The following is a 53006-nucleotide window of genomic DNA, read 5'->3' on the forward strand; positions in this document are numbered from 1 at the left end:
CGAGTGCGCGATCCCGGGGGTCTGGGGGCGGAGCCCCCGGGTGAGCATCGCGTAGGAGGCAACAACCCGTGGCGCGGAGCGCCTTTCGGGTTGGCCCGAGTGCGCGATCCCCGGGGGTCTGGGGGCGGAGCCCCCGGGGATCGTCGAGGTCACCGGCCGAGCCAGCGCAGCAATGTTCGGGTGGTCTCCTCCGGCTGTTCCTGCTGGATCCAGTGCCCGGCGTCCAGCTCGACCACCTCCACGTTCGGCACGAACGATGTCAGCGCCTCGTTGCGCCCGATCATGTCGCGGCTGCCGTAGACCATCAGGGCCGGCTGGGTGATGACCGGGTCGACGTCGGCCAGCAGGTGCCAGTTCCGGTCGAGGTTGCGGTACCAGCTGATGCTGGGCCCGAACCCGGTGGCCTCGAACGCCTCGACGAACACCGCGAGCTCGTCGTCGGTCAGGACCGGCCGACCCAGCGGTGCCTCCGCCAGGGCCAGGTTGACCATCATGTTCCCCGGTTCGGGCGCGGCGGGAGGCGGCAGGTCCGTGCGGTACAGGTTGCGCAGGAACTGCTCGACGTTGGCGTCCAGCACCGCGTCGGCCACGCCCGGCTGCCGGTTGAAGTGCACGAAGTAGAAGTCGTCGCCGAACGTCGCCTCCATCCACTCGATCCAGGGGACGTCTCCGCGCGGCTGGTAGGGCAGGCTGAGCGCGGCCACCCGGCTGATCCGCTCGGGGTGCAGCAGCGTGGTGCCCCAGGCGACGTTGGCGCCCCAGTCGTGGCCGACGAGGACCGCGTCGTCGTGGCCGTAGTGGTCCAGCAACCCCACGACGTCGCCGGAGAGGTGGGAGAGGTCGTAGTCGGTCACCTCGGGCGGGCGGGACGAGCGGCCGTAGCCACGCTGGTTGGGCACGATCACGTGGTGGCCGGCGGCGGCCAGCGGGGCGATCTGGTGGCGCCACGAGAACGCGTGCTCGGGCCAGCCGTGGAGGAGCACGACGGGTTCGCCGGCGGGGTCGCCAGCCTCGACGACCTCGAGGTCGATGCCGTTGACGTGGACGATGGTTGGGGTCGGAACGGTGTGTGTATCGATCATGGCGCCACCCTGCCCCCCGAAACCGGCCACCCTCGTGTCCGGTTTGCACGAGAATCTGGACTGCGATGAGAGTCGACCGACTGGTGGCCATCCTCCTGCTGCTGCAGCGACGGGGGCAGGTCACCGCTGCCCAGGTCGCGGAGGAGCTGGAGGTGTCGGAGCGCACGGCCCGGCGCGATCTGGAGGCCCTGCTCCTCGCCGGGGTGCCCCTCTACTCCGTGCGTGGACGGGGCGGCGGCTGGCGCCTGGTCGGTGGTGCCCGCACCGACCTCACCGGGTTCACGGCGGGTGAGGTTCGCGCCCTGTTCCTCGCCGCCGCGCAGGCCTCCGACGCCACCCCCGACGTGTCGGCGGCGTTGCGAAAGCTGGTGACCGCCCTGCCGGAACCCTTCCGGGAACAGGCCGAGGCCGCTGCGGCGTCCTTGCTGGTGGATCCCCAACGGTGGGGGCAGAGCCCGCTCGCCCATCACCCGCCCCGCTTCCTCGACGACCTGCAGGACGCGGTGATCCGTGGGGTCCAGGTGCACGTCGGCTACGTCGATCGCGAGGGCGTGGAGACGCAGCGGACGCTGCACCCGATGGGCATCGTGGCCAAGGGCCACGTCTGGTACCTGATCGCGATCACCGACGCCGGCCGGCGGACCTTCCGGATCGACCGGATCTCGGCAGTCGAACCGACCGAGGATCCCGTGGACCGCCCCGAGGGGTTCGACCTGGCGGCGAGCTGGCGCGAGGTCGCCGACGAGGTCGAACGCCGGCGCACGCCGCTGGAGGTCCGGGCGCGGTGCGTTCCCGACGGCATGGGGCTGCTGCGCATGGTCCTCGGCGACCGGCTCGAGGTGGGACGGGCCGGCGACGACGGCCGCGTCGAGGTCGTCGTCCGAGGCCACAACGAGTACGCCCTCGCCGGCGAGCTCGCCGGGTTGGTCGAGTGGTTGGAGGTGGTCGGCCCTCCGGGTGTCCGTGACCAGCTGGCCTGGATCGGTCGCGAGCTCGTCGGCCGCTACGACGACGAGGACGCGCTGCCCCGCGGGGGCGCCGAGGCGGCTCGCGCACGCCGGGTGAACCGACCCCGGCCTTGACGGGAGCACCTCCATCGGGGGACAGTCGGGATGGAGGAGGTCGTCGATGACCGTTCACACCTGTATCCGCTGTCCGCTGCGCTTCACCAACAGGGCCGAGCTCGCGGACCACATGGCACACGATCACCGCGTGCCTGGCGAGGTGCTGGAGGTGCTGGCCTACCCGGGAGCCCACGAGGCGCGCCCGCTGTATCGCCAGTTCGCGGCCGACGACGGCGTGCACCGCATCCTTCTCATCGCCAACCAGACGCTCGGGTCCGAGGCGGTCATGGCGACGATGCATGCACGCTTGCGGGCCCACGAACGCGTCAGCGTGTTCGTGGTCGTTCCTGCCACTCCGTCGGAGCACCTGGCGAGTGCGCCCGGCGCGGGTCGACCGGCGGCGGCGGAGGACGGGCTCGACGCCCGGACCGACGACGCCGGTCTGGCCCAGGCCCGTTTCCGGCTCCGTCGAGCCGTCAGCATGCTGACCGACGTGGGCATCGTGGCGCACGGGCAGATCGGCGACGCCAACCCGTTGCGTGCCGCAGCCGGCGTGATGACCACCGAACCCATCGACGAGATCGTCCTGTGCACGCTGGACCACACGCTCTCCCGGTGGCTCCGGGCCGATGTGCCGACCGCCCTGCGGCGCCAGTACGACGTGCCGGTCACCGCGATCGTGGTGGCCCCCGGCCCGCTGGACCAGGCGGAGGTCGACGTCCGGGTGCAGAACGGCCACACCGCGGCCGAGGTGGCCGGCGCCTAGCCGACGACGCCACAGGCCACCAAACGTCCGCGACCCGACCGACCGCGTTCCGAGGAGGTGGGTCGAGCTCCACCGGTGTGCTTCACTGCGACCCATGCAGCGATCACTGGGACGGTTGGGTGAGCACGCCGCCGGCGTGGTCGGCGGCGGGATGAAGTGCGCACGGATGGCCCTGACCATCGCCAGGTCGGGCATCGTGCCCGTCGGCCTGCATCGCGGCGCGCCGATCCTCCCCGCCCTGCTGCGCCACGGCACGACGATCGCGGGCCTCTACGCCGGGGCCGCCGCTGCCGTCGGTGATCGTCCCGCCATCGTCGACGACCACGGCATGCTGACCTTCGCCGAGCTGGACCACCGCGCCGCTGCGCTCGCCGCGGCGCTGTCGGCCGAGCTGGACGTGACCGCCGGGTCGACCGTCGGCCTGCTGGCCCGCAACCACGCCGGTTTCGTGGAGGCGCTGCTGGCCTGCGGCCGGATCGGTGCCCACGTCATCCTCCTCAACACAGGGATGAGTCCCGCCCAAGCGTCCGTCGTGGCCGAGCAGCAGGGCATCGAGGTCCTGATCGTCGACGCCGACCTGGTCGACAGGCTCGATGAGGTCGACGCCGACGTCCCCCGTGTCCTGTGCGGGACCGGGCCCGACGGGCACGACGGGTGGACCACCCCTGCCCTGGTCGCCGCCGGCGTCGGCCGACCCCAACCACCCAAGCCCGCCGAGCACGGCCGCACGGTCGTGATGACCTCCGGCACGACCGGTGCGCCGAAGGGGGCGCAGCGTCCCTCCTCCGGCGGTCCCGCAGCCCTGGCCGCGATCCTCTCCCGCATCCCGGTGCGGGCCGACGAGTCCACCCTCGTCCTGCCCCCGCTGTTCCACACCTGGGGGCTGGCGAACCTGCAGATCGCCGCTGCGATGCGCTCCACGGTGGTGCTCCGCCGCCGGTTCGAGCCGGCGCAGGCGCTGGCGGACCTGTCCGCCCACGGCTGCACGGTGATGGCCGCGGTGCCCGTGATGCTGCAACGCATCCTCGAGCTGGCGCCCGAGGAACGGCCCGAACGCGATCTGGTCCACCTCAGGATCGTCGCGAGCAGCGGCTCGGCCCTGCCCGGGCCGCTGGCCACGAAGTGGATGGAGGCCTTCGGGCCGACCCTCTACAACCTCTACGGCTCGACCGAGGTCAGCTGGGCCACGATCGCCACCCCCGAGGACCTTCGCGCGGCGCCCGGCACGGCCGGCAAGCCCCCGCTCGGCACGGCCCTCCGGGTGCTCGACGACGAGGGGCGCCCGGTGCCGGCGGGTGAAGTCGGGCGCATCTTCGTCGGCAACGACCTGCTGTTCGAGGGATACACCGGCGACGTCGCCGGCAAGGAGTCGATCGACGGGCTGATGGCCACCGGTGACGTCGGCTCGCTGGACGCCGAGGGACGCCTGTACGTCTCCGGCAGGGACGACGACATGATCGTCTCCGGCGGCGAGAACGTCTTCCCCAAGGAGGTCGAGGACCTGCTCGCCCACCGCGACGACATCATCGAGGCGACCGTCATCGGGGTGGACGACGAGGAGTTCGGGCAGCGCCTCGCGGCATTCGTCGTCCCCGCGGATCCCGACTCGCCGCCTGACCCCGACGAGCTCCGCGCCCACGTCAAGGCCAACCTCGCCAACTTCAGCGTCCCCCGTGACGTGACGTTCCTCGACGAGCTGCCCCGCAACCCCACCGGCAAGGTCGTCGCCCGCGACCTGCCCGGTCAGGGCGATCCCGAGGACCGTTAGTCGCCACCCCAGGGGGTCAGGTCGGCGTCGCGTTCGACCCACACACCGTCCCAGCGGCTGATCAGGCCGCCGTCCTCGGCCGCGGCGTCGAAGGTCAGCAGCGCCCGGCCGTGCTGGCCGTAGGCGTGGGCGTCCGCGCGGAACCACACCGTCCAGGACAACGCGCCCCGGTCCCCGGCGATCCAGGCGTCGTGGACCGCGGCGACCTCCCGTCGTCCGCCGTAGGCGAGGAAGTGCTGGAGGATGGCGTCCTGCCCCTCCACCGGGGGTTCGCCCGCGATGTCGACCAGCACGGCGTCGTCGGCGAACAGCTCCGCCGCGTCGTCGGGGTCGCCGGTGAACGCCGCCTCCATCGCCGCGCGCAGCTCCTCCACGGTCATCGGGTGGTGCCCCCTGCGGCGTCGAGCCCGGCGGACAGGTCGGTCCACAGGTCCTCGACGTCCTCGATCCCCACGCTCAGTCGGATCAGGCCGGGGTGGGTCGCCTCCTCACCGGGCTGGCGGTTGCGCCGCTCCATCGACGACTCGACCCCGCCGAGGCTGGTGGCGTACACGATCAGCTCGGCGGCGGCGCAGACGGTGTCGGCGGCCTCCGCGGTCGGCAGGACGAACGACAGCAGCGCGCCGTAGCCGTCCATCTGCCGGCTGGCGACCTCGTGGCCGGGGTCGCTCGGCAGGCCGGGGTAGTGGACGCGCTGCACCAGCGGGTGGTCGTCCAGCCGGCGGGCCAGCTCCAGCGCGTTGGCCTGGCCACGCTGCACGCGCACGTCGAGGGTGCGGATGCCCCGCAGGGCGAGGAAGCAGTCCATGGGGCCGGGGATGGCGCCGTGCAGGCCGCGATGGGCCCGGAGCGCCTCGACCAGCTGCTCGTTGCGGGTGACGACCGCGCCCATCAGCAGGTCGGAGTGGCCCGCGAGGAACTTGGTCACCGAGTGCACGACCACGTCGGCGCCCAGCTCCAGCGGGCGCTGCACGACCGGCGAGGCGGCGGTGGAGTCGACCACCAGCATCCCGTCCTTCGCGGCGACGCCGTCGGCCAGCGCCGCGAGGTCGGCGACGGTGATCAGCGGGTTGGTGGGGCTCTCGACCCAGGCGACGCCCCCGGTGGGCAGGGCGTCGAGGAAGGCGGCGGTGTTGGCCACGTCGACGGAGCTCGTCAGCAGTCCGGTCGTGGCGTCCAGCAGCGACCGGGTCCCGTGGTAGCCGTCGAGGGGCTGGACGAGGCCGGGCCGTCCCCTGACGGCCACCTCGACCAGCGCCGAGATCGCGGCCATGCCCGAGGCGAACACGACGGCCGTGCCGCCTTCGAGCGCGCCGATGGCGTCCTCCACCGCGTCGAAGGAGGCGTTGGTGTAGCGGCCGTACTCCGACGGGGTGGAGGCGTGGCGGACCGAGGCGAACTCGGGGGGCGCGGACAGCGGGTTGCCGGGGACGCGGTCCGGGCGTCCAGCCGACACGGCGACGGTGGCACGGCTGTGGGAGGAGGAGGTGGTCATCACCGCGCAGCGTAGGCGGCCGTGCGACCGGCCGGCCAGCGTGTGCCCTTGGCGCCGCGTCGTACCATCCGATCCGCCATGAACGAGCAGACTCCCCCCGTGACCGACCTCGACGTCACCGTTGTCCTTCCCGCCCTCAACGAGGTCGGCCACATCGGCCAGGAGGTCGACCGCATCACCGCGGCGATGAAGGAGAGCCCCTACTCCTTCGAGATCCTCGTCATCGACGACGGGTCCACCGACGGCACGGGTGACGCGGTGGAGGGTCGGCCGTTCGTCCGCCTGATGCGGTTCCCGGTCAACCGCGGCTCGGGCACGGCACGGCGGATCGGCAGCCAGGAGGCCTACGGCAAGTACGTCGTGTGGACCGACGCCGACATGACCTACCCCAACGAGCGGATCCCCGAGCTCATCGACATCCTCGAGACCGGCCGCGCCCAGCAGGTCGTCGGTGCCCGTCGCACCGAGGAGGGCACCCACAAGCTGCTGCGGGTCCCGGCGAAGTACATGATCCGTCGCCTCGCGGAGTACCTGACCGCCACGGAGATCCCCGACCTGAACTCCGGGCTGCGCGCCTTCAAGCGGGCCGACGCGCTGCCCTACCTGGGGCTGCTGCCGACCGGCTTCTCGTGCGTGACCACGATCACCCTGTCGTTCCTCTCCAACGGCCTGGTCGTGGAGTACATGCCGATCGACTACGCCCAGCGTGCCGGTCGCTCGCACTTCCACCCCATCAAGGACGCCTACCGCTACATCCTGCAGGTCGTGCGGATGGTGACGTTCTTCGAGCCGCTGCGCGTGTTCGTGCCGATGGCGCTGATGCTGCTGTTCCTCGGCGGCGCCAAGTTCCTCTACGACGTCATCGGCGGGGCGATCACCGACGGCGATCCGTTCGCCCTGTCGATCAACACCGTCCTGCTGCTGATCACCGGCCTCATCCTCTTCTCGATGGGCCTGCTCGCCGACCTGATCGTGCGCACCAGCAAGCACAGCGCCGGGCCCAGCCGGCAGTAGGCGGTCCGCGGACCGCCCGGACGACGACGCCCTGTCAGCCGATGACGGGGTCGTCGATGGTCCCGCCGCGGCCCAGCAGGCACGTGCGGGCGAAGTCGGTCCCGAACGGGGTGACCCGCAGGCTCTTGCGGACCGTCTTGGTCCGGCTGTGGCTGCGCAGCGCCGCCAGCACGTCGGGCTGCGCCTCCAGCACCTGGTAGCGGCTGTGGTCCTCGACCTGGTCGCTGGAGTGGGCGATCAGCCCGAGGCGCTGCAGGTTGTTGAGGTAGGCCGGGACGCGGTCGAGGTACCGGCAGCCGGCCTCGGCGCCGACCATGTTGAGGTCCGACGCGATCAGCTCCGACGCGCCGGGGATGGGGCTGGACGTGCGCACGTCGACGATGGCCTGCGGCCCCTCCAGCTCCATCAGCCGCAGGATCCGCGCCTCGTCGGGTGCCATCTGGTCGAGGATCCGGGCGTAGGCCGGGTGGTAGGGCTCCTCGTAGGTGACGTCGGCGGACGCCTCCAGCAGCGCCGCACCCTTGGCCTGCAGGTCCTCCGCGGACCGGTCGGCGATGGCGCGGTGCTGCTCGCGGGGCATCTGCAACCCCACGACCCGACCGGCGTCGTCGACGATGCCCAGCAGGTCGCGAGCCTGCTCGCGCAGCGCCTCGGTCGCGTCGTCCAGCAGCGACGTGGCGGTCTCGCCGGCCACGGCGGCCTTGATGACCCGGTTGCCGATCCGCATCGAGGCGCCGAGCCCCCAGCGGCCGAGGCGGGCGGTGGCCCCCACGGTGAGGCGCGCAAGGCCGACGCCGGCGGTGACGACCTTGACGGGGTCGGCCTGCAGGGGCAGCCCGTCGTCCATCCGGCGACCGGCGTCGATGGCGCGCGCCGTGGGCACGGCCGGAAGGCCCGTGTCGGTGCGGGCGCGGTCGTCGTCGGGGAACTCGTGGTCGGTGCTCATGGTGGGTGCCTCAGACCAGGGTGAAGGCGGTCTGCAGGACGCCGGCCGCGAAGCCGAGGACGGCGCCGATGAACATCAGCATCCACTCGTCCTCCTCCACCGCGGTGCGCAGCAGCTCGGCGAAGTCGTGGGGCGGAAGCGCCTTCATGCGTGCGGTCAGCAGGTCCTCCAGCTCCTTGGCCTGGCTGGCGTTGAACTCGGGATCGGACAGTGGCACCAGTGTGTAGTCCAGCGCCTCGGTCGCCATCGACTCCTTGATCGCGTCGTACTGGGCGGGACCGACGGCAAGCCGGACGGCCCGTCGCAGCGGGCCGACCGCACCGTCGATCGCCGGGCGCAGCGCCGAGGCGATCATGGCCTTGGTCCGGTCCGACCGACGGCCGGTCATGAACTCCTGCCCGATGTTCTGGAGGTTGACGACCTCCGTGGCGATCAGCTTGGCGTACTGCCGCGACACCTCGGGCTGCCGGCGCATGAACAGGCCGTGCAGGGTGACCGGGCCGACCTTCTTCGGGACGATCGGCAGGAAGATCTGCTTGATGGCGATGAAGTTGGTGAGGTAGCCGACGATGATCCCGGCGATCGGCAGCACCCACCACTGCTGCAGGGCGCTGAAGACGAAGATCGAGGGGATGCCCAGCGCGAAGCCGTAGTAGGCCCCCGCGTTGATGACGAACTTCAGCTCCTTCTCGCCGACCTCCAGGAAGATGGCGTTGGCCAGCTCCGGGTGGGCCTCGATGTGTCGGATGACCATGAGCTTGATGTCGAGGATCTGGTCGATGTTGGCGCCGATCTCCTCGGTCACCCGATGCACGATGGCCGGCAGCTGTGCCTGGACCCGCTCGTGGACCATCTCCCTGACCGCGGACGGGGCGTCCCGCCACAGCCGCCCGTACTCCCGCTCGATCAGCCGCTCGACCAGCTCGCGGATGTCGTCGCGCGAGGTGGTGAGGATGTGCTCGGCGATGCGTTCGGGGTTGAGCTTCTCGTAGAACTCACCCGGCGAGCCCAGCTTGGAGACGCCCGTGTCGACCGCGATCGAGCCCATCTTGGCGGCACGGGACGGGATGACGCCCTGCCAGCCGACCTGGCCGGTCAGGACCCCCGGGATGGACTGCAGCTTGCGGGGCAGCAGGCGGCCGAGCGGGGCGATTCCCGGGATGGTGAACCCGACGAACTGCACCGGGTAGAACAACATCTTGATGCCCACGTAGTTCGTGACGTAGCCGATGATCCCCGAGATCAGGGGGATGCTCAGCAGCTTGATGTCGAAGGGCACGGCTCGCTCAGGGGGCGCAGGGGACCAGGGTTGGAGGATCGTACGCGACGGGCTGGTCGCCGGACCGATCGGGACGGTCGGGGCTGCCCTGCCGGCCAGCCGTGGGGCTGTCGACCGTCGCGTACCGTTGTGGGGTGAGCACCAGCACCCCCGCGCCCGAGACGCCCGACATCGTCATCGGCAACCACCACAACAAGTACGGCGGCGGCAACCCGCTGATCCAGTACCTCACCACGCGTTTCCTCGCGGCGCTCGACGAGCTGCTCGACGGCGTGGCCGCGGAGGGCCCGATCACCCGTGTGCTGGAGGTCGGCTGCGGCGAGGGCGAGATCGCCGACCGCCTGCGTGCCCGCTTCCCCGAGGCGACGGTGACCGCGCTGGACCTGCCCGACGCCGGGCTGCGCCAGGACTGGCAGGGCCGTGACCACCAGGTCGGGTTCCTCCACGGCGACGCGCACGGCCTGCCGTTCGCCGACAACACCTTCGACCTGGTCCTGGCGGTGGAGGTGTGCGAGCACCTGACCGACCCCGACGCCGGGTTGAAGGAGATGGCCCGCGTGTCCGGCCGACACCTGGTCCTCAGCGTCCCGCGCGAGCCACTGTTCCGCATGGGCAACTTCTTCACCGGTCGCCACGTCAAGGACTTCGGCAACACCCCCGGGCACCTCAACCACTGGGGTTCGCCCGGCTTCCTGCGCTTCGTGTCGCAGGTCGGTGCCGTGGCCGACATCCGCCAGCCCCTCCCCTGGACGGCCCTGCGCGCCCGCGTCGACGCCTGATCCCCCCGGATCGCCCGATCCCCGGCTGACACGCCGGATCGTGCCGGTGACCACGTCTGGGTGGGTTGGGCCCCGATCGCGCCGGTGACCACCGCTCAGGTCGTGCGGTCCCTGAACGCCTGGATCTCGACCTCGATGGCGTGGGTGGACCGCTGGACCTCCAGCAGCGAGAAGACCAGCGACGCGACGAGCAGGCCGAGGCTCAGGCCGAACGCCCACCGGCCAGCGGTCTGGTGGCCGAGGAAGAGCACCAGCATCGAGACGGCGCAGAGGATGAAGCTGGCGACCCCGAGGCTCTGCATCCACTTGATGATGCGCAGCCGGCCGCCGAGGTTGTCGATCTGCCGACTGATCAGCTCCGACGGCTGGTCCGACAGCCCCGCGAGCTGCCGGATGACGTTGGTCAGCACCACGAACCGGTTGGTGTAGGCCAGCAGCAGCAGCGAGATGGCGGGGAACAACAGGGCCGGGGTGGTCAGGTCCATGGCCCCCGATGGTCTCGTGGCCACACCCGTCCGCAGGTCAGGAGCTGCGGTCGGTCGCCGATCGACGCCCGACCCAGGCCGCCGCCAGCGCCCATGCGCCGTCGGCCAGCGTCAGCACCAGCCGGCTGAGCAGCACGACCGTCAGCGCCGTGCTCGCCGCGGTGACAGTGTCCAGCGCCGCGACCAGCACGACCTCCCGGGCGCCCGCACCTGCTGGGGCGATCAGGAACACGAAGCCGGCCGACCACGCCGCGGCGAACGCGCCGATGGCGACCAGGGCGGGCAGCGGTCCCGGCGCGGAGAACTCGAACGCGTCGATCAGCCAGTGCACGTGCAGGCCGTACAGCACCCACATCACCAACGCCCACCCGACCGCGATGGCCATGTCCCGCCCGTCGGGCCGGGCGGGGAGCGGGGTGCGCCTGGCCCTGGTCAGCAGCCAGTCGATGACCGTCGTCAGCGGGCCGGGCAGCAGCAGCACCAGGACCACCAGCCCCAGCGGGGCGGTCCAGCCCGGCAGCTGCCCGGTCACCGCCATCGTCGGGACGCCCAGGGCGACACCGGTGATCAGGTGGACCCACATGAACAGGGTCTGGCCGGCGACGGCGCTGCGGCGCGGGACGCCGTGGTCGCGTCCGAGCTCGGCCTGGGCCAGCACCGGCCACAGGCTGCCGGGAAGGTACTTGCCGATCTGGGCGAGGAAGAACACCCGGACGGCGGCGCGGAGGGGCAGGGAGGACCCGAGGCCGTGCAGCATCCGGCGCCACACGAGCCCGCTGACCCCGACCCCCAGCAGCCCGGCCACGACCGACGCGGTCAGCGGCACCGGGTCGGTCAGGGCGAGCTGGTCCCCGATCTCCTCGCGGCGGGCCACCACGGCGACCACGAACGCGGCGACCACCCCGATGAGGTAGACGACCCGCACGACACCACGCCACCCGCCGGGTCGGCGGGCGGTGGGGGACGGCTCGGGGGCATCGGACACGGCTGCCTACTGTGGCAGACCCGCCTCCGGCGGCACGCATCCGGACGCTGCCTCACATCCGACGGTGGGCTGCCGACAGGGAGAGGGTGTCCGGTCGGTCCGGGCCCCCGTCCATACGCGGCGATGACTAGTCCGGGCAGCCACACAGGATGGCCCGTTCTCGTCATTGAACGCTGTGTGACTGACCCGTCACTGTGTACGCAGACGGGGAATACGGCGAGTGAGGAGTACGTGATGCGGCGTAGCCAACGGGTGGCCATGGCACTGGTGGTGGCGCTGATGCTGCCACTGATCCCCGGCGCCGCGCAGGCTGCCACCCCGCCCCTCCTCAACTGGGGTGAGCTGGTGCCCGGCTTCACGCCCGGCATCAACACGTCCAGCGCCAACGAGTGCACGAGCGGCAGCCACCGGTGCGTCGAGTCGGTCATCCGCAAGATGAACCGTGACCTGCGCAAGCTGGCCCGGACCTGCGACCACAACGCGATCTTCCAGCTCGGGTACACGCGGACGACCGAGGCCTACTACGAGTCCTCCCGGATCCCGGGCTTCTACGAGGACGTCCCGTGGATGCACCACTACGACGCGGTGTTCGCCAGCTACTACACCCAGCCGCAGCAGGACTGGAAGAACGGCAACGTCAGCGATGTGGCCCCGGCCTGGCGCGAGGCGTTCTCCGCCGCGGACGGCCAGGAGCTGCCGGCGGTCGCCAACTTCCTGATGGGCATGAACGCCCACATCAACCGTGACCTGCCGTTCGTGCTCGCCGACATCGGCCTGACCGACGAGGACGGCAACTCCCGCAAGCCCGACCACGAGCGGGTCAACGAGTTCCTCAACAACGTCGGCGACGACATGAGCCCCGAGATCGTCGCCCGCTTCGACCCCTCCTTCGACACCAGCTCCAGCGACGACCTCCTGACCGGCTTCACCGTCCAGCAGGTGATCCAGGAGTGGCGCGAGCGGGCGTGGAACAACGCCACCCTGATGGCCTACGGCGACCCGGTGACCGCCCAGCTGGTCCGCCAGGGCATCGAACGCGGGTCGGCGCTGCTGGCCGCGATGATCCGCAGTGGCATGGCCTACGACGACGACGCCGACCGGGACGCCCGCAACGCCCACTGCGCCGTGCACGGGCAGGACTACGACGGCTTCGACGGCACCTACTTCGACGACGACGAGTTCAGCGTCGCGATGCTGGAGATGGCCGAACCCGACGCCCCCGACGTCCTCGGGATCAGCACGCTCCCGCTGCCCCAGCTGAGCCTGTCCGCCCTCCGGCTGCTCGGCATCAACGTCAGCGTCGACATCCGCTACGGGGTCTCGGTCACCCTGCGCTGACCCGGCGCCGCCATCCCCGGGAGGAGTAGCGTGGCCGCCGTGGCCGACACGGCGGGCCCCGTCCCGACCCGATCCGGTCGCATCCGCCTGGCGGGTGCGACCGCGTTGCTGGCCGCCGGCGTGATGAGCATCGCCGCGGGGGTGCTGGGTGCCGAACCGCCGCGGGCTGCCGGACCGGGTGCGGCGGTCGGCCCGGGTGGGGCGGTCGGCTCGCACGACACCACCCGGGTCGACGTCACGCCCGTGCTTCCCCTCGACCCGTTCGGGCTGGACGGCTGGATCCCTGCCAGCGGCTCGGCGACGGACGACGCCCGCCTGGCCCGTCCCACCCCCGACTGGGGACCACCGATCGACGACGGTCAGGTGGCCGACCCCGTGGGCATCCGCATCCCCTCCATCGGCGTCGACGCGCCGGTCGTGCCGCTCGGGGTCGACGAGGCGGGTGCGCTGGAGGTCCCCGTCGACTTCGCCGACACGGGTTGGTGGCAGGGCGGCCCGGAACCCGGAGAGCGGGGACCGGCGGTCGTCGTCGGCCACGTCGACTCCGTCGAGGGGCCGGCGGTGTTCTTCGACCTCGGACAGGTGCAGCGCGGCGACCGCATCATCATCGATCGCGCCGACGGCACCTCGGCGGTGTTCGCGGTCCGCAGCTCCATGGCCCCCAGCAAGGACCGCTTCCCGACCACGGCGGTCTACGGACCGACCACGCGTCCCGAGCTGCGGCTGATCACCTGCCACGGCGACCTCGTCGACGGCAGCTACGACCACAACCTGATCATCTTCGCCGACTTCATGGCGTGATCGGGTGACGCGCGAGTTCACCCACTGATCGGCGCGCGTTCATCCACCGCTATCCGGCGTTCTCCTCGGACGGGCTATGAACCGGAGACCGCGGGCAGGCGTGTCTGCCCCCATGTCGTCACACCCCCCGATCAGAAGGCCGTGCCCAGATGCCAATCCGACTCCGAATCCTCGCGATCCTCGCGATCGCCGCGCTGGGGCTCTCCGTACTCCCCGGTGCGGTGGCCACCGCGCAGGGGGACGCCGACCTCGACGGCGGCTCCCCGGTCGCCGACGCGATCTCCCTCAGCCAGTACGCCTACCCCGACGGTGCCGCCGACGTCGCCCTTGCCCGTGACGACGAGTCCGCCGACGCGCTGTCCTCCGGCTTCGCGCAGGGCGTCATCGACGGCCCGCTGCTGCTGACCGCCACCGGCTCGCTGGACGCCGACACCGAGGCCGAGATCGAGCGCCTCGGCGCCACGACCGTGCACGTCTTCGGTGGCGTGAGCGCGGTGTCGCAGACCGTCGAGGACGCGCTGACCGGCAAGGGCCTGACCGTCGTCCGCTACGCGGGCGCGACCCGGCTGGAGACGGCGCTGGACACCTGGACCGAGCTCGGCGGTTCTGCCACGACCGCCGTGCTGGCCCGCGCCTTCGGGGTCGAGGGCAACCCCACCGCACAGTTCGCCGACTCCATCGCCGGTGGCGCCCTGGCCGCCGCGCTGGGCCACCCCGTGCTGCTGACGGAGACCGACGTGCTGTCGGACTCCACCAAGGCGGCCCTCGAGGCCAGCCCGATCGACACCGTCCTCGTGCTGGGTGGGACCGCCGCCATCAGCGATGCGACCGTCGCCGAGCTCCGCGGACTGGGCATCACCGTGACCCGCCTGGAGGGGCCCGAACGGACCACCACCGCCACGGCGATCGCCGGCCACGTCGCCGACGCGCCGGACACCGACGTCTCGACGGTCGTCCTCGTCGACGCCTTCGAGCCGTTCGGCTGGGCCAGCGGGTTCGCAGCGGCGGGCGCTGCCGCCGACGGTGACACCGTCGTCCTGCTCGTCAACGGCGACATGGTCCCCGATGCCACCCGGGCCTGGCTGGACGCCAACCCCGACGTCAGCGTCGTCTGCGGCCCCAACGTCTCCGACACCGCCTGCGCGACGGCCGGTCGAGACGGGAGCTACTTCACCCACATCGCCACCTTCGACGTGACCGACAACGGCAACGTCTCCGCGGAGATCATCGACCACTGGGCCGGCGGCGACATGCTGGTCTACACCGACTCCCCCAGCGAGTCGCTGGGCATGATCGACATCGCCTCCCCCTCGGCACCCACCGCAGGCGGGACCATCGACCTGGGCGGCGAGCCGACCAGCGTCGCCGTCCTCGGTGACCTGGCGCTCGTCGGCGTCAACACCAGCCCCGACTTCGTCAACCCCTCCGGCGAGCTGCGGGTCATCGACCTGACCGACGGCAGCACGGTGGCCACGATCGACCTGGGTGGCCAGCCCGACTCCGTCGCGGTCTCCCCCGACGGGACCCACGCCGCGATCGCCATCGAGAACGAACGCGACGAGGACCTGGACGACGGGCTGATCCCGCAGGCCCCCGGCGGCAAGCTCGTCGTGGTCGACACCAGCGACGACGACCCTGCCGCCTGGACCGCCACCGACGTCGCCCTGACCGGCCTCGCCGAGATCGCCCCCGGTGACCCCGAGGTCGAGTACGTCGACATCAACGACGACAACGTCGCGGCCGTCTCGCTGCAGGAGAACAACCACTTCGCGATCGTCGACCTGGCGACCGGCACGGTCACCCACGACTTCTCCATGGGCGACGTCACGCTCGACGACGTCGACGCCACGGAGGAGGAGATCGGGCCGCAGGGCAACGGTGACCTCCAGCCGACCGAGACCATCACCCGTCGCCGCGAGGCCGACGCCGTCAGCTGGATCGACGGCGACTCCTTCGCCTCGGCCAACGAAGGCGACTACGAGGACGCCGACGGGGTCGAGGGCGGCAGCCGCAGCTGGACGATCTTCAACGTCGACGGGACCGTGGAGTACGAGGCCGGCAACAGCCTCGAGCACCAGCTGATGGCCGCCGGCCACTATCCCGAGGCACGATCGGCCAACAAGGGCGTCGAGCCGGAGGGCGCCGAGACCGGCACCTACGGCGACACCACCCACGTGTTCATCGGTGCCGAGCGGGCCAACGCCGTCGGCGTCTACACCGTCTCCGACGGCGGGGCCGTCACCCCGGTGCAGACCCTCCCCACGGGCATCGGCCCGGAGGGCCTGAAGGCCATCCCGAGCGAGGGGCTGTTCGTCGTCGCCGCCGAGACCAACCTGGCCGCGGACGAGGAGGACCCGGGCCTGCCCACCTCCATCGTCACCATCTACCGCCACGGCGCGACCGCGCCGGCCTACCCGATGCTGGTCAGCGCAGACGCGGCGGTCCCCACCCCGTGGACGGCCATGTCCGGTCTCGCCGGGTCCGCCGAAGGCGACATCCTCCACGGCGTCAGCGACTCCATCCTCGGCGTCGGCTACATCCACCCGATCGACGTCTCCGGCGACACCGGTGTGGTGACGGGTCGCATCGAGGTCACGGGTGCATCCTTCGGCCTCGACCTCGAGGGCATCGCGGTCGCCCCCGAGGGTGGCTTCTGGCTGGCGTCGGAGGGCCGCTACACCGACGACGGGGAGGACCGTCCCAACGCCCTCGTCCTGGTCGACGCCACCGGTGCGGTCCAGGCCGAGTACGCCCTGCCGGCCGCGTTGGTCGAGCACGCCACCTCCAGCGGCTTCGAGGGTGTCGCGATCGGCACCGACGAGTCCGGCTCCACGGAGTACGTCTACGCCGTGGTGCAGCGCGAATGGGCCGACGACGCCGCCAACACCGTCAAGATCGCCCGCCTCGACCCGACCGACGGGACCTGGGCGTTCGCGGCCTACGAGAAGGCCGAACCCGAGTCCGCCAACGGTGGCTGGGTCGGCCTGTCGGAGATCACCGCGCTGTCCGATGGCACTTTCGCCATCGTCGAACGGGACAACCAGCTGGGCGACTTCGCCGCCATCAAGCGGGTGACCACCGTCGACCTGTCTGCCGCGACCTTCGTCGCGTACGGCGAGGCGCTGCAGCCGGTCACCGTGACCCCGGCGCTGGACCTGCTCGACGAGCTCGAGGCCGCGTCGATCGTGACGCCCGACAAGCTCGAGGGGCTCGGCATCACCGGCAACGGCCACGTGTGGATCGCCACCGACAACGACGGCCTCGACGACGCCATCGGCCAGACCATCTTCCTCGACCTGGGCACCGAGGACACCGTCTTCGGCCAGGGCTGACCCGCTCCACACCCGCCACGCACGTCCACCCACACCATCCAGGAGACACGAGCAACGCCATGACGCACTCCCCCCGCCGCCAGGCCCTGCCGCTGTTCGGCAGCTGGCACTCCGGCACCTTCAGCAAGTGCACCAGCAAGTGCAACGACGAGTGCCACACCGCGCCGTCCAACCCGCGCGCCGGTGCGATCGACGACTTCGGTGCGGTGGCCTCCCGCATGATCTCGCGCCGCAACATCCTCAAGGGTGGTGCGCTGGCCGGCATGGTCCTGGCGACCGCCAGCCTCGACGGGCTCGCGACCGAGCGGGTCGCGATGGCGCAGGACGGTGCCCAGATCGGCTTCACGCCCATCTCGGCGTCCACCGCCGACAGCGTCGTCGTGCCCGAGGGCTACAGCTGGAACACCTTCCTGCGCTGGGGCGACCCGATCGTGAAGGGCACCCCCGGCCTGGACACCGGCTACACCAACCTCACCGTGGAGCAGCAGGAGGGGGCGTTCGGCTACAACAACGACTACGTCGCCTTCCTGCCCGCCACCCGCGGGGGGACCGAGTCCGACGAGGGTCTGCTGTGGGTCAACCACGAGTACACCCAGGGCGAGCTGATGTTCGCCTCCTACGACCCGGAGAACCCGACCGAGGCCCAGGTCAACATCGAGATCGCCGCACACGGAGGCTCGGTCGTCGAGGTCTACCGCGAGGGCGGGGCCACGTACTACCGCCGAGGTGGGGCGCTGAACCGTCGCATCACCGGTACCACCCCGATGGCCGTCGTCGGACCGGCCGCCGGCCACACCAAGCTGCGGACCAACGCCGACCCGTCGGGCACCGCCGTCCTTGGCACGTTCAACAACTGCGCCGGCGGCAAGACCCCGTGGGGCACGATCCTCACGGCGGAGGAGAACTTCAACCAGTACTTCGGCCTGCCCGAGGGCGCCGAGGCGCCGGCCGATGGCGACGCCGTCCGTGGCGACCACGAACGCTACGGCGTCGCCTACGAGGCCTCGGGTCGCAAGTGGGAGCGGTTCGTCGACCGCTTCGACCTGTCCAAGGAGCCCAACGAGCCGTACCGACACGGCTGGATCGTCGAGGTCGACCCCTACGACCCCGACTTCGTGCCGCGGAAGCACACCGCCCTCGGTCGCTTCAAGCACGAGGGCGCCGAGACCGCCATCGCCCCCGACGGCCGCCTGGTCGCCTACCTCGGTGACGACGAGCGGTTCGACTACCTCTACAAGTACGTGTCCAACGGCACCTACTCCCCCGACAACACGTTGGAGGAGAACATGGCCCTGCTGGACGACGGCATCCTGTACGTGGCGACCTTCGCCGACGACCAGACCGGCCAGTGGATCCCGCTGGTCCACGGACAGCACGGGCTGACCGCGGAGAACGGCTTCGCCGACCAGGGCGACGTGCTGATCCGGGCACGGTTCGCGGGCGACACCGTCGGGGCGACCCCGATGGACCGTCCCGAGGACGTCACCCCGGACCCCAACCGTCCGGGCTACGCCTACGTCGCCTGCACCAACAACACCCGGCGAAACGAGGAGACCGGCGTCAACGCCGCCAACCCCCGGCTGGACAACCGCTGGGGCCACGTCATCGAGCTCGTCGAGACCGATGACGACTTCGGCGCGACCACGTTCAGGTGGGACTTCCTGCTGCTCTGCGGTGACCCCGAGGACGACTCGACCTTCTTCGGCGGGTACGACAAGTCGCAGGTCTCACCCATCTCGGCGCCGGACAACCTGGCCTTCACCCACTCGGGTGACCTGCTGGTCGCCACCGACGGACAGCCGGGCGGCCTGGAGCTGAACGACGCGTTCCACTGGGTCCCGCTGAGCGGCGCCGAGCGCGGTCACGTCCAGCAGTTCCTGTCGGTGCCCGTTGGCGCCGAGGCCTGTGGTCCCGAGTTCACGCCGGACGGCCGGACGCTGTTCTGCGCGGTCCAGCACCCCGGCGACGGCGGCACGCTGGCCGAGCCCATCTCCACCTTCCCCGACGCGGGCCGGGGTGCCCGCCCGGCGATGATCTCGATCTGGAAGACCGGCGGCGGCGTCGTCGGCAGCTGACCGGTTCGTGTGCCGGTCGGGGCCGCCTCCATGGTGTGGGGGCGGCCCTCGCCGTTCGCCCCCCGACCCCCGGCGGTGTGTCGGCTCACCGGCAGCTGGCACGGGCCAGGGCACGAGCACCCGATGTGCGTGGGCTCAACCCTCAGGAGTGCTGGTGAGACGACAGGGGCGGGGTGGAGGGGGGCGCGTCGTCGGCGGGGTCGGGGGGCGTTCGGGTGAGGAGGTACAGGGGGCCGGCGGCGGCGATGACCGCGGCACCGGTCAGCGTCGCGGTGGTCAGCGTGGTCGCATCGGCCAGCGCGCCCAGGGCGATCCCGCCGACGAGGCCCCCGAAGCTGGAGGTGAGGGAGTTGACGCTGATCAACGTGGCCCGGTTCGCCGACCCCGTGATGGCACGATGCAGCAGCCCCTGGTGCACGGGGTTGGCGGCGCCGTGCATGGTCATGGTGACGACGTAGCCGACGACCACCAGGGCCGCGGTGCCGCCGGTGCCGATGACCACGACCCCGCCGCCCAGCGCCGCCAGCAGCAACGGTCCGGCGTGGCGCGGACCCAGCCGTCGGGTGACGAGCGGCACCAGCGCCGCACCTCCCGCCGCAGCCGCCCAGCCAGCCGCGTTGGACGGGCCCAGGTACACCGCGGCGGCGTCGGCGTCGCCGAGCACCTGCTCGAGGCGGGCCGGGGTGAACGTCTCGAACGCGATCATGCCGAAGGTCCACAGCGCCTCGACCGCGAACAGCGCCCGCAGTGACCGGGACGCCCTCGCTGCGGCGCCGGCCGTCCTGATCACCCGGGGCACGCCGCGGAGGGCCCCGCCGAGGTCGAGCGGCACGCCATGGCGTTCGGGTTCGTCCATCAGCCGGTGGATGGCCACCAGGTCGATCACCCGGAGCGCCACCGCGACCACCACCGGCCCGAGCAGCGGATCGAGTCCGGGGAACGGCGCGGTCGCGACCAGCACGGAGGACCCGACGGCGCCGACGGCGATCGCCAACCCCAGGACCACCCCGGCGGTGGACAGGCCGCGTTCGAGGTCGGCGTCGGGATCGACTGCCTGCGACCGGTCGACGAACCACGCGTCCAGCGGACCGGACTCCAGCGCCCGGTAGATGCCCTCCAGCACCCAGAAGGCCAGCAGCAACGGCAGCGTGTCGGCGACGAGGAACAGCAGCCCGGCGACCAGCTCGATCGCCGAGGCAACGACCAGGACGCGTCGCCGGCCGATCGCGTCGGCCAGCCCGCCGGTCGGCAGCTCCAGCGCCATCACGGCGATGCCCTGCCCCGCGACGACCAGCCCGATCTGCCCCAGCGACAGCCCGCGGTCCAGCATGACCAGCACGAACACGGGGATGACAAGCCCCGTCGGCAGCCACCGGGTCGCCCGGAGGACCAGGTAGCGGCGGCGGACATCCGTGGCCGCCGCCATGCCCGACGGGTGCCCCTGGGACGTGCTCACAGCGACACCTCACGAGCGGGGAAGCCGTCGACGAGCACCAGGACCTGCTGCACCTCGCCGTCCGCGGCCGGCCCCTCGGTGCGGTACCGCTCGACGACGGCCTCGAGGTCGGCGTTCATCGCGGCGAGCTGCGCGGGCGTCAGCTCCAGCAGGTGGTCGCTGGTGGTGCTGGCCCGCACCCACTCCTCCGACCACGTGTGGCGGGCGGCCAGCCACTCCTCGCGCCATCGGGTCGTCGCCCGCAGGTGGTGGGCCATCAGCCAGTCGACGGCGGCCCGGTCGTCGGGGTCGTCGAAGAAGTCCGCCTCGCTGAAGGTGGTCATCTGGTGGGACGGTGCCCACCAGCGTTCCCGTGCGGTCCCCATGTCCTGCACCTCGTGCACCAGCCCCACGTCGGCGAGCTCACGGAGGTGGTAGCTGCTGGCCCCGGTGTTGGTGCCCAAGCGGCGGGCCAGCTTCGCGGAGGTGGACGGCCCGTCGGCACGAAGCGCGGCCAGTAGCCGGCTGCGCATGGGATGGGCGAGGCAGTGCAGCTTCTCGCGGTCCAGCTGGACCCACGACGGGTGACGGGAGTCGGTCATGCGCGCCACGATACGCCTGTGCACAGAAACTGTGCAAAGAAACTGTGCAACGCCTGTGTGCGTGAGCCAGCAGCGGAATCGTCACTGCGTGCGCGTGGGCCGCGGAGGGTCGCTGATGGGTCGGCGTGTGCGATGGACGCCGCCGGGGGGTGGGGATCGGGCGCGGGGTCGGGTGTGGTGTGCGCTGGCGGGCCCCATCGGGTGGGGATGCCACACGGCGCGCGGGGGCGGGTGGGGTGGACGCCCTCCACGGCGGGGGAACGCACACGCGGGCGGGGACGGTCGCCGGCTACCGCCCCCGGGGCGACGCGGGGAGGCGGCCCAGCAGAGGGTGTGGGCTCAGCGCAGGTGTGGGCTCAGCGCAGGGCGGCGCGGAGGGTGTGCAGGACCTCGAGGCGGTGGGCGTCGTCGCGGTAGCCCGTCCGGGGCCAGAAGAACCCCTTCAGCCCGTCGCCCTTCGTCCGGGGGACCACGTGGACGTGCAGGTGCGGGACCGACTGGCTGACGATGTTGTTGTTGGCGACGAACGCCCCCTGGGCACCGAGCGCGGTCTGCATCGCCGTCACCGCCCGCTGGGCCACCCCGAACAACGGCGCGAGCTGCTCCGGGGGCAGCTCGTCGAGGGTGACGACGTGCTGGCGCGGGACGATCAGCAGGTGGCCGGGGAACAGCGGCCGGATGTCGAGGAACGCGACGACGTCCGGCTCGTCGACGACCAGCGTCTCCTCACCGGCGGTGCCGTTGCCGCCGGCGATGACCTCGCAGAACACACAGGGCTTCGCCATGGCTGGTCAGGCTAGGCCCTGCGTTCACGGGGGCCTAGACGGGGCCGAGGTCCTGCCCGGCCAGCGGCGGGCGGACACCCGAGACCGCCTGGCATCCCGGGCAGAGCTTGCCCATGTCGACGTTCTCGTGGTGCACGAGGTGGATGCGGCCGGGCAGGCCGCAGTCGGTGGTGCCGTCGGCCTCGGTCACGGTCAGGTCCGCCACCTGCGCCGCGGAGGCGTGATGGATCATCGAGCGGTCGTCGTCCAGCCAGACACGAATCTTCGGTTCCATGTCCCTTCGCTACCCCGTCACCGCGGCCAGCAACCGCCTGTCCTGCCATGATGCGCGGCATGACCGCCGCAGGAACCCTCACGATCGACAACGCCCGCATCTGGACCGGCACCGACGACGAGCTCGTCGAGGGGGCCATCCAGGTCCGCGACGGCATCGTGGAGGCCATCACCGACGCCGGGGACACCGACGGTCGGCCCGTGCTCGACGCCCGCGAACGGGTCGTGATCCCCGGCCTGGTCGACGCCCACTTCCACGCCTACGGCATCGGGCTGGACATGCTGGTCATGGAGGCCACGCCGCTCAGCTACGTCACGGCGAAGGCCGCCAAGCGGCTCGGCGGCGCGCTGCGTCGCGGGTTCACGACCGTGCGGGACGTCGCTGGCGGCGACATCGGCCTGCAGCGGGCCATCGACGAGGGCCTGATCGCCGGGCCCCGCTACCTCTTCACCGGCCCGGCGCTGTCCCAGACCGGCGGGCACGGCGACCCGCGGCCCGGGGACCTCGCGGTCGACACGTGCTGCCACCACACCTCCGAGGTCGTCGACGGGGTCGAACCCCTCCGCGTGGCCGTCCGCGAACGGTTCCGCACCGGCGCCCACGCGATCAAGATCATGACGTCCGGTGGCGTGATCTCCCTGACCGACCCGCTGCGCATCCCCCAGTACTCACCCGAGGAGGTCCGGGCGGTCTGCGACGAGGCGATCCGGCGCGGCAGCTACGTGGCCGCCCACGCCTACTCGCCGGAGGCCATCGTGCACTCCGTCGCCAACGGCGTGCGGTCGATCGAGCACGGCAACCTGCTGGACGCCGCGACCGCCCAGGTGATGGCCCGCTCGGGCGCGCTGCTGGTCCCGACCCTCGCCACCTACGACGCGATGGACCGGCGAGTCGACGAGATCGGCCTCACGCCGGTCCAGAAGGCCAAGAACCTGGAGGTCCTCGACCACGGCAAGCGGGCCATCGCCATCGCCGCCGAGGAGGGCGTGACCATCGGCTTCGGGACCGACCTGATGGGCGACCTCGAGGACGACCAGCTGCAGGGCCTGCGCCTGCAGCACGAGGTCATGGGCACCACCGGGGTCCTGCGAGCGGCCACCCGGGGCAACGCCGAGCTGATCGGGGACGACCGTGTCGGTCGGATCGGCGAGGGGTCCTTCGGCGACCTGGTCGTCCTTGCCCGCGACCCGTTCAGCGAGCCCGAGGCCCTGTGGGACCCTGCCGAGGACGCTCGTGACGTTGTCATCAACGGTGTTCCCGTCACCCGTCGGTCGGCCTAGACTCACGGGTGTTGCGGCCAGGCGGAGACCAACAGAGGGGCCGCTGAGACGGAGTTGATCGGCATGGCTACTCGCGTTCCCTTGCTCCTGCCGTTGGCGGCTGCGGTGACCCTGCTCGGGCTGCTCGCGGCGCTCGTGTCGGCGGCCCCGCCCGGTCGTGCCCAGTCCACGACGACCAGCGACGCGTTGCTGGTCGTCAAGTCCGAGGAAACGCCGTCCAACGTCGAGCTTGCGGTCCGGCTGTCGGAGGCCACCCCGCTGCCCGACACCACGACGGTGGTCATGGGCCGCAGCGACGTGTTCGCCGACTCCCTCGCCTCGGGCGTCCTGCAGAGCCGCAGCCCGCTGCTGCTGATCCCGCCGCAGGGTCCCGTGCCCGACCGCGTGCTCGCCGAGCTGCAGCGGCTCGGTGCCGACCGGGTCATCCTGCTCGGCGGCACCTCCGCGATCGGCGAGGTGGTCGAGCAGCAGCTCGTCGGCAGCTACGCCGTCGAGCGGCGCGCCGGCACGACCCGCATCGAGACGGCCACGACCATCGCGGCCATGGACGCCCCGCAGGCCACCACCGCCGTGCTCGCCCGTGCGTTCCCCTCCCCCGGTGGCGACCAGTCGCAGGCCTTCGCCGACGCCCTCGCGGCCGGGGGCATGGCGGCGGAGCTGGAGGCACCGGTGCTGCTGACCTCGACCGACACCCTGCCCGCCTCGACCCGCGACTACCTGGCGTCCTCCACCATCGAGGAGGTGCTGATCGTCGGGGGCACCGCAGCCATCTCCCAGGGGGTGGAGGACGAGGTCCGCGGCATGGGCATGGCGACGGCACGCATCTCCGGCCCCACCCGCTTCGACACGGCCGTCGCCGTGGCCGACCAGCTCGGCGCACAGGGTGCCGACGACGTCGAGCGGGTGACCCTCGTGGAGGGGCAGGGCGCCGACGCATGGGCCGGCGGGTTCGCTGCGGCAGCGCACTCCGCCCACTTCGACGCACCGATCGTCCTGGCCTCCGGGGACGCCCTGCCCGCCCCGACCAGCACGTTCCTGGCGGCCAACACCGGCGGGTTCGCCGTCCCGACCACGGCGACCGACGAGCCCGTCCTGACCTGCGTCACCCCGATCGCCGCCTGCGAGACGGCGCGCATCGACCTCGGCCTGCCCCCCTCGGCCAACGTGGTCTTCGTCCCGGCCAGCGCCACCACGTTGACCCCGGGGCAGGAGGTCACCGTCACGGTCGAGGGTGGCTCGACCGCGTTCGCCCAGGCCGCCGAGGTGACGATCGACGGGACGTGCCTGGACCAGCCGACCACCGCACCGCTGGAGGACGGGACCTACACCGTGGTGACGTCCCCCACCCTGCCCGAGCCGTGCACGCTGACCGTCGGCGTGCCGCTGTCCAACGGGTCGACGCAGACGACGACCGCCACCTACCCGGGCGGGACGATCAGCGGGACGGTGCGCTCGGCGACGACCGACGAACCCGTCGTCGGCGCGACCGTGACGTTGTCCTCTGGCGCCTCCGCCACGACGGGCACCGCGGGGGAGTACACGTTCACCGACCTGCCCGGCGGCAGCTACGTCCTGACCGCCGCCGCGGACGGATACGTGCCCGGTGCGCCGACGACCGTGGACGTCGTGCCGGCGCAGGACACCGCGGCCACGTTGCTGTTGTCGCCCGAGCTCGCCGCCGGGAGCCTGCGCATCGTGCTGTCGTGGGACGACGACCCGGCCGACCTCGACTCGCACCTGTGGACACCCGAGTCCCAGCCGTACCACGTCTTCTACGGGCCCCGCGGATCGCTGGAGGCGTGTCCGTTCGCGGCGCTCGACATCGACGACGTCAGCGGGTTCGGGCCGGAGACCATCACGATCAGCCAGGCCATTCCGGGCACCTACCGCTACGCCGTGCACCGGTTCTCCGGGGGCGAGACGCTGTCGCAGTCCAACGCCGTCGTGCAGGTCTTCGACAGCACCGGCCTGGTCGCGGAGATGGCGGTGCCGCTCAACGGCACGTTCGAGCACATCTGGTGGCACGTGTTCGACCTCGACGCCACGAACGGCACCATCGTCCCCGCCAACCGCCTGCTGACCGACGAGGCCGCCGTGGCCCCCTACGCGACCCCCAACGCCTGCTGACCACGCGGGCGCCCGTGTCAGATCGCCGCCGCCCGGTCGGCGCGATCGGGGCCTGCGTCGCCCACCGACGATGATCGGCGCGATCACAACGGCCACCTGCCACGCCGAGTCACCGTTCGCACTCCTCACGAGCTGGTGACATCGGGATAGCGTGGGCGGCCCGGCGCGTTGGAGGCGACATGTTCCGATTCCTGTCAGGCAACAAGACGACCATGGTCACCCGCGAGGACGCCCTGCCCGGCCGCGACGCCGAGCTCGCGGTGGCCGACCGCCACGTCGTGCTGGGCACGCCCCTGAAGGGCCCGTGGCCCGAGGGGCACGAGGTCATCACCTTCGGCATGGGCTGCTTCTGGGGGGCCGAGCGGATCTTCTGGCAGATCGACGGCGTGCACTCCACCGCCGCCGGCTACATGGGTGGCTGGACGAAGAACCCCACCTACGAGGAGACCTGCACCGCACGGACGGGCCACACCGAGGCCGTGCAGGTGGTCTACGACCCCGAGCAGGTCGACCTCGACGTGCTGCTGAAGGCGTTCTGGGAGAACCACGACCCGACGACGCCGAACCGGCAGGGCAACGACATCGGCACCCAGTACCGCTCGGCGGTCTACCCCACCACCGACGAGCAGATGGCGACCGTGCTGGACTCCCGTGCCCGCTACCAGCAGGCGTTGAAGGACGCTGGGTACGGCGAGATCAGCACCGAGATCCGTCCGGCCGACGAGGCAGGGGACGGGGTCTTCTACTACGCCGAGGACTACCACCAGGGCTACCTGCACAAGAACCCCGGCGGGTACTGCAACCACGGCTTCTGCCAGGTCGGCTACGACCTCGAGGCCCACGGCCAGGGTGCCGCGAAGGCCACGCTGCCCGAGGCGTGACGACCGAGGCGTGACTCAGCCGGGCGGGGGTGGGGGCGGCACCCCCGCACCGAGCGCGAACACGTCTGGGGAGGAGCCCTCCTCCCACAGCCGTCGCACCCGGTCGTGCGCCTCGGCGAGGTCGGGGACGTGTCCGTCGGGTACCCACCAGCAGGCGGTCGCTGGGGCGTCGTGCGGCTCGAACCACCGACCGCGAAGCAGCATGATGCGGCGATGCGGGTCGGTGAACGTGAACGCCTCGAGGTCGGCCATGGAACGCCAGACCGAGACGTTGACGACCCACCGCTCGTCACCCAGGAACGGGACGGCGGCAGCGTCCTCCAGCCGCCACACGAACCCGGCGGCCGCGTCCGCTGCCCGGTTGACGTGGGCGGCGGCCCGGACGAACCCGGCCATCCGCGGGCTGTCCAGCGGCGCCACGGCGTACGCCACGTTGACCTGCGCCAGGTGATGGTCCACGAACGGTAACGATACTCGTGTATCGCGGTCGACCGTATGGGCGTAGTGTGCGAGGCACCTGCCGGCAGCCGCCGGCCTGCCGAGGAGATGCAGTCCGCATGTTCGAGGACGGCGACGCCTACCAACGGTTCATGGGACGCTGGAGCGACCGGGTGGCCGCGAGCTTCGTGGCCGACCTCCACGTGCCGGACGAGTGCTGGTGGCTCGACGTCGGGTGCGGGTCGGGGGCACTGCTCGCCGCTGTCCTGCACGCACGCCGTCCTGCCCGACTGACCGGTCTCGACCCGTCACCCGCGCAGCTCGCCCTCGCCCGCCGTCGCCTGGCGACTACGAGCGAGGTGTCCCCCGAGCTGGTCCTCGGGTCGGCTGACGCGGTTCCGCTGGCCGACGGCGTCGTCGACGTGGCCGTCACGGGCCTGGTGCTCAACTTCTGCCCCGACCCCGGGTCGGCACTGGCGGAGCTGGTCAGGGTGACCCGCCCCGGGGGGACCGTGGCCGGCTACGTGTGGGACTACCGACACCCCGACTTCTTCCTCCGCCGCTACTGGGACGCGGCCGACCTCGAGGGTGTGCTGGGGAACGCCGACGAGCGCCACCGTTGGCCGGTCTGCACCGATGACGGCATGGCGGCCCTGCTGGCCGTCCATCCGGGCGCCGTGCAGGGGGCCATCACCATCGAGACCGCCTTCGCGTCCCACGAGGAGCTGTGGACGGGATACACGCTCGGCATCGGCCCCGTCGGCGCACACCTCGCCGGCCTGGACGGCCACCGACGGGCCCGGCTGCAGGATCGCCTGCGGGACGTGGTCGACGACGCCGGCGGCCCGGCCGCCCTGACCGCTCGCGCGTTGACGTTCTCCATCCCTGTGCCCTGAGCGACGGTCGGCCGCCGACCCGAGCGGGTCGGCAGCGGGATCGAGAGGGTCGGCGGCCGGATCGAGCGGCTCGATGAGGCGGGCCGGAACAGGGGGTTGTGCGGCATGACGACCGCCTGGTGCGGGGTCATGGTGGTCGAACCGGAGTCGTGGAGCACGAAGTCCTGACCTGCGGCGCCGCACTCCTGCTCGTCGCTCGTGCCGTCGCCGTTGGGATCACGGCACCCCGGGGTGTCGGGCAGCGGGTCGAACGTGGTGACCTCCGCAGGTCCTGTCCGTCCCGTCGAGGCCCGGCCCCCACAACGCCATCCCGGCCGCCGCCGCCGGTGACGGGCGTTCACCAAGTCCTACGAGTCCACTACATGGTCACCACGGAAGCCGTCGCTCCGCTAGCGTTGCGAGGCGATGATCGGCGACGACGTGGACCGGGTGCTGACCAAGCTCCAGCAGCTGGTCGCGGTCCCCTCGGTGGTGGGCTACGAAGGGCCCCTCATGCGGCACCTCGCGCGCGAGCTGCATACCGCCGGGCTCGACGTGACCAGCACCGAGGGAGGGGTCGTCGGCAACGGGGCACGCGGCGGCCGCGTGGTCATCTCGGCCCATGCCGACCGCCACGGACTGATCTGCACCGCACCGGGCACCTTCACCTACGCCGCACACGTCCTGCCGGCGATCCGAGGCGTGGCCAACTCCCATCGCCACGCGTTCGCCGAGACGGTGTGCACGCGCTTCGGGGACGAGGAGGTACGGGCCTACGACCCGCGCACCGGTCACACGGTGGCCGACGGACGGGTCGACCACATGGCGGTCTGCGGCATCGACGACCTCGGGATCGAGGTTCCGGTCAAGGGCCTCGACGCCATCCTCACCGCCACCCCGGTGGCCTTCCAGGGCAAGGTCACCCAGGACGGGCAGCACGTCCAGGCCCAGCTCGACAACGTGCTCGGCGTCGCCATGGCGCTGGTGCTGGTGGAGTCGGGGTTCGACGGCACGGTCGTGTTCACCGCGGAGGAGGAGATCGGCGCCAGCTGGCGGTACCTCAACCACGAGCTGCTGCGCCACGTGCAGGCCCCGGAGACGTTGATCGTCCTGGACACCTCACCCTTCGACGACAGCGAAGCCGTCGACGTCGGGGCCGTCGTGCTCCGCTGGCGTGACGAAACCGCGCGCTTCTCCGTGCCCACCGTCAGCCGCCTCATCCAGATCTCGCAGTCCCACGACATCCCCGTCGTGGTCAAGGACCGGCTCATCGAGCGGCTCAACGAGGAACGCCGGTTCAACGGTCGGGACCTGCTGCCCCTGGGACGCACCGAGCTGGGGAGGCTCGTACGGGGGACGGCGGAGTTCGTCAACGGCGCCACCCTGCAGGTGCCGACGACAATGTACCACACCAACGCCGAGACCACGTCGGTCGCGGCGATCGCCAACGCGATGCGGGTCCTGCGCGACGCCACGGACTGAACGACGTCCGGCCCAAAAGAAACGGGACGACTTGTTCGCTTCCGTTCAAGTTCGCGGGCAGTATGGCCGACTAGTCACAAGTAGCCAGTCACGACAGTCCCTGTCACCCTCCCCGTACAAAGGTGATGCAGTCCATGAGTGTCCTTCTTCGTCGATCCGCCTTCGCCGGCGTGATCGCCGCGGTCCTCGCGATGGCGATGACCCTTCCCGCCCAGTCACAGATCCCCGGCCTCGACGACCTCCCCGTCGCGCCCCCCGGCGTCATCGGTGCCATCCTCGACCCCCTCGAGGACGTGATCGAGACGATCACCGACCCGCTCGGTGACGCCCTCGGCGACGTGCCGTTCGACAACGCCGTCCGGCTCGACGCCAACGATGCGGTCGAGGCCTCGATCGCCCTGTCGCGCATCACGTTCGACAGCGCCAACCTGGTCATGATCGGTCGTGACGACGTGTTCGCCGACTCGCTGTCCTCCGTCGCCTCCCAGGGCATCGCCGGTGCGCCGCTGCTGCTGACCCAGACCGACGACCTCGACCTGCGGATCGCCGACGAGCTGACCCGCCTCGGGGCGACCGAGATCCTGCTGCTCGGCTCCGAGGATGCGATCTCCCCCGACCTGGAGTCCAAGTTCGTCGCCAACTTCGGCGAGGACAACGTCAGCCGCGTGGGTGGCCCCTCCCGCGTGGAGACCGCCGCCATGCTGGCCGAGCACGTCGCCCCCAACGCCGACACCGCCCTGCTGATGCGGGCCTACCCCGACGAGGGCACCGACCAGTCGCAGGCCTACGCCGACGCCCTCGGTGCCGGCCCGCTGGGCTCCTCCATGGAGTACCCGGCACTGCTGACGACCACCGGGTACCTGCACCCCGCCGCCGAGGCGTACTTCGAGGACTCCGGGGTCGAGGAGGTCGTCATCGTCGGTGGCGAGGCTGCCATCGCCCCCGAGGTCGCCGACACCCTGACCGACATGGGGATCACCGTGACCCGTGTCGCCGGTGAGAACCGGTACGGCACCGCGATCGAGATCGCGCGCTTCATGGGCTTCCTCGACGCTGCCGACACCTCGCGCTTGATCCTGACCGAGGCCGGCTCCGTCGAGGAACCCCTGTGGTCGGCCGGGTTCTCCGCCGCCGCCCACGGTGCGGTCTACGAGGCCCCGGTCATCCTGGCCGACGGCCCGCTGCTGCCGCCGGAGACCATCGCCTACCTCGGTGACGGCCTGCTCTCCAACGCCCTGCGCCTCAACAACCTGCCGCTGATCTGCAACAGCTTCGTGGACTTCCTCGCCTGCGAGACCGCCGCGCTGCTGATGCTGGGCCTGCTGGACGAGGTCAACGAGCTGACCGGTGGTGTCCTCGAGGACGTCCTCGGCCCGGTCTTCGACCAGCTGCTCGACCTGCTCGAGGGCATCATCCCCGGCTCCGACGGCACGTCCCCGGGCCTGCTCGGCGCCATCCTGTCCATCATCGGCGTCGACGGCGACGAGGAGACCCCCGCGGGTGAGGACGGCACCGACTGCGACGGCGACGGCAACACCGACGACAGCGATGCCGACTGCCCGGACGACCAGAGCGCCGCGTTCGCCAGCGCCATGGCCGCCCAGCCGACCGAGGTCCGTGCCGCGTTCGAGCGCGTCATCGGCACCGAGGGCAACCGCGTCTCGACGTCCCGTCAGGCCGCGCTGATCCCGATCTTCGAGAACCTCGCCGACACCCTCGGTGGGCCGGTCGACACCTCCGACCCGGTCCGGGCCGCGGCGCTGGTCGCCATCCTCGACGCCATCGCCGACGTGCTCGGCTCGCAGTCACGGGTCGTCCCGCTGGACCAGCTGAACGACCTGCTGACCGGCGTGGAGACGCTGCTCGACGGCCTGGTGGAGGACTCGGCGCTCGGGTCGCTCGGTGACCTGGTCGACATCCTCGACATCGACTCCTCCGACACGGTGACCGGCTTGGTCACCGAGGTCACGGGCATCCTCGGTGGGCTGTCGGGCTTCGACTCCTCCACCCGGAGCTTCACCGACCGCTACGGCGACGAGGCCGCCGCGCTGGAGCAGACGCTGGAGCGGCTGACCGCCCAGTAGGACCGCCGACGGAAGGCCGCCGCCTTCCGCCGCACACGACGAGCGCCCGAGGTCATCAGACCTCGGGCGCTCGACGTCGTTGGTCGGTCGGCTGGATCAGTCCTCGCGGGGGGTCCAGCCCATGACGGCCTTGGTCTCGAGGTACTCCTCGAAGCCCAGCTGGCCCCACTCGCGTCCGTTGCCCGACTGCTTGTAGCCGCCGAACGGGGCGAAGATGTCGGCCGGGGCGCCGTTGAGGTGGACCATCCCGGTCCGCAGCTGGCTGGCCACCGCGCGAGCTCGCTCGATGTCGCCGGAGTTGACGTAGCCCGACAGCCCGTAGGGGTTGTCGTTGGCGATCTCGATGGCCTCGGCCTCGTCGTCGTAGCCGATGATCGTCATGACCGGCCCGAAGATCTCCTCACGGGCGATGCGCATGTCGTTGGTGGCGTTGGTGAACACCGTCGGCTTCACGAAGTAGCCCGTGTCGACGCCGTCGGGACGGCCGGTGCCGCCCGCGGTCAGGGTCGCGCCCTCGTCGATGCCGGACTGGATCAGGCCCTGGATCCGGTCGAACTGCGCCTGGTTGACGACCGGTCCGATGACCATGCCCTCGGCGGACCCGTCGGGGCCGGCGGTCACCGACTCGGCGGCTGCCCTGGCGATCTCGGCGACCTCGTCCATGCGGTCGTTGGGGACCAGCATGCGGGTGCCCGCGTTGCAGGACTGCCCGCTGTTGCTCATCATGCCCTTGACGTCGCGACGGACGACCTTCGCGAAGTCGGCGTCGTCCAGGACGATGTTGGCGGACTTGCCGCCGAGCTCCAGGGCCACCCGCTTGACGGTGTCGGCCGCGGCCTTCTGGACCAGGATGCCGGCACGGGTCGAGCCGGTGAAGCTCATCATGTCGATGTCGGGGTGGGACGACATGGCGGCACCGACCGACGGCCCGTCGCCGTTGACGAGGTTGAACACACCGTTGGGGACACCGGCGGCGTCGAGGATCTCGGCCAGGACGATGGCGTCGAGCGGGGCGACCTCCGACGGCTTGAGGACCATCGTGCAGCCGGTGGCCAGCGCCGGGGCGACCTTGCAGGTGATCTGGTTCTGCGGCCAGTTCCACGGGGTGATCATGCCGACGACGCCGACGGGCTCGTGGCGGAGCCGGGTGGTGCGCTGGTCGACCTCGAACTCGTAGTTCTGCAGGACCTTGCTGGCGGCCTTGAAGTGGCCGTAGCCGGAGGGGATCTGCACCTTCGACGCGAAGGACATGGGGCAGCCCATCTCGTCGTGGAGGACCTGGGCCAGGTCGTCCATCCGCAGCTTGTACTGGTTCATGACCTCCTGCAGCAGGTCCAGCCGCTCCTCACGGGTGGTCCGGGAGAAGGTCGTGAACGCGCGCTTCGCTGCAGCGACGGCGGCGTCGACGTCGGCCGCAGCACCCATGGCGATGGTGGCGAGGGGCTCCTCGGTCGTCGGGTTGATGACGTCGAGGGTGGCGTCGGTCGTCGGCGGCACCCACTTGCCGTCGATGTAGAACTCTCGGGTGTGCTCCATGGCTCGGCCCTCCGGGGCTGGTGGTTGACGACGGTGTCAGGTGCGCATCGTAGTCCCGGCCGCCCCAGCCGCCCCTGCCTCGTTGGCTGAAGAGACGGGGTCCCGCCCGCCTCACACCTCAGGGGGTGCGGCGGGCAGCCCAGCCGGCGCGGGGGTCGAAGCCCAGCGGCAGCTCGAGGCGGTGGGCGTGGAGGAGGGGTTCGTCGGCGAGGATGTCCACGCATGAGCCGTCGGCGACCACTCGACCACCGGAGACGATGATCGCCCGGCCGCACAGCTCGAGCGCGAACGGCAGGTCGTGGGTGATCAGCAGCTTGGTGATCGGCAGCGTGGCCAGGACCCCCGCGAGCTCGCGACGGCCCGCCGGGTCCAGGCCCGACGTCGGCTCGTCCAGGACCAGCACGTCGGGCTGCATCGACAGCACGGTGGCCAGCGCCACACGACGTCGTTCGCCGCCCGACAGGTGGTGCGGGGCACGATCGATCAGGCCGCTGGCGCCGACCATCTCCAGCGCCTCGGCGACCCGCGCGTCCAGCTCGCCGTCGCGCAGACCCAGGTTGTGGGGGCCGAACGCCACGTCCTCGCGCACCGACGGCATGAACAGCTGGTCGTCGGTGTCCTGGAAGACCATGCCGACGCGGCGGCGGATCTCCGGCAGGTGGTCGTCGGCGATCGGCAGGCCGCTGATGGCCGCCCGGCCCTCCTGCAGCTCGTGGATGCCGTTGAGGTGCAGGGCGAACGTGGTCTTGCCCGACCCGTTGGGCCCCAGCACGGCCACGGACTCGCCGGCACCGACGGTGAGGGTGAAGCCGTCGAGCGCCCGATGGCCGTCGGGATAGGTGAAGCCGACGCCGTCGAGGTCGATCACGGGGGCAGGGGTGGGAGCGGTCACAGGCCGGCCACCGTACCCACGGTCGCCGCCAACGAGACGGCCGGCAGCCACAGCACGGCCAGCCACTGGCGGGCGTCGCCGTGCCGCAACGAGGGTGCCGGCATCTCACCGGTGAACCCGCGGGCCAGCATGGCGGCGTGCACCCGCTCCCCTCGTTCGTAGGACCGGACGAACAGCGCACCGGCGGAGGAGGCGATCGGCTTGACCTGCCACAACCAGCGGGGGTCGTACCCGCGGGCGGTCATGGCGGTGCGCATGCGGCCGAGCTCGCTGGTCAGCACCTCGAGGTAGCGGATCATGAACGTGGCGATCGTCGTGAGGACGGCCGGTACCCGTAGGCGTGCGAGGCCGGCCATGACCGCCGGCGTCTCGGTCGTCCCTGCCAGCACCACCGTGGTCGACGCGCCGATCACCGACTTGGCGATGATGGCCCGGGCCGCCGCCAGGCCCTCGGCCGACACGGCCACACCCAGCACCTCGACCCGGTCGCCCGACGCGATGAACGGGATGAAGACGGCGAAGACGACGAAGGGCAGCACGACCAGCGCACGGGAGGCGACGAAGCGCAGCGGCAGCTCGGCCAGCCGTACGACCACCACCAGGGCAAGGGCGTCGACGGCGAACGCCCACGTGCCCTCGTTGGGGGTCAACGCCACACCGATGACGAAGAGGAAGGCCGCGGCGACCTTCACCTCCGGGGCAAGGCGGTGGACGGGGCTGTGCCCGTGGACGTACAGCGCGTGGGCGTGGCCGGCGGCCATGCGCCCGTCTAGACCTCGGTGGGCGTGCGGCCCACGTCAGGCGTGTCGCCCCGCGCTCGCCGTGACCCGCGGACCGCCAGCAGCAGGCCGCCGCCGACCAGCAGCACCAGGACGAGGCCGGTCACGCCGGCGACGGCCAGGCTGAGCTGTTCGTTGTCGATCCCGGCGGTGGCGTAGTCGGCGAAGATGCCGCCGGCCAGGGAGTGTTCCTCGCCCTGCTCGACGAACTCGAGGTCCTCCGCCACCCGCTCCAGGCCGTCCGGGTCGGACGCGGCGAACTGGCTGACGACCGTGGCGAACAGGACGGCCACGAGCAGCCCGGCGACGGCGAAGGCCTTCATCGACACCTTGGGTCGATCGGCGAGCTGTGCCCGGTCGAGGTCCTGCGCACCGTGCACGAGGTCGGGACGGGCCGCCAGCACGGCGCCGACGGCCAGCGCGGTCAGCACCGCCTCGCCCACCCCGATCAGCAGGTGCACGCCCACCATCGCGCCGAACACGGTGTCGAAGGCCACGGGGGCCGACGCGCCGAACAGCCACTCCAGGGAGAACGCCATGGACGACAGCACGACCGAGGCCAACGCCGCCACGCCGGAGGCGGCCACGACGCCGCTGCCGTTGGCGGGCAGGATCCGACGCATCAGCACGAACACGCCGTAGCCACCGAACGACGTCACCACGGCCATGTTCAGCACGTTGTAGCCCAGCGCCGTCAGGCCGCCGTCGGCGAACCCCAGGGCCTGCACGATCACCACGACGGTGACGACCAGCGCACCCATCCACGGGCCCAGCAGGATCGCCGCCAGCGCGCCGCCGAGCAGGTGTCCGGTCGTGCCGGCCGCCACGGGGAAGTTGAACATCTGCGCGGCGAAGACGAACGCCGCCGCGATGCCGGCCAACGGGATCTGCTTGTCGCGCAGCCGGTCACGCGTCTGCCGCAGCGCCACCGCGACGGCCCCCGTGCTGATCGCCCCCGTCGCCACGGCAGTGCCTGCGGTCAGGAACCCATCTGGTGCATGCACGGCATGCCTTTCACCTCGGTCCGGCTGTGCTGCCACCGAGTCTGCCCTTGTTGCGAACCGTTCGCAATGACTGTCGTCGTGGGTGCCGAGCGGTCCTCAGCCGGCAGTGTCACCGCATGCGGCGCAGCGGCCGCGGACCGTCAGGTCGACCTGGTCGACCGCGAACCCGTGGCCGTCCTGGAGGTGGTCGCGCACGGTCTGCACCAGCGTCCCGACGTGGTGGTCCACCGCGCCGCACTCGGTGCAGACCAGGTGGAAGTCGTCGTCGGGGTGGGTGATCTCCCAGCGGCCTGCTGGGTCGTCGCCCAGCCGTGACTGCCGGACCAGCTCGAGCTCCTCGAACAGGGTGAGGGTGCGGTAGACCGACGCGAGGTTCACGCTGGCGTCCTGCTGCTCGACCCGGTCGGCCAGCTCCTCAGCCGTCAGGTGGTCGTCGGCATCCACGAGGGCCGCCCACACCGCGGTGCGGGGACGGGTGATGCGATGCCCGCCGGCCCGCAGCACCGCTTCGACATCCTGCGCCGTCATGTGGTCGAAGCCTCCATGGGTCGAGCATAGATCCGCGCCCGGTCCGTCGTTTCCCCACGGGTACGCGTCAGCCCGGTTGGTCGGCCCCTCGTCGCCCTCGGGCGTCATGGGCAGCCGGACTTCTCGGCTCGTGACGTGCCCGCGCACTACCGTCGAGGGTCATGACCGCTCGCCAGAGGACCTGGGCCATCGCCGTCGGCGTGGCTGTTGTCGTCGTGCTCGCCGCCGGCGGGTTCGCCGCCGTCAAGGCGCAGGACCTCCCGCCCGGCACCACGCTGGCGGGTGAACCCGTCGGCGACCCGGCCGCGGCGGTCGAGACGGCCGAGCGGATCGGCCAGCGGCTCGTGTCCATGCCGGTCGTGGTCGCCACCGGCGAGGAACGGGCAGAGGTCACCGCTGGCGCGCTCGGTGTCAGCTTCGACGTCCAGGGCGTCGCCCGCGCCGCCGAGAACGCCACGGGCCTTGACGACTGGCTCGCGCGAGTGAGCGGTGGTGAGGCGACCGTGCTGCCCGTCGGCCTGTTCTTCACCACCGGTGACACCGACGAGCTGGCGGCGCGACTGTCCAGCGAGCCAACCGACGGGGCGATCGAGATCACCGCGTCGGGCCTCCGCGTGACCGACGCGGTCGTGGGGATCGACGTGACCCCCACCATGATCAGCGAGGGCTTCCGCACCGCCGTCGCCGCGCTGGAGACCACCCCCTTCGCGGAGTGGCCGGCCAGCCTCCAGGTCCAGATCGAGGCCGACGAGGTCCAGCCGAGGATCACCCAGGTGAGCGTCGACGCCGCCGTCGAGCGGATCGAGGCGCTCACCGACACGCCCATCACCCTGCAGGCCCAGGCCGTTCCCGAGGACGCCCAGACCGTCGACGGGGTCGGCGTGCCGCTGCGGGAGACCATCGACGTCGAGCTCGGCGAGCAGGCGCTGGTCCAGCTGCTGGCGGTCGAGCAGGACCCCGACGCCATCGAACGCCAGCGCCTGCGCATCGTGCCGTCGGCGGCCAACCCGCCGCCTGCGCTGACCGCGTTCCTCGACCGTGCCGCCATCGGCCCGCTGCCCCGGATGCACGTCGAGGACCGCTCGCCCACCCCGACCAAGGACCCGCTCCCCGATCCGGGCAGCGGCGGCCCCGCCGACAACCCGGCCTACGGTGACGTCAGCACGGTGACTGGACGTCTGGTCAGCGAGGTCGGCGAACCGGGCCTCGACCCGGACCTCGACGCCACCGTCGAGGCGATCGTCGCCGCCATGGAGGCCGATCAGCCGACGGCCGAGGTGCAGGGGGAGGAGGTCACCGAGCCCGTCGACCCGGCTGACCTCGGCATCGTCGCGCCGGTCAGCACGTGGACCACGTTCTACGAGCCCGGTCAGGCGCGTGTCACCAACATCCATCGCATCGCCGAGATCGTGGACGGCATGCTCGTGCCGCCCGGCGGCAACCTCGACATCAACCATGCCGTGGGCGAGCGCACGCGCGAGGGTGGGTTCGTCGAGGCCGGCGCCATCCTCGAGGGCGAGTTCATCGACGACGTGGGCGGTGGGGTCAGCCAGTTCGGGACCACGTTCTTCAACGCGATGTGGTTCAGCGGGATCGACATCATCACCCACACCCCCCACTCGTTCTGGTTCGACCGCTACCCGGCGGGTCGCGAGGCGACGATCGACTACCCCGGGGTCGACCTGGAGCTGAACAACAACACGCCGCACTGGATACTGGTGGACACCGCAGTCACCGACGACTCCGTCACGGTCACCTTCTGGTCCACGCCCTGGTTCGAGGTCGAGACCACGATGGGCCCCCGTGAGCAGACCGCAGAGGGTTTCCGCATGTCGATCAGCCGCATCGCCACACCGCAGGAGGGCGCCGTCGACACCGACACGTTCCGAGTCGACTACAAGCTGCCATGACCACCACCTCCTCCTTCCCTCGGCGCAGCCGAGGGGCAGCCGCCCTGCTCGCCGCCATCGTCCTCCTCGGCACGATCTCGTTGCTGCCCGGCCCGGCCCGGGCACAGGCCGCCCCGGGCTGGGTGCCCTTCGCCGACGCCACCATCCACCCCGGCGTGCAGACCGTGACCGGGGGTGGGCAGTGCACCGCCAACTTCGTGTTCACCGACGATGCCGGTGCGGTCTACCTGGGCCAGGCCGCCCACTGCGCCAGCGACGACGGATCCGACGAGACCGACGGGTGCGCCGCCACCACACAGGGCATCGGCGTCGAGGTCCAGATCGACGGGGCGACCCGGCCGGGCGTGCTGGCCTACTCCAGCTGGGACACCATGCAGGCGGTCGGTGAGACCGACCCCAACGCCTGCCGGTTCAACGACCTGGCCCTCGTGCGGATCGATCCCGTCGACGTGCCGCTGGTCAACCCGAGCATCCCCCACTGGGGTGGTCCGCACGGGATCGTGGCCAGCACCGCACCCGGCGACACCGTCCACACCTACGGCAACTCCGGCCTGCGACCGGGGCTGAACGCCAAGACGGGCACCTCCCAGGGCCAGTCGGGAGAGGGGTGGACCCACACCGTCCGGACCGTCCTGAACCCGGGCATCCCCGGCGACTCGGGCAGCGCCTTCATCGACGCACAGGGACGGGCCTTCGGGGTCCTCTCGACCCTTGAGGTCCTGCCGAACATCGGCGCCAACGGCGTCAGCGACCTCTCGCGCATGCTCGCCTACCTCGAGGCGCACACCGACCTCGACGTCACGCTGGCCGACGGCACCCTGATCTTCGACGCCGACGGCGCCTCCATCGACACCGCCGCGGGGCAACCGCCCGCTCCCGACGACCGTGTCCAGCGGCTGTCGGGGGACTCCCGGGTCGAAACGGCGGTCGCCGCCTCGCGCGACGCGTTCGGCATGCTTGGCGCAGGGGCGGTCGTGCTCGGCCGCGCCGACGTCGCCGCCGACGCCCTGGCCGGCACCGCCCTGGCCGCCGACCGCACCGCGCCGGTGCTGCTGACCGGAGGCGACAGCCTGCACCCCGCCACGGAGGCCGAGATCCAGCGTGTCCTCCCGCCCGGCGGCACCGTCTACCTGCTCGGTGGCACCGCCGCGATCGGTGAGGCGGTCGCCAGCAGCCTGACCGCCGACGGCTACCAGGTCGTCCGGCTGGCCGGCGAGAGCCGGATCGAAACGGCCATCGCGGTGGCTGATGCGGTCACCGACGCCCCCGACACGGTCCTGCTGGCCGACGGGGCCGGGTTCACCGATGCGCTGGTCGCGGGACCCGCCGCCGACGCCGCCGGGGGCGTCGTCGTGCTGACCGACGGCACCCGCAGCCACCCCGCGGTGGATGCCTACCTCGCCGAGCACGGCGACGCCGAGGTGGTCACCGTCGGGGCCACCGCCACGACGGCGTACCCCGGCCGGCGTGCCGTCGGCGGGCAGGACCCGGTCCAGACGGCCGTCGCCGTTGCCGCCGAGTGGTTCCCGACCGCGACGGTCGTCGGCATCGCCCGTGTCGACGTCTTCGCCGACGCCCTCGCCGGCGGCGCCCACATCGCCCAGCGAGGCGGCCCCGTGCTGCTGTCGTCGTCGAGCAGCCTGTCGACGGCCACCGGCGACTACCTCCGCGGGGTTGCCGACACCGTCGACGACGCCGTGCTGTACGGCGGCACCGCCGCGCTGTCGGCAACCGTCGCCGACCAGGTCCGCGACGCGATCAGCTGACCGGCCGCGGCGTCGGACCCCGGCTGGTGGGGTCCGATGGTCCTCAGAAGTCGAGCGCCTCGATGATGGTCATGGCGGCGTCGTCCCCGTAGGCGGCCGCCAGCCGTGGGCGCAGGGCGGCGGGTGAGGCGACGTACTCCTGCGGGCCGACGGTCTCGAGGGCAAGCGTGGCGGTGGCGCACCCGAGCTGGGCGCTGGACTCCAGCGGCAGGCCGGCGGCCAGCCCGGACAGGAACCCGGCACGGAACGCGTCCCCGGCCCCGGTCGGCTCGAGCTCGACGTCGTCCTGCGGGGCGACGGCGAGGACGGTCAGCTCGTCCTGTCCCGGCTGCTCGATGCTGGCGCCCTTGGCCCCGTGGGTCGTGACCAGCACCTCGACCTGCTCTCGCAGCTCCTCGTCGGTCCACCCCGTCTTCTTGGTGATCAGCGACCGCTCGTAGTCGTTGCAGATCAGGTACTTGGCGCCCTCGATCAGCGGCCGGATCTCGGGGCCGTGCATGCGCGCGAGCTGCTGGCTCGGGTCGGCGACCACGTCGATGCCCATCGCATGGGCATCGCGGGTGTGGCGCAGCATGCCCTCGGGGCCGTTGGGGGAGACCACGACGAGGTCCAGTCCGCCGTGCACCTCGGCGATCGGCCCCAGGTCGATCTCCTTGCAGTCCTCCATCGCACCGGAGTAGAAGGTCGCGATCTGGGACTGGGCGGCGTCGGTGGTGCAGAGGAAGCGCGCCATGCCCTTGTCGGGGGAGACGTAGACGGAGTCGCAGTCGACGCCGTTGCGCTCCAGCCACGGCTTGTACTCGGCCAGGAAGTCGTCGCCGACGGCCCCGACGAGGATCGGCTTCGCGCCGAGCTGCCCCATGCCGTAGGCGATGTTGCCGCCCACGCCACCCCGGCGACGCTGCATCCCGTCGGCCAGGAAGCTCAGGCTCAAGCGCTCCAGCTGGTCGGCCAGGATCATGTCGGCGAACTTGCCGGGGAAGGTCAGGAGCAGGTCTTCGGCGATGGAGCCGGTCACAGCGATGCGCATGGGGAAGGTCCTCTGGGGTGAATGGCGACGCCCTACCGTAACCGTCCGTTCCCGACGGGTCCCGACCACCCGTCCACCGCTGACGCTGCGTAAGCCCCCGGTTCCACACGGCGTAGTCCCCTGCGATGCAGTCACGATCACGTCTCACCCAGGTCCTGTTGCTCGTCGTCGCCCTCGTGGCCGGCCTGTCGCCAGGTGCGGTGGGTGGCCAGGAGGACCCACCGGTGGTCCGGCATGCCGGGTCCGGACGAGCGGAGACGGCCGCGGCGCTGGCCGCCGCAACACCGGCCAGCGACACCGTCGTCATCGCCCGTGCGGACGACTTCCCCGACGCGCTCGCCGGCGCGTTCCTCGCTGCACCCGTGCTCCTGACCGGGCCCGACGTGCTGCCGGACGCCACCGTGGAGGCCATCGACGCGCTCGCGCCGTCGGTTGCGATCGTGCTCGGCGGCGAACGTGCCGTCGGTCAGGCAGTCGTGGACCAGCTGGAGGACATGGACCTCGACGTCCAGCGGCTGGCCGGTGACAGCCGGATCGACACCGCCGTCGCCATCGCGACGTCCGGTCGCGAGGTCGGTCGCGTCGACGGGCAGCCGACCGCGGTGCTGGCGGCCGCCGGCACGTTCGCCGATGCGCTGGTCGCGGGCCCCCTGGCCGCCGGTGCCGGCCTGCCCATCCTGCTGACCGACACCGACGAGGTGTCCCCGGCCACCCTCGACGCGCTCGAGCAGCTGGCGGTCGAGCAGGTCCTGATCGTCGGGGGCACCGCGGTGGTGTCACCCGAGGTGCTCGACACCGTCCGGTCCGAGGGTCACGACGTGCGTCGCCTGGCCGGTGACTCGCGCCAGGAGACCGCCGCCGAGGTCGCCCGTTACGCCGGCGATGTCGTCGGCTGGGCCCCCGCCGACGTCGTGCTGGCCACGGGGTCGGACTTCCCCGACGCCATGGCCGCAGCACCCCTCGCCGGGGCGTTGCAGGCACCGCTGCTGCTGACCGGCGGGACCGCCGCGGAAGATGCCGTCGGTGGCCTCATCGGCTGCGGCATGCGCCGGGTGATCGTCGCCGGCGGCACCGCGGTCGTTTCCGACGCCGAGGTCACCTCGGTCGTCGATGCCCTCGGCAGCAGCGACCTGTGTCCCATCGACCCGGCGCTGTTCCCGACGCAGGCCGTCGTCCGGGTCGGTGAGACCCACGAGGTCGTCGTGGACGCCGACGCCGGCGCCGCCGCGTTCGACCAGGACGGGAGCGGCAGCGCACCGACCGGCCCCGAGGTGCGGTTCACCGTCGTGCCCGACACCCTCAGCCGCGCCATGGCCACGATCACCGCCGACGACCTCGCCCCGACCGAGCTCCCCCAGGGCGGCGGCGGCATGGAGGCGGCCGTGACCGCTGACGACGACGGCATCGCCCGGCTGCGCTTCACCTCCTCCACCCCCGGCCTCGCGGTCGTCCGGGCGTGCGTGGCCGACGACGATGGCGAGGACGTCTGCGTCGACGGCGCCGTGCAGTTCAGCGCCCGGTACACCGCCGCGGTGGGTGCCGATGGGGAGGGGTTGGCCTTCGTGTCCCTCGACGACGACCGGCTGTGCGCCGCCATGGGTGGCGTGGAGTCCGACGGCATCGCGATCACGACCGCCGACGGCTCGCCCGTCACGGCCATCGACGACGGCACCGGCTGCGTCGACGGGGTTGGGGTCACCCAGCAGCAGGTCGACGACGATCCGGCTGGCTACGGCATCACCGTCGGGAACACCTTCACGCCCTTCAGCGTGATCGGCAGCGAGTACGACGAGTGGGAGTCCCAGCAGGCTGCCCCGTTCGTGCCCGGCCCGGCCACCCAGGGCAACACCGAGCTCGTCGCCCACATCGACGGCCTCAACGACGTCACCGCCATCAACTTCATCGACTACGGCGACCGCGACGTCCTGTTCGCCACCGGGCGGTTCGGCCTGCAGAGCTTCGACGTGTCCGACCCGGCCGATCCCGTGTTTCTCGACAGCCTGGAGATGCCCGACTTCTGGGAGAACGAGGACATGGACGTCGACGTCGAGCGGAAGCTGGTGATGCTGTCGCGCGACCCGCGGGCCTACGGCGGCTCGACCGACGACGGCGTCGCCGGCGTCTACCTGATCGACGTCGCGGACCCGACGGCCCTGCGCCGCATCGTCTTCCACGAGCTGCCCGCCGGGCACACCGCCACCTGCGTGCGCTCCCAGCGCGCCGACGGCTCGATGGCGTCGTGTGACCACCTGTGGTCCGGTGGTCCGGCGACGGGTACCCACCAGCCCGACGAATGGGGCGGGCGGCCGGTGTTCGTGACCGACATCACCGATCCCGAGCGGCCCTTCACCCACCCCATGCCGCTGCTGACCAACCAGAACGACGGCGTCACCGACTACGCCCACGACGTGCAGGTCGACGCCGACGGGCTGGCGTGGGTGTCCAGCCGTGGTGGGGTCTACGGCTTCCACACCTTCGGGACCCATGTCGACCCCCTGACCGGGACGACGCGGCGGGCCACCCCCGCCGACCCGGTGCCCTTCGCAGGCGGCACGCTGGAGGGCGAGGACAGCTCCGGCGGGGTCATCCACAACTCCTACCGTCCCGTGGGCGACGAGGCGGATCTCGGCGCGGACCTCGAGGCCAGCGGCTTCGCGGCCGGCGAGCTGATCTACGCCACCGACGAGGCGTTCACGTCGGCCTGCACCAGCGATGGCCTGTTCAACATCGTGACGCTGGAGGGGTCCTACGCCGGCGAGGGGTTCGTCTCCACCCCGGAGGAGCCGTTCCGGCTGCGCACCGTCGGGACGTGGAGCCCCATCGCCGCCGGCGAACCCGGCCCGATCGCGCTGTGCAGCGCCCACTACTTCGACATGAAGGACTCGATCGTCGCCTACTCCTGGTACGGGCAGGGCACGCGGTTCGTGGACGTGTCGGACCCGACCGACCCCATCCAGGTGGCGTTCCACCGGCCGCTGGTCAACCTGTCGTTCGCCCCCCGGTGGCGAGGTGACGTGGTGTTCGTCGCCGACTCGCTGCGCGGCGTCGACGTCGTCCGCCTGACCGAAGGCGCGTTCGAGGCCCAGGCCGCGCACGAGCAGATCGCCGCCCCGGCGTTGCCGTCGATCGGCCCCGACACGGTGTCGTCAGCCCTCCTCGGCCTGCCGGTGGACCTCGGCGGGCGGACCTGGACGGCGGACCCGGCCTACGGATGGGCGTGCTGGATCCCCAGCCGTCGCGACTGAGCGGGGGTTGACCACCTCGGCTCGTAGGTTTACGTTCTACTGAAGTTGTAAACCGCCGAGCCGAGGTCGTCATGTCGCAGTCCGACACCGCCACCGTCGCCGGGTCCGACCGGATCCGGCTGCCCCGCATCCCCTCGCCGGGTGTCCCACGTCCCGAGGTCGCCTGGCCCACCGTCGCGCTGGCCGTGGCGTTGCTGGTGGCCTGGGGCGCCATGACGTGGGGTGCGCTGACGGGGGCCATCAGCCTCTGGGTCACCATGCCGGTGCACGCCTTCGTCTCCTTCGGCATGTTCACGGTGCTGCATGACGCGGCCCACCGCGGCCTGGGCAAGCGCAAGGTGGTCAACGAGGTGCTCGGACGGGTCGCCGTGCCGTTCGTGGCCTCCTACTCCTCCTTCCCGCTGTTCCGCCACATCCACCTGACCCACCACCGGTTCGTCAACGAGGGGGACGAGCTGGACCCCGACAGCTGGATGATCCACGGGCCGGCATGGCAGCTGCCGCTGCGGTGGATGCTGGTCGACGTGCACTACGCGTCGTTCTACCTGAAGGGGTGGCGCGAGCGTCCGCGCAAGGAGATCAACGAGTCGGTGGCCGTCGCCGTCCTCGCGGTGGTCGCCATCGCCGGCCTCGTGGTCGCCGGCCACGGCGTCGAGCTGGCGCTGGTCTACCTCGTCCCGCAGCGGATCGCCCTGGTGGTGCTGGCCTGGTGGTTCGACTGGTTGCCCCACCACGGCCTCGACGGCACCACCACCGACCGGCGCCTGCAGTCGACCCGCAACATCATCGGGTGGGAGAAGGTGCTGACCCCGCTGCTGTTCAGCCAGAACTACCACCTGCTGCACCACGTCCACCCCATCGTGCCGTTCTACCGGTACGTGCAGGCGTGGCGGAACGGCGAGGAAGCCTACCTCGCCCACGATCCGGCCCTGTCCACGGTGTCGGGACGGCCGATCGACCCCGATGACTACCGCGCCATCCGGGGCATCGCCGAGCCGGCAGCCACGTCCGCCTGAGCCCTCAGCGCTTCTGGCGGCGGGACCCCCCGTGCCAGTCCTCCTGCGCGCCCGCACCGGCGTCGTCGGTGTGGCCCCAGACGCGCAGCTGCGGCCGTTCCCGCAGGCTGCGCTTCATCTCCGAAAAGCCGGCGTAGCGGGCCAGCCCGATGACGTGGTCCCAGAGCTCCACGGCTGTGTCCGGCGCGGGCAGCCGGCTGATCACCGGGCCGAAGAACGCCACCCCGTCCGGCGGCTCGAACTGGATGATCGGCGTGCCGACGTCCTTGCCGGTCAGCGACAGGGCCAGGTCGGTCTCCTCATGGATCACGGCGTCCCAGGCATCGTCGTCGAGCGCCTCGAGAAGGTCGGCGGGCAGTCCCGCCCGGTCCAGGATCGGTGCCACGTGGTCGGGCGTGCCCAGCCACCGCTCGTGTGCCATCGGGTCGGCCGGGGGATCGATGTCCCAGATGTGTGCGCCGAAGGCCTCCTGCAGGGCGTCCAGGGCCTCGGAACCGTGCTCGGCTCGCGTGCGGGCGGCGACCCGCAGCATCCGCAGGCCTGCGCGGTGTCCCTCCTCGTAGCCCGGGGGGAAGTGCGCGTCGTAGTCGATGTGGCTGTTCAGCAGCCGCAGGGAGATCAGCCGCCACTCGACGTCGTACTCGCGCTGCTCGGCGACCAGCCGCACCCACTTGCTCGTCATCCATGCGAACGGACACACGGGATCGAACCAGAACGCGATGTCGGCCATGTCCGCCCAACCGCTGGAGCGGGGTCGGCATTCCCGGCTCAGCGGTCGACGTCCTCGCGCAGGCGGGACACGAACCACCCGAGAGCCGCGTCGACGGCGACCACGGCGAGGGCGCGGTCGGGGACGCGCGCCCCGACCGATCGCGCCCACTCCTCGGCGCGCGCACCCAGCAGGGCCAGGTTTGGGGACTCCACGAAGCTGCCGCCACCGACCAGCAGCAGGACGCCGACGGCGATCAGCAGGACGCCCGAGACCAACGACGTCGTGTGCAGGCGGAGCCGACCGACACTGATCTCGCGCCCCCGGAGGGCACGCACGATCCGGTCGCCGATGCGGTCCCACAGCAGGGCCAGCACGACCAGCGGCACGACCATGCCCACGGCGTACACGGCCAGCAACGCGCCGCCCCGGACGGGCTGTCCACCCGCCGCGGCCAGGACCAGGATCGAGCCGAGGATCGGGCCGGTGCAGAACCCCGTCAGCCCGTAGGCCAGGCCCAGCACGTACACCCCCCACGGCCCGCTGCCCTCGGCCGGCGCGGTCCGCGCGGACAGGCGGCCGGGCAGCAGGACGAACCCGCCGCCGAGCGCGGTGACGACGCCGAGCACGATGACCAGCCCGGCCGCCACTGCCACGACGGTGTCCTGGTTGGTCCGCACCAGCCGGGTGGCGGCCGACGCCGAGACGCCGAGGGGGACAAGGGTGGTGACCAGCCCGAGCCAGAACACGCCGGTGCGGGCCAGCAACCTGCCGCGGCTGTCGAAGGCGTAGGCGAAGAAGGAGGGGAGGAGCAGCGCACCGCAGGGGCTGAGCAGCGCCAGCACCCCGCCGGCGAGCGCGGCGACGTACCCGACGTCGGCACCGAGGGGCACGGTCAGCTCGTGCTGGCGTCGTGGACGCCGGTCAGGAACTCGTCGAACCGTTCTGGGCTGGCGTACCCGCCCATGGGGACGCCGTTGACGACCAGGGCGGGGGTGCCGGTGAAGCCCAGCTGGTAGGCCAGCTGCTGGTCGCGCTGCACCAGCGCGGCCACCTCTGGCGAGCGGTAGTCGGCCAGGAACCGCTCCCAGTCGAGGTCGATCTCCTCCGCCACCGCCTCGACCTGTGCCAGCAGCGCCTCCTCGGTCTGGCGTTCGCGATAGGCGCCGAGCTCGGCCTCGGTCAGGTCGCGGCCGACGGGGGGTTCGCCACCGCCGGAGATGAAGGGGTAGAGGTGTTCGGCCAGCGGCCAGTAGCGGTCCTGTAGGCCGGCGGCCATGCCGATCCGTGCGCCGGGGACGGCGCGGTCCTCGTAGGGCAACATCCGCGTCTCGATCCGCAGCAGGCCGGTGTTGACCCAGTCGGCCATGACCCCCGGCATGGTCAGGCGGTGGAAGTTGCCGCACCACAGGCACCCGAAGGACTCGAACGCGAGCATCACCATGGGGGCGTCGGGGTCGCCGATGGTCATGCCGGGCTCGTCGACACGCAGCGGCGCCATGCGTTCGCGGGACGGGCGGTCGTCGGGGGCGGCGTCGGGAGCGATGTCGGGACCGGCGTCCGGGGCCGCGGCGGCGTCGGCCGGGTCGGCCGGGTCGGCCGGCGGGGCGGCGTCCACGAGCGCGGGGTCGTCACCGCCGAGGAACGCGGCGGCCGCGAGGCCGATGGCCGCGAGGAGTGCGAGGGCAGGCAGGAGCAGACGGCGATTGCTGGACACGGCGGATCCACTGTTCGACGACGGGCGGACCCCGGACTGTACGACGCTCCCCGGACGCCGCAGGAACCGGATGGCCGGGGGTCCTCGGGGTGGGCCGGAGGGTCGGGGGCGGGTCCGGTGCGTCGCGGCAACGGCACCGCTGGGATCATTGTGGGTGATCGACCGGTGACACCAGGTGGTTTCGAGATCCGGAGCGGACTACCGTCGTGCCAGCGTCGCGTCGATCGCTCCGTCGGGGGGATGGGTGGCGCCCTCATCAGGAGCCCTGCCTTGCGCACCCTGCGTACCCGCCTGTTCGTCCCTGCCCTCGTCCTGCTGCTCGCGCTCGTCGCCGCCGGCTGCAGCGGATCCGACTCGGTCGCCGACGTCGATGTCACCGAGTCCGAGTCCGCGTCCCTCGCGACCGACGACGCGTCCGAGGGCCCCGTCGACCCCGAGCCCATCGACGCGACGACCCCGGACGCCGACGACTCGGGCTCCGCTGACGTCGCCAGCGCGGAGTCGTGCGACCTGCTCGTGGGCTTCAACGAGCTGATCGGCAACGCGTTCTTCGCCGAGCCGGACTCCGAGCAGTACGTCGACGCCATCGAGCTGATGGGCCAGACCCTGATCGCGCTCGAGGGCACCGTGGACCCGGCGGTGCTCGCCGTGGCCACCGACGTGCACGACGAGTTCGCCCGCACCGTCGGCAGCGGTGGCGCCGAGGTCCCGGACCAAGCGCTGCTCGACGCGGCCTCCGACACCCTCCGCCCCTACCTGGAGGACTGTGGTGTCGGCCCCGTCGCCTCGGGTGAGGGCGGCTAGTTCCCGGTCGCTCGAGGATGGCGACCGTGTGGCGTTCGGCTCAGCCGTCCCGGCGCCGCACGGCCAGCCCTGCCAGGAACTCCATGACCACCCGGTGGGCGTTGTTGACCGTCTGCTGGGCGTGGTCGTAGGGCGGTGACACCTCGACGATGTCCATGCCGACGAGGTTGGTCTCCAGCGCGAGCTTCCTGACCGCTCGCAGCAGGTCCGCCGGGGCCATGCCACCCGGCTCCGGGGTGCCGGTCCCCGGGGCGAACCCGGGGTCGAGCACGTCGATGTCGACCGACAGGTACAGGGCATCGCACCCCTCCATGGCCTCGGCGACGGCGTCCTCCATGACCGCAGGTGCACCGCGCTCCCACACCTCCTGCATGAGGTGCCACCGCATGCCCTGCGCCTGCATCCACTCGAAGACGTCGGCCGGTGGCCAGTAGCCGCGCAGCCCGACCTGGACGAAGTTGCGGCCGAGGACGGCACCGGACTCGATGAGCCGACGCATCGGGGTCCCGTGGCTGGCCGCGTTGCCGTCGACCCGGTCGGCGGTGTCGGCGTGGGCGTCGAAGTGCACGACCCCGACCTGTCCCCAGCCATGGGCCTCCGCGACCGCCTCGACGCTGGGCCAGGTGACGGAGTGGTCACCCCCGAGCACGACCGGCAGGATGCCTCGGCTGGCGACCTCGAGGACCCGTTCGCGGATGTTGGCGAGCCCCACCTCCGACTGCCCGTGGGGGCAGATCGCGTCGCCGTAGTCGACGACCTCGAGGTGGTCGAACACCTCGATCCGAAGGTCCAGGTGGTAGGCGCCCGGGTGGTCGGCGTCCGCGCGCAGCGCCCGCGGTCCGAACCGTGCCCCCGGCTTGTTCGTCGTGTTGATGTCCAGCGGGGCGCCGACGATGGCGACGTCGGGCTGCCAGCGGTCGAGGTCTGCCGTGCCGGTCAGCAGCGGCCGGTCGGCGAAGGTCAGCGCGCCGTGGCCGAGCTGTTCGCGGTAGCCGTCGGGGAGCGTCCGATCGGGGAGTGTCCGATCGGGGAGGGTGCGATCGGGCGGCGTGCGATCGGGCGGCGTTCGGTCGGGCTCGTCCATGGCCGCAGTCTGCCGCAGGTCAGTCGGTGGGTGTCGCCTGCAGTGCGCCCGCCGGGACCGGCAGCTCGGCGGCCGACAGCTCCTCGGCGACCGTGGCCACCATCGTCGACCCGGTCTGGCAGATCGCCGAGGCCTTCACGTAGGTGCGGTACTCGCCGTTGGACACGAGCAGCTCGGCCTCGAACACCTCGTCCTCGATGATGATGATCTCGAGGTCGTCGCGCTGCTCGTACCACAACCGGATGTTGACCGGGGTGACGGGGACGTAGGCCGTCAGGTTGGTCAGCGGGCCCTGCGGGGTGACGGAGTCGACGACGGCCTCCGGATGCAGCTCCGCGCCCTCGACGGGGTCGTGGGGCTCCTGGTCGAGGGGGTTGTCGCATTCCGCCAGGGCCGTCAACGGACCGGTCGGCGGGGCGTTCGGGTCGAGGCCCACCGGTGTCGGCTCCCCCGCACAGCCCACGAGCAGGGTGCACAACGACAGGACGAGGAGCAGGAGGAGGCGCACCTGCGGAATGGTGCCACGCTGCGTCGGTGTCAGCGCAGCGAGCCTCGGACCACCGCGTCCGCGGCCCTGTCGACGTCGAACCAGCCCGGGATCTCCTCACCGGATGCCCATGTCGCGTGCGTGCCGCTGCTGATCCGCTGGGGCAGGCGCACCCGCGCGATGGGGCCATCGGCCGGGTTGGCGGCGTCGAGGACGATCGCTTCGGAGCAGTCCCGGTTGGTGTCGATGGTGAAGGTGACGAGGTACCCGTCGTCCTCGGCGGTTGCGCCGACGCGAGGAGCCATCACCGTCTCGGAGCAGAAGACCCCCTCTTCCAGCGCGAAGCGTTCGTCGCGCCCCGTCCTGACGTCGTGCTTGACGAGGCCGTTGAAGAGGAACCAGCCGGGCTTGGCCGTCGCGGCGTAGACGTAGCGGTAGTCCCGGCCGAGGTGCGCCTCGTTGATCATCCCGAACTCGGTGTACTCCTCACGCAGGTGCTCCTCCCTCGTCCGGCCGGTCCGCAGGTCGAAGCGCCACCGGTGCAGGCGGGTCTGCATGACGTCCAGCGCGAGGTACCGGAACATCCGCATCCGATCCTCCTTCGGCGGGTCCGGCACGGGGTTCTCCTGGTAGAAGCCCTCGAGCACGATCTCGTCGCCGTCCTCGTAGGCGTTGGTCCAGTGCAGGACGTAGGTGGGATCGGCCTCGTACCAGCGGATTTCGGTGGCCGTTCCCCGCCGGGGGATGACGGCGAACCGCGTGGGGGCGTCGTGCATGCGGGCCGCGTGCACGCCCTTCTTCAGCAGGTCCTCGTCCCAGTGCAGGGGCAGGTCGTTGAGGATGGCGTAGTGCTCGGTGATCGCCATGTCGTGGGGCAGGCGGGGACCCGGCAGGGGGATGTCGGTGTAGTGCACGAGGCGGTTGTCGGCGTCGACCACCCCGTAGTGCATGTACGGGGCCTCCTTGCCGTAGTTGAAGAACAACATCTCGCCGGTCCGGTCGTCGACCTTCGGGTGGGCCGACACACCCTCCGCGGGGAAGCGGCCGTCCCAGGTCGCCCGTCCCATCGTCTGCAGGGTCAGCGGGTCGAGGCGGTACAGGTCACCGCACTGGTAGAACGACGTGAGGGCCTGTCCGGCGTGCACCACGATGTCGGTGCTCGAGGCGTCCTTCATCCGTCCGCGGGCGCCCCACCCCTCCCGCTCGGCGACACGCGGGTCCTCGGCGATACCTGCCCACAAGGAGCGGCCGGCCTCCTGCTCGGCCTCGAACCCGGCGGTGCGGACGAAGCGGTTCCGGTAGAAGGCCGTGCCGTCACGGAAGCCCACCATGTGGACCATCCCGTCACCGTCGAAGGGGTGGTATCGCTGGATCGCGGGGTGGACCGGGTTCTCGGTGTTGCGCAGGTAGACCCCGTCGAGGTCTGCGGGGATGTCGCCGATGACCTCGAGGTCATCCGCCCGGAACTCATCGGTCTGCGGCCGCCACGGTCCGCTGCGGTAGGGGTGGTCGTCGTCCTCGGGAAGTGTCGTCAGCGCTCGGCCGACCAGCTCGATGTCCATCGTGTTCGGGATTTCCTCGGTGGGGAGACAGGTGGGGGTCAGGCGCGACCGACGACGAAGGAGCAGGTGGTTGCCGTCGACCCGCCGATGTTGAGCGTGGCGAAGCGGGACGCACCGTCGACCTGAGTCTCGCCGGCACGCCCGGTGACCTGGCGGCTGGCGTCGACGAGCATCCGCACCCCGGTGGCGCCGACCGGGTGACCGCCACCGATCAGGCCGCCGCTCGGGTTGACCGGGATGCGGCCGTCGCGTTCGAGGTCGCCGGCCTCGATGGCCTTCCAGCTGTCCCCGGGTGGGGTGATGCCGAAGTGGTCGATCGCCATGTACTCCGACATCGAGAAGCAGTCGTGGGTCTCGATCCCGTCGAGGTCAGCGGCCTCGGCAACCCCGGCGCGGTCGAAGGCGTCCCGGATGGCGTCGGCCACGTGGGACAGGACGTACGGGCCGTCCTCGCGTTGCGTCTTCTGTGCCAGGGGCAGGCCGACGGTTCGGTGCCCCCAGCCGAGGATCCGTACTGCCCTGCCGCGGCTGAGCACCTCGGGGTGGTCCCGGACCCATTCGTCGGTGGCGAGCACGATGCCGGCGCCACCGTCGGTCACCTGGCTGCAGTCGGTCCGGCGAGTGCGTCCGTCCACGACCGGGTTGTGCTGGTCGTCGTCGCTGAAGGACTTCTCGTCGAAGCTCCAGCCCCGGGTCTGGGCCAGCGGGTTGTCCTTGGCGTTGCGATGGTTCAGCTCGGCGATGGCCCTGAGGTGGGCTTCGTCGATCCCGTAGCGCCGGTCGTACTCGTCGGCCAGCGCAGAGAACATGAACGGCCACATGAAGGTGGCGTCCTCACCCTCGTGGCCGACCCATGCGGCGGCACCGAGGTGGGCGGCAGCGGTGTCGCCGGGGACGGTCTTCTCGATCTCTGCGCCGATGACGAGCGCGCAGCCGTACCGGCCGGCCTCCAGGTCGGCCATGGCCGAGAGGGTGGCGATGCTGCCCGACGCACAGGCGGCCTCGTGGCGGGACGCGGGGACACCCCACAGCTCGGGGACGACGGTGGCGGGCATGGCGCCGAGGTGTCCCTGCCCGGTGAACAGCTGGCCGAAGGCGTTGCCCACGTGGATGACCTCCACGTCGCGGGCGGTGGTGCCGGCGTCGTCGAGCGTGCCCTCGACCACCTCCTGCACCAGGTCGTGCACGCCCTTGCCCTCGCGGGCGAAGTTGCGTGCGAAGTCGGTCTGGTGACCGCCAAGGATCCAGATGCCGGTCTCGCTGCCCATGTCGTCCCCATCCGTGCGTTCGATGGCTGGACCCAGAACTAGACCACACGACGGCGACGTGCGCGACGCGTGGGTGGGCTGCGGGTCCGCGACCGGGTGGGGCCATCCGTGTGGGGCCCATCCGTGCGGGGCCCACCCATCCTCGTGCGGGGCCCATCGCACACACCCTGGGTCCATGTGTGCGATGCACCACCAAG

45 protein-coding genes are annotated in these 53006 nt (G+C 71.6%); 20 read left to right on the plus strand and 25 right to left on the minus strand.

Features of this window, described 5'->3' with window-relative positions; all coding sequences use genetic code 11:
- Positions 1-149: 149 nt before the first annotated feature.
- A complete protein-coding gene (locus CUC05_RS22625; protein WP_108668417.1) occupies positions 150-1082 on the minus strand; it encodes an alpha/beta fold hydrolase in 933 nt (310 codons plus the stop codon).
- A 65-nt stretch (positions 1083-1147) separates the two neighbouring features.
- Between CUC05_RS22625 and CUC05_RS22630 the strand changes: the two genes are divergently transcribed.
- The 3 genes from CUC05_RS22630 to CUC05_RS22640 all read left to right on the plus strand — a co-directional run bounded on the left by CUC05_RS22630 (position 1148) and on the right by CUC05_RS22640 (position 4680).
- A complete protein-coding gene (locus tag CUC05_RS22630; RefSeq protein WP_108668418.1) occupies positions 1148-2164 on the plus strand; it encodes a helix-turn-helix transcriptional regulator in 1017 nt (338 codons plus the stop codon).
- A 46-nt stretch (positions 2165-2210) separates the two neighbouring features.
- Entirely contained in the window at positions 2211-2912 is a 702-nt protein-coding gene (locus CUC05_RS22635; protein ID WP_108668419.1) for a hypothetical protein, read from the plus strand.
- Between the two features lie 94 nt (positions 2913-3006).
- Positions 3007-4680: an AMP-binding protein gene (locus CUC05_RS22640; protein ID WP_108668420.1), complete on the plus strand. Its 1674-nt coding sequence runs from the start codon at positions 3007-3009 to the stop codon at positions 4678-4680.
- Here CUC05_RS22640 and CUC05_RS22645 read toward each other — a convergent pair.
- Both CUC05_RS22645 and CUC05_RS22650 read right to left on the minus strand, forming a co-directional pair.
- Positions 4677-5060, minus strand: coding sequence for a nuclear transport factor 2 family protein (locus tag CUC05_RS22645; protein ID WP_108668421.1), 384 nt, complete (start codon positions 5058-5060; stop codon positions 4677-4679). The two genes, CUC05_RS22640 and CUC05_RS22645, sit on opposite strands and share 4 nt — an antisense overlap.
- The gene (locus CUC05_RS22650) at positions 5057-6175 is read right to left on the minus strand and encodes a trans-sulfuration enzyme family protein (protein WP_108668422.1); all 1119 of its coding nucleotides are present in this window, start codon (positions 6173-6175) and stop codon (positions 5057-5059) included. Before CUC05_RS22650 ends, CUC05_RS22645 begins: the two co-directional genes overlap by 4 nt.
- 78 nt (positions 6176-6253) lie before the next feature.
- Between CUC05_RS22650 and CUC05_RS22655 the strand changes: the two genes are divergently transcribed.
- Positions 6254-7189 (plus strand): glycosyltransferase family 2 protein, encoded by a 936-nt coding sequence (locus tag CUC05_RS22655; protein WP_108668423.1) that lies wholly within the window; start codon positions 6254-6256, stop codon positions 7187-7189.
- Between the two features lie 34 nt (positions 7190-7223).
- Here the strand turns inward: CUC05_RS22655 and CUC05_RS22660 are convergent, their stop codons facing one another.
- Complete coding sequence (locus tag CUC05_RS22660) at positions 7224-8135, minus strand: DUF4393 domain-containing protein (protein WP_108668424.1); 912 nt, start codon at positions 8133-8135, stop codon at positions 7224-7226.
- A 10-nt stretch (positions 8136-8145) separates the two neighbouring features.
- Positions 8146-9414: a DUF445 domain-containing protein gene (locus tag CUC05_RS22665; protein WP_205712502.1), complete on the minus strand. Its 1269-nt coding sequence runs from the start codon at positions 9412-9414 to the stop codon at positions 8146-8148.
- A gap of 134 nt (positions 9415-9548) precedes the next feature.
- Here CUC05_RS22665 and CUC05_RS22670 point away from each other — a divergent pair, with 134 nt between their 5' ends.
- Positions 9549-10193 (plus strand): class I SAM-dependent methyltransferase, encoded by a 645-nt coding sequence (locus tag CUC05_RS22670; RefSeq protein ID WP_157965904.1) that lies wholly within the window; start codon positions 9549-9551, stop codon positions 10191-10193.
- Between the two features lie 95 nt (positions 10194-10288).
- Here CUC05_RS22670 and CUC05_RS22675 read toward each other — a convergent pair whose 3' ends face one another.
- Both CUC05_RS22675 and CUC05_RS22680 read right to left on the minus strand, forming a co-directional pair.
- Positions 10289-10678 (minus strand): DUF2721 domain-containing protein, encoded by a 390-nt coding sequence (locus tag CUC05_RS22675; RefSeq protein ID WP_108668427.1) that lies wholly within the window; start codon positions 10676-10678, stop codon positions 10289-10291.
- Between the two features lie 37 nt (positions 10679-10715).
- A complete protein-coding gene (locus tag CUC05_RS22680) occupies positions 10716-11663 on the minus strand; it encodes a lysylphosphatidylglycerol synthase domain-containing protein (protein WP_108668428.1) in 948 nt (315 codons plus the stop codon).
- 258 nt (positions 11664-11921) lie between these two features.
- On the opposite strand from CUC05_RS22680, the gene CUC05_RS22685 reads away from it, so the two are divergent.
- From CUC05_RS22685 to CUC05_RS22700, 4 genes are all read left to right on the plus strand, one after another.
- Positions 11922-13001 carry a DUF5995 family protein gene (locus CUC05_RS22685; RefSeq protein WP_157965905.1) on the plus strand — a complete coding sequence of 360 codons (1080 nt, stop codon included), beginning with the start codon at positions 11922-11924 and terminating at the stop codon, positions 12999-13001.
- Positions 13002-13040: 39 nt separating this feature from the next.
- Positions 13041-13802, plus strand: coding sequence for a class F sortase (locus tag CUC05_RS22690; protein WP_205712503.1), 762 nt, complete (start codon positions 13041-13043; stop codon positions 13800-13802).
- Positions 13803-13951: 149 nt separating this feature from the next.
- Entirely contained in the window at positions 13952-17134 is a 3183-nt protein-coding gene (locus CUC05_RS22695; protein WP_108668430.1) for an esterase-like activity of phytase family protein, read from the plus strand.
- 59 nt (positions 17135-17193) lie between these two features.
- Positions 17194-19209 carry a PhoX family protein gene (locus tag CUC05_RS22700; RefSeq protein WP_108668431.1) on the plus strand — a complete coding sequence of 672 codons (2016 nt, stop codon included), beginning with the start codon at positions 17194-17196 and terminating at the stop codon, positions 19207-19209.
- 142 nt (positions 19210-19351) lie between these two features.
- On the opposite strand, the gene CUC05_RS22705 is transcribed toward CUC05_RS22700, so the two are convergent.
- From CUC05_RS22705 to CUC05_RS22720, 4 genes are all read right to left on the minus strand, one after another.
- Positions 19352-20665, minus strand: coding sequence for an MFS transporter (locus CUC05_RS22705; RefSeq protein WP_108668432.1), 1314 nt, complete (start codon positions 20663-20665; stop codon positions 19352-19354).
- Entirely contained in the window at positions 20662-21246 is a 585-nt protein-coding gene (locus CUC05_RS22710) for a winged helix-turn-helix domain-containing protein (protein WP_108668433.1), read from the minus strand. Before CUC05_RS22710 ends, CUC05_RS22705 begins: the two co-directional genes overlap by 4 nt.
- A gap of 356 nt (positions 21247-21602) precedes the next feature.
- Positions 21603-22031 (minus strand): HIT family protein, encoded by a 429-nt coding sequence (locus CUC05_RS22715; protein ID WP_108668434.1) that lies wholly within the window; start codon positions 22029-22031, stop codon positions 21603-21605.
- Positions 22032-22065: 34 nt separating this feature from the next.
- Positions 22066-22305, minus strand: a complete 240-nt coding sequence (locus CUC05_RS22720; RefSeq protein ID WP_108668435.1) for a hypothetical protein — start codon at positions 22303-22305, stop codon at positions 22066-22068.
- A 59-nt stretch (positions 22306-22364) separates the two neighbouring features.
- On the opposite strand from CUC05_RS22720, the gene CUC05_RS22725 reads away from it, so the two are divergent.
- The 3 genes from CUC05_RS22725 (at position 22365) to msrA (ending at position 26593) form a co-directional block, all read left to right on the plus strand.
- A complete protein-coding gene (locus CUC05_RS22725; RefSeq protein WP_108668460.1) occupies positions 22365-23585 on the plus strand; it encodes a metal-dependent hydrolase family protein in 1221 nt (406 codons plus the stop codon).
- Between the two features lie 63 nt (positions 23586-23648).
- Positions 23649-25712: a cell wall-binding repeat-containing protein gene (locus tag CUC05_RS22730; RefSeq protein WP_108668436.1), complete on the plus strand. Its 2064-nt coding sequence runs from the start codon at positions 23649-23651 to the stop codon at positions 25710-25712.
- Between the two features lie 179 nt (positions 25713-25891).
- Positions 25892-26593 carry a peptide-methionine (S)-S-oxide reductase MsrA gene (gene msrA, locus CUC05_RS22735; protein ID WP_205712504.1) on the plus strand — a complete coding sequence of 234 codons (702 nt, stop codon included), beginning with the start codon at positions 25892-25894 and terminating at the stop codon, positions 26591-26593.
- Between the two features lie 15 nt (positions 26594-26608).
- On the opposite strand, the gene CUC05_RS22740 is transcribed toward msrA, so the two are convergent.
- Positions 26609-27052, minus strand: coding sequence for a DUF3291 domain-containing protein (locus CUC05_RS22740; protein WP_157965906.1), 444 nt, complete (start codon positions 27050-27052; stop codon positions 26609-26611).
- A 98-nt stretch (positions 27053-27150) separates the two neighbouring features.
- Here CUC05_RS22740 and CUC05_RS22745 point away from each other — a divergent pair, with 98 nt between their 5' ends.
- From CUC05_RS22745 to CUC05_RS22755, 3 genes are all read left to right on the plus strand, one after another.
- The gene (locus CUC05_RS22745) at positions 27151-27927 is read left to right on the plus strand and encodes a class I SAM-dependent methyltransferase (protein WP_108668438.1); all 777 of its coding nucleotides are present in this window, start codon (positions 27151-27153) and stop codon (positions 27925-27927) included.
- A gap of 405 nt (positions 27928-28332) precedes the next feature.
- The gene (locus CUC05_RS22750) at positions 28333-29388 is read left to right on the plus strand and encodes a hypothetical protein (RefSeq protein WP_108668439.1); all 1056 of its coding nucleotides are present in this window, start codon (positions 28333-28335) and stop codon (positions 29386-29388) included.
- Between the two features lie 134 nt (positions 29389-29522).
- A complete protein-coding gene (locus tag CUC05_RS22755) occupies positions 29523-31472 on the plus strand; it encodes a cell wall-binding repeat-containing protein (protein ID WP_170128096.1) in 1950 nt (649 codons plus the stop codon).
- Positions 31473-31568: 96 nt separating this feature from the next.
- Here CUC05_RS22755 and CUC05_RS22760 read toward each other — a convergent pair whose 3' ends face one another.
- The 5 genes from CUC05_RS22760 to CUC05_RS22780 all read right to left on the minus strand — a co-directional run bounded on the left by CUC05_RS22760 (position 31569) and on the right by CUC05_RS22780 (position 36211).
- Positions 31569-33008, minus strand: a complete 1440-nt coding sequence (locus CUC05_RS22760) for an aldehyde dehydrogenase family protein (RefSeq protein WP_108668441.1) — start codon at positions 33006-33008, stop codon at positions 31569-31571.
- Positions 33009-33126: 118 nt separating this feature from the next.
- The gene (locus CUC05_RS22765; RefSeq protein WP_108668442.1) at positions 33127-33900 is read right to left on the minus strand and encodes an energy-coupling factor ABC transporter ATP-binding protein; all 774 of its coding nucleotides are present in this window, start codon (positions 33898-33900) and stop codon (positions 33127-33129) included.
- Positions 33897-34661: a cobalt ECF transporter T component CbiQ gene (cbiQ, locus tag CUC05_RS22770; RefSeq protein ID WP_108668443.1), complete on the minus strand. Its 765-nt coding sequence runs from the start codon at positions 34659-34661 to the stop codon at positions 33897-33899. Before cbiQ ends, CUC05_RS22765 begins: the two co-directional genes overlap by 4 nt.
- A gap of 8 nt (positions 34662-34669) precedes the next feature.
- Positions 34670-35683, minus strand: a complete 1014-nt coding sequence (locus CUC05_RS22775; RefSeq protein WP_108668444.1) for an energy-coupling factor ABC transporter permease — start codon at positions 35681-35683, stop codon at positions 34670-34672.
- Between the two features lie 96 nt (positions 35684-35779).
- Complete coding sequence (locus tag CUC05_RS22780; protein ID WP_157965907.1) at positions 35780-36211, minus strand: Fur family transcriptional regulator; 432 nt, start codon at positions 36209-36211, stop codon at positions 35780-35782.
- Positions 36212-36372: 161 nt separating this feature from the next.
- On the opposite strand from CUC05_RS22780, the gene CUC05_RS22785 reads away from it, so the two are divergent.
- Entirely contained in the window at positions 36373-38121 is a 1749-nt protein-coding gene (locus CUC05_RS22785) for a VanW family protein (protein WP_108668446.1), read from the plus strand.
- Complete coding sequence (locus CUC05_RS22790; protein WP_108668447.1) at positions 38118-39887, plus strand: cell wall-binding repeat-containing protein; 1770 nt, start codon at positions 38118-38120, stop codon at positions 39885-39887. Before CUC05_RS22785 ends, CUC05_RS22790 begins: the two co-directional genes overlap by 4 nt.
- Before the next feature lie 43 nt (positions 39888-39930).
- On the opposite strand, the gene CUC05_RS22795 is transcribed toward CUC05_RS22790, so the two are convergent.
- Positions 39931-40917, minus strand: coding sequence for a carbohydrate kinase family protein (locus tag CUC05_RS22795; RefSeq protein WP_108668448.1), 987 nt, complete (start codon positions 40915-40917; stop codon positions 39931-39933).
- Positions 40918-41042: 125 nt separating this feature from the next.
- Here CUC05_RS22795 and CUC05_RS22800 point away from each other — a divergent pair, with 125 nt between their 5' ends.
- A complete protein-coding gene (locus CUC05_RS22800; protein WP_108668449.1) occupies positions 41043-44162 on the plus strand; it encodes a cell wall-binding repeat-containing protein in 3120 nt (1039 codons plus the stop codon).
- Positions 44163-44233: 71 nt separating this feature from the next.
- The gene (locus CUC05_RS22805) at positions 44234-45178 is read left to right on the plus strand and encodes a fatty acid desaturase (RefSeq protein ID WP_108668450.1); all 945 of its coding nucleotides are present in this window, start codon (positions 44234-44236) and stop codon (positions 45176-45178) included.
- Between the two features lie 4 nt (positions 45179-45182).
- Here CUC05_RS22805 and CUC05_RS22810 read toward each other — a convergent pair whose 3' ends face one another.
- Genes CUC05_RS22810 through CUC05_RS22820 form a run of 3 tightly spaced genes read right to left on the minus strand, consistent with a single transcriptional unit; the run spans position 45183 to position 47604 of the window.
- A complete protein-coding gene (locus CUC05_RS22810; protein WP_108668451.1) occupies positions 45183-45908 on the minus strand; it encodes a mycothiol-dependent nitroreductase Rv2466c family protein in 726 nt (241 codons plus the stop codon).
- 38 nt (positions 45909-45946) lie between these two features.
- The gene (locus CUC05_RS22815; protein WP_108668452.1) at positions 45947-46780 is read right to left on the minus strand and encodes a cytochrome c biogenesis CcdA family protein; all 834 of its coding nucleotides are present in this window, start codon (positions 46778-46780) and stop codon (positions 45947-45949) included.
- Between the two features lie 2 nt (positions 46781-46782).
- Positions 46783-47604 carry a DsbA family protein gene (locus tag CUC05_RS22820; RefSeq protein ID WP_108668453.1) on the minus strand — a complete coding sequence of 274 codons (822 nt, stop codon included), beginning with the start codon at positions 47602-47604 and terminating at the stop codon, positions 46783-46785.
- A gap of 270 nt (positions 47605-47874) precedes the next feature.
- Between CUC05_RS22820 and CUC05_RS22825 the strand changes: the two genes are divergently transcribed.
- Positions 47875-48408, plus strand: coding sequence for a hypothetical protein (locus CUC05_RS22825; protein ID WP_157965908.1), 534 nt, complete (start codon positions 47875-47877; stop codon positions 48406-48408).
- 40 nt (positions 48409-48448) lie between these two features.
- On the opposite strand, the gene speB is transcribed toward CUC05_RS22825, so the two are convergent.
- Genes speB through CUC05_RS22845 form a run of 4 tightly spaced genes read right to left on the minus strand, consistent with a single transcriptional unit; the run spans position 48449 to position 52809 of the window.
- A complete protein-coding gene (gene speB / locus CUC05_RS22830) occupies positions 48449-49492 on the minus strand; it encodes an agmatinase (RefSeq protein ID WP_108668455.1) in 1044 nt (347 codons plus the stop codon).
- A gap of 19 nt (positions 49493-49511) precedes the next feature.
- Positions 49512-50000, minus strand: coding sequence for a hypothetical protein (locus tag CUC05_RS22835; RefSeq protein ID WP_108668456.1), 489 nt, complete (start codon positions 49998-50000; stop codon positions 49512-49514).
- A gap of 29 nt (positions 50001-50029) precedes the next feature.
- Positions 50030-51541 (minus strand): carotenoid oxygenase family protein, encoded by a 1512-nt coding sequence (locus CUC05_RS22840; RefSeq protein ID WP_108668457.1) that lies wholly within the window; start codon positions 51539-51541, stop codon positions 50030-50032.
- 38 nt (positions 51542-51579) lie between these two features.
- Positions 51580-52809, minus strand: coding sequence for an acetyl-CoA acetyltransferase (locus tag CUC05_RS22845; protein ID WP_108668458.1), 1230 nt, complete (start codon positions 52807-52809; stop codon positions 51580-51582).
- Between the last annotated feature and the right edge of the window lie 197 nt (positions 52810-53006).

Origin of the sequence: Euzebya rosea (assembly GCF_003073135.1) — a bacterium.
Lineage (GTDB): Bacteria > Actinomycetota > Nitriliruptoria > Euzebyales > Euzebyaceae > Euzebya > Euzebya rosea.

Bases quoted from the DNA above. Each gene is read 5' to 3' on its own strand.
- CUC05_RS22635 (WP_108668419.1), top strand. From the start codon at position 2,211: ATGACCGTTCACACCTGTATCCGCTGTCCGCTGCGCTTCACCAACAGG.
- CUC05_RS22695 (WP_108668430.1), top strand. From the start codon at position 13,952: ATGCCAATCCGACTCCGAATCCTCGCGATCCTCGCGATCGCCGCGCTG.
- CUC05_RS22790 (WP_108668447.1), top strand. From the start codon at position 38,118: ATGACCACCACCTCCTCCTTCCCTCGGCGCAGCCGAGGGGCAGCCGCC.
- CUC05_RS22710 (WP_108668433.1), bottom strand. From the start codon at position 21,246: ATGACCGACTCCCGTCACCCGTCGTGGGTCCAGCTGGACCGCGAGAAG.
- CUC05_RS22840 (WP_108668457.1), bottom strand. From the start codon at position 51,541: ATGGACATCGAGCTGGTCGGCCGAGCGCTGACGACACTTCCCGAGGAC.
- CUC05_RS22745 (WP_108668438.1), top strand. From the start codon at position 27,151: ATGTTCGAGGACGGCGACGCCTACCAACGGTTCATGGGACGCTGGAGC.
- cbiQ (WP_108668443.1), bottom strand. From the start codon at position 34,661: ATGGCCGCCGGCCACGCCCACGCGCTGTACGTCCACGGGCACAGCCCC.
- CUC05_RS22640 (WP_108668420.1), top strand. From the start codon at position 3,007: ATGCAGCGATCACTGGGACGGTTGGGTGAGCACGCCGCCGGCGTGGTC.
- CUC05_RS22780 (WP_157965907.1), bottom strand. From the start codon at position 36,211: ATGACGGCGCAGGATGTCGAAGCGGTGCTGCGGGCCGGCGGGCATCGC.
- speB (WP_108668455.1), bottom strand. From the start codon at position 49,492: ATGGACGAGCCCGACCGAACGCCGCCCGATCGCACGCCGCCCGATCGC.
- CUC05_RS22630 (WP_108668418.1), top strand. From the start codon at position 1,148: ATGAGAGTCGACCGACTGGTGGCCATCCTCCTGCTGCTGCAGCGACGG.
- CUC05_RS22675 (WP_108668427.1), bottom strand. From the start codon at position 10,678: ATGGACCTGACCACCCCGGCCCTGTTGTTCCCCGCCATCTCGCTGCTG.
- CUC05_RS22810 (WP_108668451.1), bottom strand. From the start codon at position 45,908: ATGGCCGACATCGCGTTCTGGTTCGATCCCGTGTGTCCGTTCGCATGG.
- msrA (WP_205712504.1), top strand. From the start codon at position 25,892: ATGTTCCGATTCCTGTCAGGCAACAAGACGACCATGGTCACCCGCGAG.
- CUC05_RS22755 (WP_170128096.1), top strand. From the start codon at position 29,523: ATGAGTGTCCTTCTTCGTCGATCCGCCTTCGCCGGCGTGATCGCCGCG.
- CUC05_RS22845 (WP_108668458.1), bottom strand. From the start codon at position 52,809: ATGGGCAGCGAGACCGGCATCTGGATCCTTGGCGGTCACCAGACCGAC.
- CUC05_RS22750 (WP_108668439.1), top strand. From the start codon at position 28,333: ATGATCGGCGACGACGTGGACCGGGTGCTGACCAAGCTCCAGCAGCTG.
- CUC05_RS22805 (WP_108668450.1), top strand. From the start codon at position 44,234: ATGTCGCAGTCCGACACCGCCACCGTCGCCGGGTCCGACCGGATCCGG.
- CUC05_RS22800 (WP_108668449.1), top strand. From the start codon at position 41,043: ATGCAGTCACGATCACGTCTCACCCAGGTCCTGTTGCTCGTCGTCGCC.
- CUC05_RS22720 (WP_108668435.1), bottom strand. From the start codon at position 22,305: ATGGAACCGAAGATTCGTGTCTGGCTGGACGACGACCGCTCGATGATC.
- CUC05_RS22785 (WP_108668446.1), top strand. From the start codon at position 36,373: ATGACCGCTCGCCAGAGGACCTGGGCCATCGCCGTCGGCGTGGCTGTT.
- CUC05_RS22715 (WP_108668434.1), bottom strand. From the start codon at position 22,031: ATGGCGAAGCCCTGTGTGTTCTGCGAGGTCATCGCCGGCGGCAACGGC.
- CUC05_RS22725 (WP_108668460.1), top strand. From the start codon at position 22,365: ATGACCGCCGCAGGAACCCTCACGATCGACAACGCCCGCATCTGGACC.
- CUC05_RS22730 (WP_108668436.1), top strand. From the start codon at position 23,649: ATGGCTACTCGCGTTCCCTTGCTCCTGCCGTTGGCGGCTGCGGTGACC.
- CUC05_RS22760 (WP_108668441.1), bottom strand. From the start codon at position 33,008: ATGGAGCACACCCGAGAGTTCTACATCGACGGCAAGTGGGTGCCGCCG.
- CUC05_RS22700 (WP_108668431.1), top strand. From the start codon at position 17,194: ATGACGCACTCCCCCCGCCGCCAGGCCCTGCCGCTGTTCGGCAGCTGG.
- CUC05_RS22685 (WP_157965905.1), top strand. From the start codon at position 11,922: ATGGCACTGGTGGTGGCGCTGATGCTGCCACTGATCCCCGGCGCCGCG.
- CUC05_RS22660 (WP_108668424.1), bottom strand. From the start codon at position 8,135: ATGAGCACCGACCACGAGTTCCCCGACGACGACCGCGCCCGCACCGAC.
- CUC05_RS22650 (WP_108668422.1), bottom strand. From the start codon at position 6,175: ATGACCACCTCCTCCTCCCACAGCCGTGCCACCGTCGCCGTGTCGGCT.
- CUC05_RS22645 (WP_108668421.1), bottom strand. From the start codon at position 5,060: ATGACCGTGGAGGAGCTGCGCGCGGCGATGGAGGCGGCGTTCACCGGC.
- CUC05_RS22625 (WP_108668417.1), bottom strand. From the start codon at position 1,082: ATGATCGATACACACACCGTTCCGACCCCAACCATCGTCCACGTCAAC.
- CUC05_RS22795 (WP_108668448.1), bottom strand. From the start codon at position 40,917: ATGCGCATCGCTGTGACCGGCTCCATCGCCGAAGACCTGCTCCTGACC.
- CUC05_RS22655 (WP_108668423.1), top strand. From the start codon at position 6,254: ATGAACGAGCAGACTCCCCCCGTGACCGACCTCGACGTCACCGTTGTC.